The sequence below is a fragment of the Eisenbergiella porci genome (assembly GCF_009696275.1).
Lineage (GTDB): Bacteria > Bacillota > Clostridia > Lachnospirales > Lachnospiraceae > Eisenbergiella > Eisenbergiella porci.
This window is the reverse complement of record NZ_VUMI01000014.1, coordinates 1-53,054: the sequence shown is the minus strand read 5'-3', so window position 1 is coordinate 53,054 and position 53,054 is coordinate 1. Positions and strand designations below refer to the sequence as shown.

74 protein-coding genes, 1 tRNA gene, 2 pseudogenes and 1 riboswitch (1 of these 78 running past the window's edge) are annotated in these 53,054 nt (G+C 47.0%); of the genes and pseudogenes, 70 read left to right on the top strand and 7 right to left on the bottom strand.

The genetic code is table 11. The features are described 5' to 3' along the window. The 9 genes from rpsL to FYJ45_RS30600 all read left to right on the top strand — a co-directional run. Nucleotides 1-201, top strand: the 3' end of a protein-coding gene (rpsL, locus tag FYJ45_RS10540) for a 30S ribosomal protein S12 (RefSeq protein ID WP_009256158.1). 219 nt of this gene lie to the left of the window's left edge; 201 of the gene's 420 nt are visible here — the last part of the coding sequence; its start codon lies off the left edge, out of view; the stop codon is at nucleotides 199-201. 216 nt (nucleotides 202-417) lie between these two features. After that, nucleotides 418-888, top strand: a complete 471-nt coding sequence (gene rpsG / locus FYJ45_RS10535) for a 30S ribosomal protein S7 (protein WP_021636845.1) — start codon at nucleotides 418-420, stop codon at nucleotides 886-888. Nucleotides 889-948: 60 nt separating this feature from the next. Continuing rightward, nucleotides 949-3,066: an elongation factor G gene (gene fusA, locus FYJ45_RS10530; protein WP_025487438.1), complete on the top strand. Its 2,118-nt coding sequence runs from the start codon at nucleotides 949-951 to the stop codon at nucleotides 3,064-3,066. 261 nt (nucleotides 3,067-3,327) lie between these two features. Then, nucleotides 3,328-4,521: an elongation factor Tu gene (gene tuf, locus FYJ45_RS10525; protein WP_021636847.1), complete on the top strand. Its 1,194-nt coding sequence runs from the start codon at nucleotides 3,328-3,330 to the stop codon at nucleotides 4,519-4,521. A 214-nt stretch (nucleotides 4,522-4,735) separates the two neighbouring features. After that, a complete protein-coding gene (locus tag FYJ45_RS10520; protein ID WP_154464548.1) occupies nucleotides 4,736-5,923 on the top strand; it encodes a DUF3048 domain-containing protein in 1,188 nt (395 codons plus the stop codon). A 223-nt stretch (nucleotides 5,924-6,146) separates the two neighbouring features. Further along, nucleotides 6,147-6,815: a hydrogenase nickel incorporation protein HypB gene (gene hypB / locus FYJ45_RS10515; RefSeq protein ID WP_154464547.1), complete on the top strand. Its 669-nt coding sequence runs from the start codon at nucleotides 6,147-6,149 to the stop codon at nucleotides 6,813-6,815. Nucleotides 6,816-6,821: 6 nt separating this feature from the next. Further along, nucleotides 6,822-7,163, top strand: a complete 342-nt coding sequence (locus FYJ45_RS10510; protein ID WP_154464546.1) for a hydrogenase maturation nickel metallochaperone HypA/HybF — start codon at nucleotides 6,822-6,824, stop codon at nucleotides 7,161-7,163. Beyond that, nucleotides 7,160-7,630 carry a DUF2752 domain-containing protein gene (locus tag FYJ45_RS10505; RefSeq protein ID WP_154464545.1) on the top strand — a complete coding sequence of 157 codons (471 nt, stop codon included), beginning with the start codon at nucleotides 7,160-7,162 and terminating at the stop codon, nucleotides 7,628-7,630. Before FYJ45_RS10510 ends, FYJ45_RS10505 begins: the two co-directional genes overlap by 4 nt. Nucleotides 7,631-7,710: 80 nt before the next feature. Continuing rightward, the gene (locus FYJ45_RS30600; RefSeq protein WP_195841773.1) at nucleotides 7,711-8,715 is read left to right on the top strand and encodes a hypothetical protein; all 1,005 of its coding nucleotides are present in this window, start codon (nucleotides 7,711-7,713) and stop codon (nucleotides 8,713-8,715) included. A gap of 42 nt (nucleotides 8,716-8,757) precedes the next feature. Here FYJ45_RS30600 and FYJ45_RS10495 read toward each other — a convergent pair whose 3' ends face one another. After that, nucleotides 8,758-9,618 (bottom strand): class I SAM-dependent methyltransferase, encoded by an 861-nt coding sequence (locus tag FYJ45_RS10495; protein WP_154464544.1) that lies wholly within the window; start codon nucleotides 9,616-9,618, stop codon nucleotides 8,758-8,760. A 203-nt stretch (nucleotides 9,619-9,821) separates the two neighbouring features. Then, a riboswitch (Lysine riboswitch) is annotated at nucleotides 9,822-9,996 on the top strand. Nucleotides 9,997-10,123: 127 nt separating this feature from the next. On the opposite strand from FYJ45_RS10495, the gene FYJ45_RS10490 reads away from it, so the two are divergent. From FYJ45_RS10490 to FYJ45_RS10325, 34 genes are all read left to right on the top strand, one after another. Next, nucleotides 10,124-11,743, top strand: coding sequence for a Na+/H+ antiporter NhaC family protein (locus tag FYJ45_RS10490; protein ID WP_154464543.1), 1,620 nt, complete (start codon nucleotides 10,124-10,126; stop codon nucleotides 11,741-11,743). A gap of 60 nt (nucleotides 11,744-11,803) precedes the next feature. After that, nucleotides 11,804-12,010, top strand: coding sequence for a hypothetical protein (locus FYJ45_RS10485; protein ID WP_154464542.1), 207 nt, complete (start codon nucleotides 11,804-11,806; stop codon nucleotides 12,008-12,010). Nucleotides 12,011-12,305: 295 nt separating this feature from the next. After that, nucleotides 12,306-12,623, top strand: coding sequence for a 30S ribosomal protein S10 (rpsJ, locus tag FYJ45_RS10480; protein WP_009256142.1), 318 nt, complete (start codon nucleotides 12,306-12,308; stop codon nucleotides 12,621-12,623). A 148-nt stretch (nucleotides 12,624-12,771) separates the two neighbouring features. Then, nucleotides 12,772-13,455 carry a 50S ribosomal protein L3 gene (rplC, locus tag FYJ45_RS10475; RefSeq protein WP_021633696.1) on the top strand — a complete coding sequence of 228 codons (684 nt, stop codon included), beginning with the start codon at nucleotides 12,772-12,774 and terminating at the stop codon, nucleotides 13,453-13,455. Nucleotides 13,456-13,481: 26 nt separating this feature from the next. Then, the gene (rplD, locus tag FYJ45_RS10470) at nucleotides 13,482-14,102 is read left to right on the top strand and encodes a 50S ribosomal protein L4 (RefSeq protein WP_025487417.1); all 621 of its coding nucleotides are present in this window, start codon (nucleotides 13,482-13,484) and stop codon (nucleotides 14,100-14,102) included. Continuing rightward, the gene (gene rplW / locus FYJ45_RS10465) at nucleotides 14,102-14,401 is read left to right on the top strand and encodes a 50S ribosomal protein L23 (protein WP_021633698.1); all 300 of its coding nucleotides are present in this window, start codon (nucleotides 14,102-14,104) and stop codon (nucleotides 14,399-14,401) included. Before rplD ends, rplW begins: the two co-directional genes overlap by 1 nt. A 127-nt stretch (nucleotides 14,402-14,528) precedes the next feature. Next, entirely contained in the window at nucleotides 14,529-15,371 is an 843-nt protein-coding gene (gene rplB, locus FYJ45_RS10460; protein WP_154464541.1) for a 50S ribosomal protein L2, read from the top strand. A gap of 14 nt (nucleotides 15,372-15,385) precedes the next feature. Beyond that, on the top strand, nucleotides 15,386-15,667 hold the full coding sequence (gene rpsS / locus FYJ45_RS10455) for a 30S ribosomal protein S19 (RefSeq protein WP_021633700.1): 282 nt from the start codon (nucleotides 15,386-15,388) through the stop codon (nucleotides 15,665-15,667). Nucleotides 15,668-15,686: 19 nt separating this feature from the next. After that, entirely contained in the window at nucleotides 15,687-16,073 is a 387-nt protein-coding gene (gene rplV, locus FYJ45_RS10450) for a 50S ribosomal protein L22 (protein ID WP_154464540.1), read from the top strand. 48 nt (nucleotides 16,074-16,121) lie between these two features. Continuing rightward, the gene (gene rpsC / locus FYJ45_RS10445) at nucleotides 16,122-16,778 is read left to right on the top strand and encodes a 30S ribosomal protein S3 (protein WP_021633702.1); all 657 of its coding nucleotides are present in this window, start codon (nucleotides 16,122-16,124) and stop codon (nucleotides 16,776-16,778) included. Continuing rightward, a complete protein-coding gene (rplP, locus tag FYJ45_RS10440) occupies nucleotides 16,778-17,215 on the top strand; it encodes a 50S ribosomal protein L16 (protein ID WP_021633703.1) in 438 nt (145 codons plus the stop codon). The genes rpsC and rplP overlap by 1 nt, the downstream gene beginning before the upstream one ends. Beyond that, nucleotides 17,205-17,414 (top strand): 50S ribosomal protein L29, encoded by a 210-nt coding sequence (gene rpmC / locus FYJ45_RS10435; RefSeq protein ID WP_021633704.1) that lies wholly within the window; start codon nucleotides 17,205-17,207, stop codon nucleotides 17,412-17,414. Before rplP ends, rpmC begins: the two co-directional genes overlap by 11 nt. A gap of 32 nt (nucleotides 17,415-17,446) precedes the next feature. Beyond that, on the top strand, nucleotides 17,447-17,704 hold the full coding sequence (gene rpsQ, locus FYJ45_RS10430) for a 30S ribosomal protein S17 (protein ID WP_009256131.1): 258 nt from the start codon (nucleotides 17,447-17,449) through the stop codon (nucleotides 17,702-17,704). A gap of 88 nt (nucleotides 17,705-17,792) precedes the next feature. Further along, nucleotides 17,793-18,161: a 50S ribosomal protein L14 gene (gene rplN, locus FYJ45_RS10425; RefSeq protein WP_021633706.1), complete on the top strand. Its 369-nt coding sequence runs from the start codon at nucleotides 17,793-17,795 to the stop codon at nucleotides 18,159-18,161. Between the two features lie 10 nt (nucleotides 18,162-18,171). Beyond that, on the top strand, nucleotides 18,172-18,483 hold the full coding sequence (gene rplX / locus FYJ45_RS10420) for a 50S ribosomal protein L24 (RefSeq protein WP_025487415.1): 312 nt from the start codon (nucleotides 18,172-18,174) through the stop codon (nucleotides 18,481-18,483). A gap of 23 nt (nucleotides 18,484-18,506) precedes the next feature. Then, a complete protein-coding gene (rplE, locus tag FYJ45_RS10415) occupies nucleotides 18,507-19,046 on the top strand; it encodes a 50S ribosomal protein L5 (protein WP_021633708.1) in 540 nt (179 codons plus the stop codon). 12 nt (nucleotides 19,047-19,058) lie between these two features. Next, the gene (locus FYJ45_RS10410) at nucleotides 19,059-19,244 is read left to right on the top strand and encodes a type Z 30S ribosomal protein S14 (RefSeq protein WP_009256127.1); all 186 of its coding nucleotides are present in this window, start codon (nucleotides 19,059-19,061) and stop codon (nucleotides 19,242-19,244) included. A gap of 16 nt (nucleotides 19,245-19,260) precedes the next feature. Next, the gene (gene rpsH / locus FYJ45_RS10405; RefSeq protein ID WP_021633709.1) at nucleotides 19,261-19,662 is read left to right on the top strand and encodes a 30S ribosomal protein S8; all 402 of its coding nucleotides are present in this window, start codon (nucleotides 19,261-19,263) and stop codon (nucleotides 19,660-19,662) included. A gap of 48 nt (nucleotides 19,663-19,710) precedes the next feature. Continuing rightward, on the top strand, nucleotides 19,711-20,253 hold the full coding sequence (gene rplF / locus FYJ45_RS10400; RefSeq protein ID WP_025487414.1) for a 50S ribosomal protein L6: 543 nt from the start codon (nucleotides 19,711-19,713) through the stop codon (nucleotides 20,251-20,253). A 17-nt stretch (nucleotides 20,254-20,270) separates the two neighbouring features. Next, nucleotides 20,271-20,639, top strand: a complete 369-nt coding sequence (gene rplR / locus FYJ45_RS10395; protein ID WP_021633711.1) for a 50S ribosomal protein L18 — start codon at nucleotides 20,271-20,273, stop codon at nucleotides 20,637-20,639. Between the two features lie 20 nt (nucleotides 20,640-20,659). Beyond that, nucleotides 20,660-21,169: a 30S ribosomal protein S5 gene (rpsE, locus tag FYJ45_RS10390; RefSeq protein WP_021633712.1), complete on the top strand. Its 510-nt coding sequence runs from the start codon at nucleotides 20,660-20,662 to the stop codon at nucleotides 21,167-21,169. A gap of 14 nt (nucleotides 21,170-21,183) precedes the next feature. Continuing rightward, nucleotides 21,184-21,369 (top strand): 50S ribosomal protein L30, encoded by a 186-nt coding sequence (rpmD, locus tag FYJ45_RS10385; protein ID WP_021633713.1) that lies wholly within the window; start codon nucleotides 21,184-21,186, stop codon nucleotides 21,367-21,369. An 18-nt stretch (nucleotides 21,370-21,387) separates the two neighbouring features. Beyond that, a complete protein-coding gene (gene rplO / locus FYJ45_RS10380; protein WP_025487413.1) occupies nucleotides 21,388-21,828 on the top strand; it encodes a 50S ribosomal protein L15 in 441 nt (146 codons plus the stop codon). Next, on the top strand, nucleotides 21,828-23,141 hold the full coding sequence (gene secY, locus FYJ45_RS10375; RefSeq protein WP_154464539.1) for a preprotein translocase subunit SecY: 1,314 nt from the start codon (nucleotides 21,828-21,830) through the stop codon (nucleotides 23,139-23,141). Before rplO ends, secY begins: the two co-directional genes overlap by 1 nt. Nucleotides 23,142-23,271: 130 nt before the next feature. After that, nucleotides 23,272-23,913, top strand: coding sequence for an adenylate kinase (locus tag FYJ45_RS10370; protein ID WP_154464538.1), 642 nt, complete (start codon nucleotides 23,272-23,274; stop codon nucleotides 23,911-23,913). 27 nt (nucleotides 23,914-23,940) lie between these two features. Beyond that, entirely contained in the window at nucleotides 23,941-24,693 is a 753-nt protein-coding gene (gene map, locus FYJ45_RS10365; protein WP_025487412.1) for a type I methionyl aminopeptidase, read from the top strand. Nucleotides 24,694-24,706: 13 nt separating this feature from the next. After that, nucleotides 24,707-24,976 carry a KOW domain-containing RNA-binding protein gene (locus FYJ45_RS10360; RefSeq protein ID WP_195841772.1) on the top strand — a complete coding sequence of 90 codons (270 nt, stop codon included), beginning with the start codon at nucleotides 24,707-24,709 and terminating at the stop codon, nucleotides 24,974-24,976. 35 nt (nucleotides 24,977-25,011) lie between these two features. Beyond that, entirely contained in the window at nucleotides 25,012-25,230 is a 219-nt protein-coding gene (gene infA, locus FYJ45_RS10355; RefSeq protein ID WP_009256116.1) for a translation initiation factor IF-1, read from the top strand. A gap of 168 nt (nucleotides 25,231-25,398) precedes the next feature. Next, on the top strand, nucleotides 25,399-25,512 hold the full coding sequence (rpmJ, locus tag FYJ45_RS10350) for a 50S ribosomal protein L36 (protein WP_023353537.1): 114 nt from the start codon (nucleotides 25,399-25,401) through the stop codon (nucleotides 25,510-25,512). A 714-nt stretch (nucleotides 25,513-26,226) separates the two neighbouring features. Continuing rightward, nucleotides 26,227-26,595, top strand: coding sequence for a 30S ribosomal protein S13 (rpsM, locus tag FYJ45_RS10345; protein ID WP_021633721.1), 369 nt, complete (start codon nucleotides 26,227-26,229; stop codon nucleotides 26,593-26,595). Between the two features lie 33 nt (nucleotides 26,596-26,628). Further along, nucleotides 26,629-27,024, top strand: a complete 396-nt coding sequence (rpsK, locus tag FYJ45_RS10340; protein WP_021633722.1) for a 30S ribosomal protein S11 — start codon at nucleotides 26,629-26,631, stop codon at nucleotides 27,022-27,024. A 169-nt stretch (nucleotides 27,025-27,193) separates the two neighbouring features. Next, the gene (gene rpsD, locus FYJ45_RS10335) at nucleotides 27,194-27,787 is read left to right on the top strand and encodes a 30S ribosomal protein S4 (protein ID WP_025487410.1); all 594 of its coding nucleotides are present in this window, start codon (nucleotides 27,194-27,196) and stop codon (nucleotides 27,785-27,787) included. A gap of 65 nt (nucleotides 27,788-27,852) precedes the next feature. Then, the gene (locus tag FYJ45_RS10330; protein WP_021633725.1) at nucleotides 27,853-28,821 is read left to right on the top strand and encodes a DNA-directed RNA polymerase subunit alpha; all 969 of its coding nucleotides are present in this window, start codon (nucleotides 27,853-27,855) and stop codon (nucleotides 28,819-28,821) included. Between the two features lie 193 nt (nucleotides 28,822-29,014). Continuing rightward, a complete protein-coding gene (locus FYJ45_RS10325; RefSeq protein WP_021633726.1) occupies nucleotides 29,015-29,551 on the top strand; it encodes a bL17 family ribosomal protein in 537 nt (178 codons plus the stop codon). Between the two features lie 257 nt (nucleotides 29,552-29,808). On the opposite strand, the gene FYJ45_RS10320 is transcribed toward FYJ45_RS10325, so the two are convergent. Together FYJ45_RS10320 and FYJ45_RS10315 are read right to left on the bottom strand one after the other, a co-directional pair. Beyond that, on the bottom strand, nucleotides 29,809-30,816 hold the full coding sequence (locus FYJ45_RS10320; protein ID WP_154464537.1) for a helix-turn-helix domain-containing protein: 1,008 nt from the start codon (nucleotides 30,814-30,816) through the stop codon (nucleotides 29,809-29,811). Between the two features lie 39 nt (nucleotides 30,817-30,855). Continuing rightward, nucleotides 30,856-31,254: pseudogene (locus FYJ45_RS10315) on the bottom strand (dihydrofolate reductase); the annotation flags it as partial. Nucleotides 31,255-31,685: 431 nt separating this feature from the next. On the opposite strand from FYJ45_RS10315, the gene FYJ45_RS10310 reads away from it, so the two are divergent. From FYJ45_RS10310 to FYJ45_RS10300, 3 genes are read left to right on the top strand one after another with little or no spacing between them, the layout of a single operon-like run. Then, nucleotides 31,686-32,738 (top strand): glycoside hydrolase family 88/105 protein, encoded by a 1,053-nt coding sequence (locus tag FYJ45_RS10310; protein ID WP_154464535.1) that lies wholly within the window; start codon nucleotides 31,686-31,688, stop codon nucleotides 32,736-32,738. A 20-nt stretch (nucleotides 32,739-32,758) separates the two neighbouring features. Then, nucleotides 32,759-34,933 (top strand): 1,3-beta-galactosyl-N-acetylhexosamine phosphorylase, encoded by a 2,175-nt coding sequence (gene gnpA / locus FYJ45_RS10305; protein ID WP_154464534.1) that lies wholly within the window; start codon nucleotides 32,759-32,761, stop codon nucleotides 34,931-34,933. 54 nt (nucleotides 34,934-34,987) lie between these two features. Then, the gene (locus FYJ45_RS10300; protein ID WP_021633741.1) at nucleotides 34,988-35,824 is read left to right on the top strand and encodes a sugar phosphate isomerase/epimerase family protein; all 837 of its coding nucleotides are present in this window, start codon (nucleotides 34,988-34,990) and stop codon (nucleotides 35,822-35,824) included. Nucleotides 35,825-35,927: 103 nt separating this feature from the next. On the opposite strand, the gene FYJ45_RS10295 is transcribed toward FYJ45_RS10300, so the two are convergent. Next, nucleotides 35,928-37,331 carry an MATE family efflux transporter gene (locus tag FYJ45_RS10295; protein ID WP_154464533.1) on the bottom strand — a complete coding sequence of 468 codons (1,404 nt, stop codon included), beginning with the start codon at nucleotides 37,329-37,331 and terminating at the stop codon, nucleotides 35,928-35,930. Between the two features lie 372 nt (nucleotides 37,332-37,703). Here FYJ45_RS10295 and FYJ45_RS10290 point away from each other — a divergent pair, with 372 nt between their 5' ends. The 7 genes from FYJ45_RS10290 (at nucleotide 37,704) to rpsI (ending at nucleotide 42,885) form a co-directional block, all read left to right on the top strand. Continuing rightward, nucleotides 37,704-38,591, top strand: coding sequence for an energy-coupling factor transporter ATPase (locus FYJ45_RS10290; protein ID WP_154464532.1), 888 nt, complete (start codon nucleotides 37,704-37,706; stop codon nucleotides 38,589-38,591). Continuing rightward, a complete protein-coding gene (locus FYJ45_RS10285; protein ID WP_154464531.1) occupies nucleotides 38,581-39,441 on the top strand; it encodes an energy-coupling factor transporter ATPase in 861 nt (286 codons plus the stop codon). The genes FYJ45_RS10290 and FYJ45_RS10285 overlap by 11 nt, the downstream gene beginning before the upstream one ends. A gap of 3 nt (nucleotides 39,442-39,444) precedes the next feature. Next, nucleotides 39,445-40,248: an energy-coupling factor transporter transmembrane component T family protein gene (locus FYJ45_RS10280; RefSeq protein ID WP_025487400.1), complete on the top strand. Its 804-nt coding sequence runs from the start codon at nucleotides 39,445-39,447 to the stop codon at nucleotides 40,246-40,248. Next, entirely contained in the window at nucleotides 40,245-41,039 is a 795-nt protein-coding gene (truA, locus tag FYJ45_RS10275) for a tRNA pseudouridine(38-40) synthase TruA (protein WP_154464530.1), read from the top strand. Before FYJ45_RS10280 ends, truA begins: the two co-directional genes overlap by 4 nt. Continuing rightward, nucleotides 41,036-41,794: a 5'/3'-nucleotidase SurE gene (surE, locus tag FYJ45_RS10270; protein ID WP_154464529.1), complete on the top strand. Its 759-nt coding sequence runs from the start codon at nucleotides 41,036-41,038 to the stop codon at nucleotides 41,792-41,794. The genes truA and surE overlap by 4 nt, the downstream gene beginning before the upstream one ends. A gap of 234 nt (nucleotides 41,795-42,028) precedes the next feature. Then, complete coding sequence (rplM, locus tag FYJ45_RS10265) at nucleotides 42,029-42,457, top strand: 50S ribosomal protein L13 (protein WP_021633750.1); 429 nt, start codon at nucleotides 42,029-42,031, stop codon at nucleotides 42,455-42,457. Between the two features lie 32 nt (nucleotides 42,458-42,489). Next, a complete protein-coding gene (rpsI, locus tag FYJ45_RS10260; protein WP_021633751.1) occupies nucleotides 42,490-42,885 on the top strand; it encodes a 30S ribosomal protein S9 in 396 nt (131 codons plus the stop codon). 157 nt (nucleotides 42,886-43,042) lie between these two features. Here the strand turns inward: rpsI and FYJ45_RS10255 are convergent, their stop codons facing one another. Further along, nucleotides 43,043-44,095, bottom strand: coding sequence for a tyrosine-type recombinase/integrase (locus FYJ45_RS10255; RefSeq protein ID WP_154464528.1), 1,053 nt, complete (start codon nucleotides 44,093-44,095; stop codon nucleotides 43,043-43,045). Between the two features lie 159 nt (nucleotides 44,096-44,254). Beyond that, the gene (locus FYJ45_RS10250) at nucleotides 44,255-44,821 is read right to left on the bottom strand and encodes a hypothetical protein (RefSeq protein ID WP_154464527.1); all 567 of its coding nucleotides are present in this window, start codon (nucleotides 44,819-44,821) and stop codon (nucleotides 44,255-44,257) included. Between the two features lie 62 nt (nucleotides 44,822-44,883). Between FYJ45_RS10250 and FYJ45_RS10245 the strand changes: the two genes are divergently transcribed. Further along, nucleotides 44,884-45,093, top strand: a complete 210-nt coding sequence (locus FYJ45_RS10245; RefSeq protein WP_154464526.1) for a helix-turn-helix domain-containing protein — start codon at nucleotides 44,884-44,886, stop codon at nucleotides 45,091-45,093. A gap of 231 nt (nucleotides 45,094-45,324) precedes the next feature. On the opposite strand, the gene FYJ45_RS10240 is transcribed toward FYJ45_RS10245, so the two are convergent. Continuing rightward, on the bottom strand, nucleotides 45,325-45,705 hold the full coding sequence (locus tag FYJ45_RS10240; RefSeq protein ID WP_154464525.1) for a helix-turn-helix domain-containing protein: 381 nt from the start codon (nucleotides 45,703-45,705) through the stop codon (nucleotides 45,325-45,327). 208 nt (nucleotides 45,706-45,913) lie between these two features. Here FYJ45_RS10240 and FYJ45_RS10235 point away from each other — a divergent pair, with 208 nt between their 5' ends. The 16 genes and pseudogenes from FYJ45_RS10235 to FYJ45_RS10160 all read left to right on the top strand — a co-directional run. Beyond that, on the top strand, nucleotides 45,914-46,093 hold the full coding sequence (locus FYJ45_RS10235; protein WP_154464524.1) for a hypothetical protein: 180 nt from the start codon (nucleotides 45,914-45,916) through the stop codon (nucleotides 46,091-46,093). Nucleotides 46,094-46,146: 53 nt separating this feature from the next. Then, nucleotides 46,147-46,362, top strand: coding sequence for a hypothetical protein (locus FYJ45_RS10230; RefSeq protein WP_154464523.1), 216 nt, complete (start codon nucleotides 46,147-46,149; stop codon nucleotides 46,360-46,362). A gap of 19 nt (nucleotides 46,363-46,381) precedes the next feature. Then, nucleotides 46,382-46,555, top strand: coding sequence for a hypothetical protein (locus FYJ45_RS10225; protein ID WP_154464522.1), 174 nt, complete (start codon nucleotides 46,382-46,384; stop codon nucleotides 46,553-46,555). 318 nt (nucleotides 46,556-46,873) lie between these two features. After that, nucleotides 46,874-47,149 carry a hypothetical protein gene (locus FYJ45_RS10220; RefSeq protein WP_154464521.1) on the top strand — a complete coding sequence of 92 codons (276 nt, stop codon included), beginning with the start codon at nucleotides 46,874-46,876 and terminating at the stop codon, nucleotides 47,147-47,149. Then, nucleotides 47,146-47,364, top strand: coding sequence for a hypothetical protein (locus FYJ45_RS10215; protein WP_154464520.1), 219 nt, complete (start codon nucleotides 47,146-47,148; stop codon nucleotides 47,362-47,364). The genes FYJ45_RS10220 and FYJ45_RS10215 overlap by 4 nt, the downstream gene beginning before the upstream one ends. Before the next feature lie 89 nt (nucleotides 47,365-47,453). Beyond that, nucleotides 47,454-48,041, top strand: a complete 588-nt coding sequence (locus FYJ45_RS10210) for a hypothetical protein (protein WP_154464519.1) — start codon at nucleotides 47,454-47,456, stop codon at nucleotides 48,039-48,041. A 13-nt stretch (nucleotides 48,042-48,054) separates the two neighbouring features. After that, a tRNA-Ile gene (locus FYJ45_RS10205) sits at nucleotides 48,055-48,126 on the top strand. A gap of 37 nt (nucleotides 48,127-48,163) precedes the next feature. Continuing rightward, nucleotides 48,164-48,979, top strand: coding sequence for a DNA-3-methyladenine glycosylase family protein (locus tag FYJ45_RS10200; RefSeq protein ID WP_154464518.1), 816 nt, complete (start codon nucleotides 48,164-48,166; stop codon nucleotides 48,977-48,979). A gap of 19 nt (nucleotides 48,980-48,998) precedes the next feature. Continuing rightward, nucleotides 48,999-49,268: a hypothetical protein gene (locus FYJ45_RS10195; RefSeq protein WP_154464517.1), complete on the top strand. Its 270-nt coding sequence runs from the start codon at nucleotides 48,999-49,001 to the stop codon at nucleotides 49,266-49,268. A 17-nt stretch (nucleotides 49,269-49,285) separates the two neighbouring features. Further along, a complete protein-coding gene (locus FYJ45_RS10190; RefSeq protein WP_154464516.1) occupies nucleotides 49,286-50,104 on the top strand; it encodes a single-stranded DNA-binding protein in 819 nt (272 codons plus the stop codon). A gap of 4 nt (nucleotides 50,105-50,108) precedes the next feature. Beyond that, entirely contained in the window at nucleotides 50,109-50,396 is a 288-nt protein-coding gene (locus FYJ45_RS10185) for a hypothetical protein (RefSeq protein ID WP_154464515.1), read from the top strand. Then, a complete protein-coding gene (locus FYJ45_RS10180; RefSeq protein WP_154464514.1) occupies nucleotides 50,387-50,803 on the top strand; it encodes a hypothetical protein in 417 nt (138 codons plus the stop codon). Before FYJ45_RS10185 ends, FYJ45_RS10180 begins: the two co-directional genes overlap by 10 nt. A 177-nt stretch (nucleotides 50,804-50,980) precedes the next feature. Beyond that, nucleotides 50,981-51,733 carry a rolling circle replication-associated protein gene (locus tag FYJ45_RS10175; protein WP_154464513.1) on the top strand — a complete coding sequence of 251 codons (753 nt, stop codon included), beginning with the start codon at nucleotides 50,981-50,983 and terminating at the stop codon, nucleotides 51,731-51,733. 20 nt (nucleotides 51,734-51,753) lie between these two features. Further along, complete coding sequence (locus FYJ45_RS10170; RefSeq protein WP_154464512.1) at nucleotides 51,754-51,909, top strand: hypothetical protein; 156 nt, start codon at nucleotides 51,754-51,756, stop codon at nucleotides 51,907-51,909. Next, the gene (locus FYJ45_RS10165) at nucleotides 51,896-52,402 is read left to right on the top strand and encodes a VRR-NUC domain-containing protein (RefSeq protein WP_154464511.1); all 507 of its coding nucleotides are present in this window, start codon (nucleotides 51,896-51,898) and stop codon (nucleotides 52,400-52,402) included. Before FYJ45_RS10170 ends, FYJ45_RS10165 begins: the two co-directional genes overlap by 14 nt. Nucleotides 52,403-52,653: 251 nt before the next feature. Next, nucleotides 52,654-53,054: pseudogene (locus FYJ45_RS10160) on the top strand (site-specific integrase); the annotation flags it as partial.

Genomic DNA, 53,054 nt, shown 5'->3' with positions numbered 1-53,054 from the left:
ATCGAAGTAACAAGCTACATTCCCGGTGAAGGACACAATCTGCAGGAACACAGCGTTGTTCTGATCAGAGGCGGCCGTGTTAAGGACCTTCCCGGTACCAGATACCACATCATCAGAGGTACACTGGATACCGCAGGCGTTGCAAACAGACGTCAGGCCCGTTCCAAATACGGTGCTAAGAGACCTAAGGCAGGAAAATAATTCATTATTTTCCATGTACCACAGAAAGAACTAATTTAGTGTTGGGATTCTGATTTTCACTTTCTAAGCGAACAGATAGACCGCACGAACACATTGGGTGTAATTAGTAACGTTTTGTTTCCGGACAGACGTTTGCCCGGCCGCATGCGGCCGTGTATCAGACACATGTGAGTACCGATGATTTAATTACAGATTATAATTAAGGAGGGAAGAACCGTGCCACGTAAAGGACATATTCAGAAAAGAGACGTACTGGCGGACCCCTTATACAACGACAAGGTAGTCACCAAACTTATCAACAACATCATGCTGGATGGTAAGAGAGGCGTTGCCCAGAAGATTGTATACGGTGCGTTCAACAGAGTTGAAGCAAAGGCTGGAAAGCCGGCTCTTGAAGTATTCGAGGAAGCGATGAACAATATCATGCCTGTTCTCGAAGTAAAGGCTAGGCGTATCGGTGGTGCTACCTATCAGGTGCCTATCGAAGTAAGACCTGACAGACGCCAGGCGCTGGGCTTAAGATGGCTTGTAACCTTCTCACGCAAGAGAGGCGAGAAGACCATGGAAGAAAGACTGGCAAACGAAATTCTTGACGCATCCAATAACACCGGATCCGCAGTTAAAAGAAAAGAAGACATGCACAAAATGGCAGAAGCAAACAAGGCGTTTTCTCACTACAGATTTTAATCTGGGTGGGCGCGTCCTTGCGGCTTAGGCCCGGGATACAAAATTAAGGAGGAAAAACCTTTGGCTGGAAGAGAATATCCATTAGAGAGAACCAGAAACATTGGTATTATGGCTCACATCGATGCAGGTAAGACTACTCTGACAGAGCGTATTCTGTACTACACCGGTGTTAACTATAAGATCGGGGATACTCATGAAGGTACTGCGACCATGGACTGGATGGAGCAGGAACAGGAAAGAGGTATCACCATCACATCAGCCGCTACCACATGCCACTGGACCAAGCATCATGAATGCAAGGTTGATCCCAATGAGCCTGAGTACCGTATCAATATTATCGATACTCCCGGCCACGTTGACTTCACAGTGGAAGTTGAGCGTTCTCTTCGTGTACTAGATGGCGCTGTCGGCGTATTCTGTGCGAAGGGCGGCGTTGAGCCTCAGTCAGAAAACGTATGGCGTCAGGCAGACACCTACAATGTACCGAGAATGGCTTTCATCAATAAGATGGACATCCTTGGCGCAAACTTTTACGGTGCCGTAGACCAGATCAGGACAAGGCTTGGCAAGAATGCCATCATCCTGCAGCTGCCTATCGGCAAGGAAGATGAATTCAAGGGAATCATCGACCTGTTTGAAATGAAAGCCTATATCTTTAACGACGATAAGGGCGAAGATATTACAGTAACAGAAGATCTTGGGGATATGCAGGATGATGCAGAGCTGTATCGTTCAGAGCTGATCGAGAAAATCTGTGAATTAGATGATGATTTAATGATGATGTATCTGGAAGGGGAAGAACCTTCTGTTGAAGAACTTAAGGCAGTTCTGAGAAAAGCTACATGCGAATGTGCAGCTATCCCGGTTTGCTGCGGTTCCGCATACAGGAACAAGGGTGTACAGAAGCTTCTGGATGCAGTGCTTGAGTATATGCCTTCTCCTACGGACATCCCTTCTATTAAGGGAACTGATCTGGATGGAAACGAAGTGGAAAGACATTCTTCTGACGAGGAACCTTTTTCCGCTCTGGCATTCAAGATTATGGCTGACCCGTTTGTTGGTAAGCTTGCATTCTTCCGTGTGTATTCTGGAACTATGAACTCCGGTTCTTATGTGCTGAATGCAACAAAGGATAAGAAGGAACGTGTTGGACGTATCCTGCAGATGCATGCTAACAAGAGACAGGAGCTGGATAAGGTATTTGCCGGCGATATCGCTGCAGCAGTTGGCTTTAAGTTCACCACAACCGGTGATACCATCTGTGACGATCAGCATCCGGTAATTCTGGAATCCATGGAATTCCCTGAACCGGTTATTGAGCTTGCTATTGAGCCCAAGACCAAAGCAGGCCAGGGTAAACTGGGTGAAGCTCTTTCCAAACTGGCAGAAGAAGACCCGACCTTCCGTGCCCATACGGATCAGGAAACAGGACAGACAATTATCGCTGGTATGGGCGAGCTCCATCTGGAAATTATCGTAGACAGACTTCTGCGTGAGTTCAAGGTGGAAGCAAACGTTGGTGCTCCTCAGGTTGCATACAAGGAAACCTTTACCAAGCCTGTTGATGTTGACAGCAAATACGCAAAACAGTCCGGTGGACGTGGACAGTACGGACATTGTAAGGTTAAGTTCGAGCCCATGGATCCTAACGGCGAAGAGACATTCAAGTTCGATACCGCAGTTGTCGGCGGTTCTATTCCTAAGGAATATATTCCGGCAGTTGGTGAAGGTATTGAGGAAGCATCCAAGGCCGGTATCCTCGGCGGATTCCCTGTACTGGGTGTTCACGCTACCGTATACGATGGTTCCTACCATGAAGTTGACTCTTCCGAAATGGCATTTCACATTGCCGGTTCCCTGGCATTCAAGGATGCTATGTCCAAGGCTAACCCGGTACTGCTTGAGCCTATCATGAAGGTTGAAGTTACCATGCCTGAAGACTATATGGGTGATGTTATCGGTGATATCAACTCCCGCCGCGGACGTATCGAAGGTATGGATGACATCGGCGGAGGCAAGCTGGTAAGAGCATATGTACCGCTTGCTGAAATGTTCGGCTATTCCACAGACCTGCGTTCCAAGACTCAGGGACGTGGCAACTATTCCATGTTCTTTGAGAAATATGAGCAGGTACCGAAGAACGTACAGGAAAAAGTGCTTGCTGCAAAGGCAAAATAAAAGTAGTGAACTTTTTCCTGTGTAAAAAGTGCTTGCTGCAAAGGCAAAATAAAAGTAGTGAACTTTTTCCTGTGTAAAAAGTGCTTGCTGCAAAAGCGAAATAACAGTAGTGAACTTTTTCCTGTGTAAAAAGTACTTGCAGCAAAGGCAAAATAAGCTAAATAAAGCTTGAAAATATCGGTATAATCTAATATAATCAGAATTAGCCGATTAGAAAAAGAAACAATTGATTTCTATTGATTTTAAGGAGGATTATCAAAAATGGCTAAAGCTAAATTTGAAAGAAAAAAGCCGCATTGTAACATTGGTACCATTGGCCACGTTGACCATGGTAAAACAACTCTGACAGCAGCTATTACCAAGACTCTGAATACAAGACTTGGAACTGGTGAAGCTGTAGCTTTCGATATGATCGACAAGGCTCCGGAAGAAAGAGAACGTGGTATCACCATTTCCACAGCTCACGTAGAGTATGAAACAGAAAACAGACATTACGCACACGTTGACTGCCCTGGCCATGCTGACTATGTAAAGAACATGATCACTGGTGCAGCTCAGATGGATGGTGCTATCCTGGTTGTTGCAGCTACCGATGGTGTTATGGCTCAGACCAAAGAACACATCCTGCTGTCCCGTCAGGTAGGCGTTCCTTATATCGTTGTATTCATGAACAAATGTGATATGGTAGACGATCCGGAACTGCTTGAGCTGGTTGAAATGGAAATCAGAGACCTGCTGAACGAGTATGAATTCCCCGGAGATGACACTCCGATTATCCAGGGTTCCGCTCTGAAAGCTCTGGAAGATCCTCAGAGCGAATGGGGCGATAAGATCCTTGAGCTGATGGCAGCTGTTGACTCTTATATTCCGGATCCTCAGCGTGACACAGACAAGCCTTTCCTTATGCCTGTAGAAGACGTATTCACAATTACCGGCCGTGGTACTGTTGCAACCGGTAGAGTAGAGCGTGGAACACTTCATCTGAATGAAGAAGTTGAAATCGTTGGTATCAAAGAAGAGACCAAGAAGACTGTTGTTACCGGTATCGAAATGTTCCGTAAGATGCTGGATGAAGCTCAGGCTGGTGATAACATCGGCGCACTGCTTCGTGGTGTTCAGAGAACTGAAATCGAAAGAGGACAGGTTCTTGCAAAACCCGGCACAGTTACCTGCCACAGAAAGTTTACCGCTCAGGTATACGTTCTGACCAAAGATGAAGGTGGACGTCATACTCCTTTCTTCAACAACTACAGACCTCAGTTCTACTTCAGAACAACTGACGTAACAGGTGTCTGCAACCTTCCTGAAGGTGTAGAGATGTGCATGCCTGGTGATAACGTAGAAATGAGCATCGAACTGATTCATCCTATCGCTATGGAGCAGGGTCTTACTTTCGCTATCCGTGAAGGTGGACGTACTGTAGGATCAGGCCGTGTTGCTACCATCATCGAGTAATTAGTATTTTTAGATTTTTAAGGGCTTTCCGATTTTCGGAGAGCCCTTTTCTTTTATTACAACGTAGAATGATATTGTGCCTAATTCGCTCTCAGGTAATTTATGGGACAGGGCAGGAATCTGCCGTTTCACATGGACAAAAGGACGTTGTCTATTATATAATGTTTTAAGTTACTGAAAACCCGATTTTATTTTTGCATAAAGGAAAGAACAAATGATGAAACGGAAAAGAATAATATTGGCCGCTGCTTCGGTAATGGCTGCGGCATTGGCATTAACGGCCTGCGGGAAAAAGCAGGAAACCATGGTGGAAGAGACAGCGGCGTCAACTGAAACGCAGATTGTTGAGACAGAGACGCAAAGTGAAACGGAGACGGAAACGGAAACAGAGGCAACCACCGTTCCGGTTATCGAAGAACGCAGTACGGTGGATGGAAAAATGCAGAGCTATCTGACCGGAGAATGGAAGGATGAAGAGGTTGTAACCAGAAGGCCGATTGCGGTTATGATACCGAATAATTCCCAGGCGATGCCTCAGTACGGGATTTCCCAGGCAAGTGTTATTTACGAAGCGCCTGTGGAAGGGAGAATTACCAGGCTGATGGCGATATTTGAAGATTTTGATGATTTGGATCATATCGGGCCGGTGCGCAGCAGCCGGGATTATTTTGTGTATACAGCGATGGGCTATGAGGCTGTTTACTGTAACTGGGGCCTTGCCAGACCTTATGTGGAGGAGCTGATTAACAGAGATACAGTGCAAAACATCAGCGCAGGAGTGGAAGGAATTTACAAGCCTGCTGACGAGGCCTATGGAAGAATCAAACGTCCCGGGTATAAACTGGAATTTACGGGATATCTGTTTATTGACGGTCTGAAGGATGCGGTGGAACGTTTGAAATATGACTGGGAATATGATGATGATTATGTGCCGCAGTTTACTTTTGCGGCAGAGGATTACCGGGCGGAGTATAAAGATGCGGAGGATGCTGTAATTGTCCGTCCCGGCGGAACCGGTGCTAACTCAGGCGGCTACGGTGCATACAATCCTTATTTTGAGTATAATGAGGAGGACCAGCTCTATTACCGTTATCAGGACGGGAAGAAACAGATTGATGAGATGAATAATGAGCAGCTTGCTGTTTCCAACGTGGTTTTCCAGTATTGCCATGGTGAGGTGCGTGATGCTAAGGATTATCTGGCTTTTGGCGTTCACGGTGAGGGGGATGCCATTGTATTCACCGGCGGCAAGGCAATAAAGGGTACCTGGTCCCGTATGGAGGGCGATGGCGTTCCGCCTAAATTCTATGATGAAGATGGCAATGAAATCATTTTTAACCAGGGGAAAACATGGATCTGTAATATCTGGAAGGAATTCTCCGAGTTTGCGGAATATGAATAAGAATTCGGATTCGGAAAGGTAAGGAATATATGAGAGGGAGCGGGTATTTTCCGCTTCCTTCTTTGCTTTACATGCGTTGACTTTATTCCAAGGGAGTGTTACGTTTATATAAGCAGTTTTGAAGCCTGCGGGAGAAATCTGCCAAAAAGATAACCCTGCGCGTGCTTGCAGGGGAAGGCAGGGGCTTTCATGTAAATTGATTTTTCAACAAAGGAGAAGAGGTATGAAGGATTATAAAATTCTTGAGATTAAAAAAAGCGTATTTGAGGATAACGACAGGGAAGCGGACGAACTGAGGAAGGCATTGAAGATGCAGAAGACCTTTCTGCTCAATCTGATGTCATCCCCCGGTTCAGGAAAAACGACAACGCTGAAAAGAACCATTGACATGCTGAAGGATGAGATGAAAATAGGCGTTATGGAGGCGGATATTGATTCTGATGTGGATGCGGCCGCCATATCGGAAACGGGAGTAAAGGTTATTCAGCTGCATACCGGAGGAATGTGCCATCTGGATGCAGAGATGACAAAGCAGGGGCTTGAGGGGCTGGAAACGGAAGGCATTGATCTGGCAATTCTTGAAAATGTGGGAAATCTGGTATGTCCGGCGGAATTCGATACAGGCGCATCCAGGAATGCCATGATTCTGAGTATACCGGAAGGGGATGATAAGCCTTTGAAATATCCGCTGATGTTTTCCATCTGCGATGTCCTTCTGATAAATAAGATAGATGTACTGCCTTATTTTGATTTTGATGTGGAGGCCTGCATGGAAAGGGCAAGGAAAATAAATCCGGATATAAAGATTATACCTGTTTCTGCAAGAAACGGCGAAGGTCTGGAGGAATGGGCAGAGTGGCTGCGGGAGCAGGTCCGGGCGTGGAAGGAGTAAGCTGTTTTGCATGAATTAGGTTTATTAATGGAAATTGTTAAAACAGTTGAAAAATTCGCTGTGGAAAATAAGGTCGGCAGGATCGAAAAGCTTGTTCTGCAGATTGGGGAAATATCATCCGTGATACCGGAATATATGAAAAAGGTGTATCCTGCCGCGGTAGAGGGCAGTATGCTGAAGGATGCGGCGCTGGAAATTGAGATACTGCCGGCTAATGGAAGATGCCTGGACTGCGGCAGAGAATTTCATGCCACTGTGTGCGGGGGAGTCTGTCCGGACTGCGGAAGCAGGAATATGAAAATTATCAGCGGACGGGATTTTTTCATTAAGGAAATTGAGTGTATATGAAGAAAAATGTGGGGGTGATCCTGAAACGTATAGGAAGGGATATCAGACAGTATAAATGGGCGGGGGCAGCTTTCCTGATTTATTATATTGTGGTAAAAGCGGTTTTCCATGCGTTTTGTCCTCTTCTTATCCTGACGGGGCTGCCCTGTCCGGGCTGCGGCACCACAAGGGCGCTTATTTATATTTTTCGGGGACAGTTCGGAAGAGCGTGGCAGCTGAATCCATGCGCTTTTTTGATGGTTCTGTTTGGGGTATATTTTGTTTATATGCGGTATGTGAAGGGGAAAGAGGTAAAGTATGCCATGGAAATTCTGGCTGCGGCTGCGGCGCTTATGCTCCTTGTTTATATATATCGTATGGTTACGGAATTTCCCGGATATTCGCCGATGACCTTCAGACGGGATAATATTCTGAATCGGATATTTCCCTTTTATAATGATTTCTTGCGGCATCTGTTTGGAATATGATAGAATAAAAGTAGCTCTGGAGAGAAAAACTGTGGATAAAATAAAAACAGGACGCCGTACGGCGTAGACAGGAGGTTTGCATGAGCGACAAGGATATAAATCAAATGCAGAATACAGCGGAGAGCCCGGAGGGCGGAACAACTGATATCATAAATGAAGAGACGGCAGGAACCATAGAAGTACAGCCGGTAAATGACGGGATGCCGCGGTCCATGCAAGCTCAGTCGGTAAAGGAAGATATGTCGGCGGCAGAGGATGCAGCGGCTCAGGAAGGTATGCCGGCGGCCGTGGAAGCGGCAGCTCAGGAAGATATGCCGACGGCCGGGGATGCAGCAGCTCAGGAAGGTATGGCGCAGGAAAAAACAGCGCAGGAGTCTGCGACACAGGGGCCGTCAGCTTGGAAGACGGCGGAAGAGGCCATTGGCAGTCAGGGAAATGCGGGAACGGATAATGCATTTCAGAATGCCGGAGGCAGCAATAATAACGTATATCAGAATGCGGCCGGACAGAACGGAAGCGGTTATCAGGATGTCAATATCCGTTATGGCACCAATATGTATCAAAGCCAGGCTGGTTACCAGAATCCTGCTGGTTATCAGAATCCTACTGGTTATCAGAATTCTGTCGGTTATCAGAACGGACCCTCCTATGGAAACCAGAACACCAATACCTATCAGAAGCCCAATTTCTTTCAGCAGGGCGGCAATGGCGCGCCCAATAATACATATACGAATGCAAATGTATATGGGAACGGAAACGGTTATGGCCGTCCAAATGGGCAAAACGGTTATCCGTATGGCGGAGCCTATCAGGAAAGTCCTTATCAGGGAGCGCCGATTGCTCCTATCAGCCAGGAGGCCCCGGAACCGCCGATGAAGGTATCCGACTGGGTTCTCACCTTGCTGGTGCTTGCCATTCCCTGTGTGAATATCATCATGCTTTTTATATGGGGCTTTGGCACGACGGAAAACCGTAGCAAAGCTAATTTCTGCAAGGCGGCACTGATTTGGACAGCGGTGGTGGCCGCACTTGGATTTATTTTATATATGGTCATAGTAGCAGGTGTAATTGCCGGATTGGGTTAACCAATCCGGCAATTATGTTACAGCCTTTTAAAGCTGCAGCCTTCAGCTGTTCCAGCGCCCTGATGCGCCGCAGGGAAGAATCAGGCCGCTTTCCGTTACCGGAAGGCCGATTTCTTCCGCATCCACATGTCCTCCCAGAACCGGGACGATACATAGGTTCATCATATAGGACAATACGGCGGGCTGCAGGCCGGTAGTGTAGGAATTTATAAGAAAGAAACGGGCGTCCCTGGACAGCAGCTGGGTGCACAGCTGTACAAAAGGGAATATGCTCTCCTCGATTTTCCAGATTTCCCCTTTGGGGCCTCTTCCGTAGGAGGGAGGATCCATAATTATGCCGTCATAAGTATTCCCTCGGCGGATTTCACGTTCCACGAATTTGACACAGTCGTCTACCAGCCAGCGGATGGGAGCATCTGAAAGACCGGAGGCCGCCGCATTTTCCTTTGCCCAGGAAACCATGCCCTTGGACGCGTCCACGTGGGTGACTCTGGCCCCGGCTTTAGCGGCACTGAGCGTTGCGCCTCCGGTATAGGCGAACAGATTCAGTACCTTCAAAGGCCGGCCGGACTTACGGATGATGTCCGTAAACCAGTCCCAGTTTACCGCCTGTTCGGGAAATAGTCCCGTATGCTTGAAACTAAATGGCTTCAGCCGGAAGGTGAGATCACGGTAATGGATGCTCCATTCCTGGGGAAGATTAAAAAATTCCCATTCGCCGCCGCCCTTGCTGCTGCGGTGATAATGTCCGTTCTTTTTTGACCAGCCCGGGTGCCTGCGGGGAGAAGTCCAGATTACCTGAGGATCCGGGCGGACAAGCAGGAAATCCCCCCAACGCTCCAGCTTTTCACCGTTTCCGGTATCCAGCACCTCATAATCCTTCCAGTTTTCAGCTTTCCACATATGTTTGCTCCATTCCTTTTCGTAATAATATTTCTCTGTCATCCATGACCGGGCAAAAATAAAATCCTGCCCGGACAGTATCTGATAACACTATACACGAATGAATTGTGGTCTGCAACCACCGCCTGTGGAAAAATGAGGTTTTATCTTGTTTTTTACAGACAAGGGTGGTAAAATGCCTGTATACGTACAGAAAATAGAATAGATATGATAGAGGCGCGGGCTTTATCAGTACCATTTGGGCAAAGGAACAGGACAGCCGTCCATATGGGAAAGGAAAGACCGCCGAAGAATTGTTTCCCGGTCCGGGGAAGCTTTTCTGGGGCGCAGCAGAATATGCTGCGGACTGTCACAAGGATGTGGAGCGCTATCTGTAATTTACTGCTGAAAAGATCAGGACAGGAACCGTGAATGGGAGTGCGCACAGCCTTATGTTCACGGTTCTTTTTTTGCGTACGTAAAATAGCTGCACAAAGCGGCTGAGGGGAAAGAGAGGATTTTACATATGAAAAGACATGGAAAGAAACTGGCCGGAGGGCTGGGGCTGATATTCCTGCTGGCGGCCTTCTGCTCTGTGACCGTGCTGGCTGCGGGAACGGATGCGCCCGAGCCTGCATTGTATGCCACTGTTGCATCATTGATTCCGCCCGTAGTGGCAATTGTCCTGGCCCTGATTACCAAGGAGGTTTACAGCTCTCTTTTTATAGGGATTCTTGTAGGCGGCCTTTTTTATTCAGGATTCCGGTTTGAGGGCACGGTTACCCATATTTTTCAGGATGGATTTGTTGCGGTGCTGTCTGACGGCTATAATGTGGGCATTCTGATGTTCCTTGTTATTCTGGGCGCCATGGTTAGCCTGATGAACCGGGCGGGAGGATCGGCGGCTTTCGGACGCTGGGCAAAAGAAAAAATCAGGAGCCGGGCCGGTGCGCAGCTGGCTACAATTGTTTTGGGCGTTTTGATTTTTATCGATGATTATTTTAACTGCCTGACAGTGGGAAGCGTAATGCGTCCGGTAACGGACAGACATAATGTATCCCGCTCGAAACTGGCGTATCTCATTGATGCAACGGCTGCGCCTGTCTGCATCATAGCGCCGATCTCCTCCTGGGCCGCAGCGGTAACGGGCTTTGTGGAAGGAGAGGATGGATTTTCCATCTTCATTCAGGCGATTCCCTATAATTTTTACGCGCTTCTGACGATTGCCATGATGGTTTGCCTGGTGGTGATGAAGTTTGATTTCGGACCGATGGCAGCTCATGAAAAAAATGCGCAGAACGGAGATCTTTTTTCTTCCGGGAAAAAGGATGAAAAAGAGGTGGAAGTGGAAACTGCAAATCCCAGAGGCCGTGTGGTGGATCTGGTAGTGCCCATTCTTGTGCTGATTATCTGCTGTATTGTGGGGATGATTTATACTGGCGGTTTCTTCTCCGGCGCTGATTTCGTCACGGCTTTTTCCAACAGTGATGCTTCGGTGGGCCTTGCTTTGGGAAGCTTCTTTGCCATGGTGCTCACCATCCTTTTTTACTGCGTACGCAGAGTGCTGGGCTTTACGGACTGCATGGCATGCCTGCCGAACGGCTTTAAGGCTATGGTGCCTGCCATCCTGATACTGACCTTCGCATGGACGCTGAAAGCGATGACGGACAGCCTGGGTGCGGCGGCTTTCGTTGCGGCCGCGATGGAGAAGGCAGCGGGAGGCCTGATGTACCTGCTTCCGGCTATCATTTTCCTGGTAGGTTGTTTCCTTGCCTTCGCTACAGGGACAAGCTGGGGGACCTTCGGAATCCTGATCCCCATTGTTGTCGCTGTTTTTGAAAAATCCGATCCGAAGCTGATGATTATCTCCATTGCCGCTTGTATGGCGGGGGCGGTGTGCGGCGATCACTGCTCGCCCATATCGGATACCACGATTATGGCTTCGGCAGGAGCGCAGTGCGATCATGTGAATCATGTGACCACCCAGCTTCCTTATGTTATCACTGTGGCGGCAGTCTCTTTTGTGACGTACCTGCTGGCGGGCTTTGTACAGAATGCGTGGATTACGCTTCCCATCGGACTGGCCCTGCTCATTATTGTGCTGCTGGTAATCAGGGGGATGCAGACGAACCGGGCAACGGATTAGTTTTTACATTTCCTTTTATATAGGAAGAAAGACGCTGCGGCCCGAACCAGGATTATCCGAATGACGCGCGGGGAAGGCCGCCAAAATCCAGGCTTAGTAAGAGCCGCCGCCGCTGATAAGGGTATTTTTGCGGCGGAAAACCTCCGGAGGAAAGGGGCAGAAATGCCTTTTTCCTCCGGTTTTTGCACAAAAAAACATAATTTTTGTCATCAACGAAAAAAACTTGATTTTTTTAGAAAAAAAGCTTGCATCTTTGGCAGAATATAAGTATAATAACAAATGCTGTGACATGATAGCAATGAAGCGTGAGGTTGCTGCCCACTGTGGCAGGTTTTCCGTGGAGCGAATGTCAAGTTAGGAAACTGACGACAAGTCACTGTACAAGCAATGAAGTCTGTTAATAAACAGAAACAACCGAGTGAAAAGTCCAAATGGAACTTGATGAGGTTCCGATAGTCGCAAAGCGTTTAAACACGTTAACAATTAGGACACACACGGGAGAGTGTACAGTCACCGCTTGTCGTACTTCAACAAAAAGTGCGAAAAGGAGGCGACTTTTTTTATGGCAAATCAGGTAATGAGAATTACATTGAAAGCTTATGACCATCAGCTGGTTGATGCGTCTGCCAAGAAAATCATCGAAACAGTCAAGAAGAACGGAGCACAGGTGAGCGGACCTGTACCGCTTCCTACTAAGAAGGAAGTTGTTACAATTCTGAGAGCCGTACACAAGTACAAAGACTCCAGAGAACAGTTCGAGCAGAGAACCCACAAGAGACTGATCGACATCATAGCTCCTACCAACAAGACGGTAGATGCTCTTCAGAGACTGGAAATGCCTGCCGGTGTTTACATCGACATCAAAATGAAAACCAAATAATTCAACACAACGAAACCTCTACAAAGACGTATGAACAATGTCTTATTTCGCAGGACTTCATCTTTCTTCTTTATAAAGTATTGAAGGTGAGGGCAGAACTGGGGGATAGACGCTGTTCCGCTATGTAGACAACAAGGAGGTAAAAATCATGAACAAAGCGATTTTAGCTACCAAAGTCGGAATGACTCAGATTTTCAATGAAGATGGTTCCCTGATTCCGGTAACCGTACTTCAGGCCGGCCCCTGTGTGGTAACCCAGATTAAGACAGTTGAGAACGACGGTTACAGCGCAGTACAGGTTGGATTCGTAGACAAGAAAGAAAAGATTGTCAACAAAGACAAGGGCGGTAAGAAAGAAGTTATTCACAGACATGGTGTTAACAAGGCTGAAAAAGGCCACTTCGATAAAGCCGGAGTTTCCTGCAAGAGATATGTAAGGGAATTCAAATTTGACAATGCGTCCGAATATGCACTGGCTCAGGAAATCAAAGCTGATATCTTTGCTGCCGGAGATAAAGTGGATGCAACCGCTGTTTCCAAAGGTAAAGGATTCCAGGGCGCCATCAAGAGACATGGCCAGCACAGAGGCCCCATGGCTCACGGTTCCAAATTCCACCGTCATCAGGGTTCCAATGGTGCATGCTCCTCACCGAGCCGTGTATTCAAAGGAAAAGGAATGCCTGGACATATGGGCTGCGTAAAGGTTACAGTTCAAAACCTGGAAGTTGTAAGGGTTGACGCAGAAAAGAATCTGCTTTTGGTGAAAGGCGCAGTACCGGGCCCTAAGAAAGCAATGGTAACAATCAAAGAAACCACAAGAATGGATGCTTAAATTAGGGGTGAAAGGAGGAACTAACAATGGCTAACGTAGCTGTTTATAATATGGAAGGCAAGGAAGTCGGAACAATCGACTTAAGCGATGCAGTATTCGGCGTTGAAGTAAATGAACACCTGGTACACATGGCAGTCGTTCAGCAGCTTGCCAATAAGCGTCAGGGAACACAGAAAGCGAAGACCCGTTCTGAAGTTTCCGGCGGCGGAAGAAAACCTTGGAGACAGAAAGGAACCGGTCATGCAAGACAGGGTTCAACAAGAGCTCCCCAGTGGACCGGCGGCGGTGTGGTATTTGCTCCCGTTCCGAGAGACTATTCCTTCAAGCTGAACAAGAAGGAAAAGAGAGCGGCTCTCAAATCTGCATTAACAAGCAGAGTACAGGAAAACAAACTCATCGTTGTAGATGAACTGAAATTTGATGAAATCAAGACTAAGAACTTCAAGCAGGTTATGGATAACCTGAAGGTTGTAAAAGGCCTTGTTGTTATCAATGAAAATGACAAGAACGTGGTAATGAGCGCTAAGAACCTGGCTAAAGTCAATACAACTCTGACAAGCACACTGAATGTATATGATATAATGAAAGCCGGCACCGTAGTTCTTACCAAGGATGCTGTTAAGACTATCGAGGAGGTGTACGCATAATGGCTGACGTAAAATATTATGATGTCATCCTCAAACCCGTCATCACTGAGAAGAGTATGGCTGGTATGGGAGATAAGAAATATACTTTCCTTGTTCATCCCGAAGCAACCAAATCCCAGATTAAAGAAGCTGTGGAAAAAATGTTCGAAGGAACCAAGGTTAAGAGCGTGAACACACAGAACTGCGAAGGCAAGAACAGAAGACGCGGCATGGTAGTGGGCAAAACTGCCAAGACCAAGAAAGCAATCGTTCAGCTGACAGCAGAAAGCAAAGATATCGAAATCTTCGCTGGTCTGTAAGAAGCGCGGGTGCAGGCACGTTTCTGTACTTGCATCAGGAGACACACGGTACGGTTTAACCGCTCCGGCCTCCACTTAAGTGCAAATCAAGCACGACAATAAATGATGAAGAAAAGGAGAAAAAATCATGGGAATTAAGACATATAACCCATATACACCTTCCAGAAGAAATATGACTGGTTCTGATTTCTCTGAGATTACAAAGTCCACTCCTGAGAAGAGCCTTTGCGTTTCTCTGAATAAGAATGCAGGCCGTAACAATCAGGGCAAGATTACCGTGAGACATCGCGGCGGCGGAAACAGAAGAAAATACAGAATAATCGATTTCAAGAGATACAAAGATGATGTTCCTGCAACTGTAATCGGCATCGAATACGACCCGAACAGAACTGCTAACATCGCATTAATCTGCTATGCAGACGGTGAGAAGGCTTACATCCTTGCTCCTGAAGGACTGAAGGATGGCATGAAAATCATGAATGGCCCTCACGCAGAAGTAAGAATCGGAAACTGCCTTCCTTTATCTGAAATTCCTGTTGGTACTCAGGTACACAACGTTGAATTATATCCCGGCAAGGGCGGTCAGCTGGTTCGTTCCGCTGGAAACGGCGCACAGCTGATGGCTAAAGAAGGAAAATATGCAACATTGAGACTTCCCTCCGGTGAAATGAGAATGGTGCCCGTAATCTGCCGCGCAACCGTAGGTGTTGTAGGCAACGGAGACCACAACCTGATCAACATCGGTAAAGCAGGACGTAAGCGTCACATGGGCATCCGCCCGACAGTCCGCGGTTCCGTCATGAACCCTAACGACCATCCTCATGGTGGTGGTGAAGGTAAGACCGGTATCGGCCGTCCGGGCCCGAGTACTCCTTGGGGCAAACCTGCACTCGGCTTGAAGACACGTAAGAAGAAAAAAGCGTCCAACAAGCTGATTGTAAGAAGAAGAGACGGTAAGGCTATTAAATAAGGAGGAAAGAATCAATGGCTAGATCACTGAAAAAAGGACCGTTTGCTGACGCAAGCATCCTCAAAAAAGTAGATGCACTGAACGCTGCCGGACAGAAACAGGTTATCAAAACCTGGTCCCGCCGTTCCACAATCTTCCCGTCCTTTGTTGGACACACAATTGCTGTCCATGACGGAAGAAAACATGTGCCTGTATATGTAACGGAAGATATGGTTGGACATAAGCTCGGAGAGTTTGTAGCAACCAGAACCTATAGAGGACATGGAAAAGACGAAAAGAAATCCAAACTGAGATAATTGAAAGGAGGTTTTATCCATGGCAAGAGGACACAGAACTCAAATTAAGAGAGAAAGAAATGCAAATAAAGATACAAGACCTTCTGCAAAGTTATCTTACGCAAGGGTTTCTGTACAGAAAGCATGCTTCGTACTGGATGCCATCAGAGGCAAAGACGTTACGATAGCACTGGCTATCCTGGAATACAATCCCAGATATGCATCCAGCCTGATTAAGAAATTACTCGAATCTGCAATTGCAAACGCAGAAAACAACAACGGTATGAACAAAGACAACCTGTATGTTGCGCAGTGTTATGCAAATAAGGGACCCACAATGAAGAGAGTACACCCCAGAGCACAGGGAAGGGCTTACAGAATCGAAAAGAGAATGAGCCACATCACCTTAGTGCTGGATGAGAAATAATCCGAGGAAGGAATTGTCCCGGACGGGGCAAACGTGAAAGGAGAAAATATGGGACAGAAAGTTAATCCTCATGGCTTAAGAGTCGGCGTCATCAAAGATTGGGATTCCAGATGGTATGCGGACGCTGAGTTTTCAGACTTTTTAGTAGAAGATTACAATATCAGAAAATATTTAAAGAAAAAACTTTACAGTGCCGGTGTTTCCAAGATTGAAATCGAAAGAGCATCCGACAGAGTAAAGGTTATCATCTACACTGCGAAGCCGGGTGTTGTTATCGGTAAGGGCGGTGCGGAAATCGAGGTTACCAAGAAAGAGCTGTCCAAGCTGACAGACAAAAAGGTTCTTGTTGACATCAAAGAAATCAAGAGACCTGACAGGGATGCACAGCTGGTTGCAGAGAACATCGCTCAGCAGCTGGAAAACCGTGTGTCTTTCAGAAGAGCTATGAAATCCTGCATGGGCAGAACCATGAAGGCCGGCGCGCTGGGTATCAAGGCTGCATGTGCAGGCCGTCTTGGCGGAGCTGATATGGCTCGTACCGAATTCTACAGTGAAGGAACCATCCCGCTTCAGACACTGAGAGCTGATATCGATTATGGATTTGCAGAAGCAGATACCACATACGGTAAAGTTGGTGTCAAAGTATGGATCTACAAGGGCGAAATACTTCCTGCGAAAGGAAACAAGGAAGGGAGCGATAAATAATGTTAATGCCTAAAAGAGTTAAACGTCGTAAACAGTTCCGCGGTTCTATGGCAGGCAAAGCAATGCGCGGCAACACCATTACTTATGGTGAGTACGGTCTGGTAGCAACAGAGCCGTGCTGGATCAAGTCCAATCAGATTGAAGCAGCCCGTATCGCGCTGACACGTTATACAAAGCGTAGTGGTAAGGTATGGATTAAGATTTTCCCTGACAAACCAGTAACAGCAAAACCAGCAGAAACACGTATGGGTTCCGGTAAAGGTACTCTGGAATACTGGGTAGCGGTTGTTAAGCCCGGACGTGTAATGTTTGAAATTGCAGGTGTTCCTGAGGAATCCGCAAAAGAAGCATTACGTCTTGCTATGCATAAGCTTCCATGTAAATGTAAAGTTGTTTCTAAAGCAGATTTGGAAGGCGGTGTATCAAATGAAAACTAAACAGTTTGTTGAAGATTTAAAGAAAAAATCCGACGCTGATTTAGCACAGGAACTGGTAAATGCTAAAAAAGAACTTTTCAATTTGAGATTCCAGAACGCAACAAATCAGCTTGATAACACGGCAAGAATCAAAGAGGTTCGGAAGAATATCGCAAGAATCCAGACCCTCATTACTGAAAAAGCCAAGGCTGCTCAGTAAGCCGTTAACATTCCAGAAAGGAGCACATCGACGTGGAAGAAAGAAATCTGAGAAAAACACGTACTGGTAAAGTCGTTAGTAATAAAATGCAGAAAACTATCGTTGTTGCTGTAGAAGACCATGTAAGACACCCTCTTTATGGTAAAATCGTTAAGAGAACCTACAAGCTGAAAGCTCATGACGAGAACAACGATTGCAACATCGGCGATACCGTTAAAGTAATGGAAACAAGACCTCTGTCCAAAGACAAGAGATGGAGACTTGTGGAAATCATTGAAAGAGCAAAATAATTAACGTTAATTCAAACGTTTGAAATAATAGGAATACAGGTTCTGCGCCCAGCTAAATCAGGGTGAACCTGGCGGAAGGAGAATTAGCATGATTCAACAGGAAAGCAGATTGAAAGTTGCTGATAATACCGGTGCAAAAGAGCTCCTGTGCATCAGAGTTATGGGTGGCTCTACAAGAAGGTATGCGAATATCGGCGATGTTATCGTTGCCAGCGTCAAAGATGCAACACCAGGCGGCGTTGTAAAAAAAGGCGACGTAGTAAAAGCTGTTGTTGTACGTACTGTAAAAGGCGCTCGTCGTAAAGACGGTTCTTATATCAAATTTGACGAAAATGCTGCTGTAATCATCAAAGATGACAAGACTCCCAGAGGAACCCGTATCTTTGGACCGGTAGCAAGAGAGCTTCGTGAGAAACAGTTTATGAAAATTGTATCTCTGGCTCCCGAAGTATTATAGGAGGTGCCTTATGTCGACAATGAAAATTAAGAAGGGCGATACTGTTAAAGTAATCGCTGGTAAGGATAAGGACAAAGAAGGAAAAGTTCTTTCCGTAGATAAGAAGAACGGCAAAGTGGTTGTTGAAGGCGTGAACATGGTAACAAAGCATGCAAAACCGTCTGCTGCAAACCAGAACGGCGGAATTATTCAAAAAGAAGCTGCGCTTGATGTATCGAACGTAATGTACGTTTACAAAGGAAAACCGACTAGAATCGGTTTCAAAGTTGAAAATGACAAGAAAGTACGTTTCGCTAAATCAACCGGCGACGTAATTGATTAATTCTAAGGAAGGAGGCCGTAAACGTGAGTAGACTGAAAGACTTATACAATGATACGATTGTAGAAGCAATGACCAAAAAGTTCGGATATAAAAATGTTATGGAAGTTCCGAAGCTGGATAAAATCGTCATCAACATGGGTGTTGGCGAAGCAAAAGATAATGCAAAGGCTCTGGAATCTGCCGTGAAGGACCTTGAAACAATCACAGGACAGCATGTAGTACTTACAAGGGCTAAAAACTCCATCGCTAACTTCAAAATCAGAGAAGGTATGGCAATCGGATGTAAAACAACCCTCCGCGGTGAGAAAATGTATGATTTTCTTGACCGTCTTGTAAACCTTGCGCTTCCCCGTGTACGTGACTTCAGAGGTGTAAACCCTGATGCATTCGACGGAAGAGGAAACTACGCACTGGGCATCAAGGAACAGCTTATTTTCCCCGAAATCGAATACGATAAGGTAGAGAAAGTAAGAGGTATGGACGTTATCATCGTTACTACTGCAAAGACTGACGAAGAGGCACGTGAATTACTGAGATTATTCAACATGCCTTTTGAGAAATAAGGAGGTTCATTCATGGCTAAGACAGCAATGAAGATTAAACAGCAGCGCAAACCTAAATTCTCCACAAGAGAATATACTCGTTGCAAAATCTGTGGTCGTCCACATTCAGTGTTAAGAAAATACGGAATCTGCAGAATCTGCTTCCGTGAACTGGCATATAAAGGACAGATCCCCGGCGTAAAGAAAGCAAGTTGGTAAGAAGGAGGCAATTCAAATGACAATGAGCGATCCGATTGCAGATATGCTTACAAGAATCCGTAATGCAAATACTGCAAAACATGATACAGTAGATGTACCTTCATCCAAAATGAAACTGGCTATCGCGCAGATTCTGCTGGACGAGGGATATATCAAGAAATATGACATTCTGGATGACGGTGCTTTCAAGACCATCCATATCACCCTGAAATATGGTGAAGACAAGAACCATAAGATCATCACAGGCTTAAAGAGAATTTCCAAACCCGGCCTCCGCGTATACGCAGGCAAGGAAGAACTTCCCAAGGTACTGGGCGGACTTGGTATTGCTATCATCTCTACCAACCAGGGCGTTATCACAGACAAGAAAGCAAGAGAACTTCAGGTAGGCGGCGAGGTACTGGCATTCGTTTGGTAATCAACCGGATGCTGGGCTGGCTTTGAATAAATTATAGGAGGTACGGGCATGTCACGTATAGGAAGAATGCCAATCGCAGTTCCTGCAGGCGTTACTGTAGAGATTGCAGAAAATAATAAAGTGACTGTAAAAGGTCCCAAGGGCACACTTGAAAGAGTGCTCCCTGCTGAGATGGAAATCAAGATGGAAGGAACCGAAATCGTGGTTTCCAGACCTAATGATTTAAAGAAAATGAAATCCCTGCATGGTCTGACCAGAACACTGATCAACAACATGGTTGTTGGTGTTACCCAGGGCTACGAGAAGAAGCTGGAAGTAAACGGTGTAGGTTACAGAGCAGCAAAGTCCGGCAATAAATTAACCTTATCTTTAGGTTATTCCCACCCGGTGGAGATGGAAGATCCCGAAGGCATTGAAACAGTGATGGAAGGACAGAACATCATCATCGTAAAAGGTATCGATAAAGAAAAAGTTGGCCAATTCGCAGCTGAAATCAGAGACAAGAGAAGACCGGAACCTTACAAGGGCAAGGGTATCAAGTATGCTGATGAAACAATCAGACGTAAAGTTGGTAAGACTGGTAAGAAATAGATAAGGAGAGTGTAAAAATGGTTAGTAAGAAATCAAGACAAGAAGTTCGTTTGAACAAGCATAGAAAACTGCGTAACCGTTTTAGCGGCACTGCTGAAAGACCGCGTCTTGCTGTGTTCAGAAGCAATAATCATATGTATGCTCAAATTATCGACGATACAGTTGGAAATACACTTGTTGCAGCCTCCACCGTTGAAAAAGACGTAAAGGCTGAACTGGAAAAAACCAATAACGTTGATGCGGCAGCATACCTGGGAACTGTAATTGCAAAGAGGGCTCTGGAAAAAGGAATCAAAGCGGTTGTCTTTGACAGAGGCGGCTTTATATACCAGGGTAAGATCGCAGCATTAGCTGATGCGGCCAGAGAAGCTGGCCTGGAATTCTAGGAAGGGAGAACACATCGTAAATGAGACATACAATCATTGACACAAGCAATCTGGAACTCACTGAAAAAGTAGTTTCCATCAAACGTGTAACTAAGGTTGTAAAGGGTGGTCGTAACTTCCGTTTCACAGCTTTAGTCGTAGTAGGCGACGGCGCGGGACACGTAGGTGTAGGCCTTGGAAAAGCAACTGAAATTCCGGAAGCTATCCGCAAAGGAAAAGAAGACGCTGCCAAGAATCTGGTAAGCGTTGCACTGGATGAAAACAACAGTATTACCCATGACTTCCTGGGCAAGTTCGGTTCTGCAACCGTTCTTCTCAAGAAAGCTCCTGATGGTACCGGTGTTATCGCCGGCGGCCCTGTTCGTAACGTATGCGAACTTGCAGGCATTAAAAATATCCGTACGAAATCTCTTGGATCCAATAACAAGCAGAACGTCGTACTTGCTACCATCGAAGGCTTAAGCCAGTTAAAGACTCCTGAAGAAGTAGCAGCTAACCGTGGTAAATCTGTTGACGAAATCATGGCTTAAGGAGGAAATTTAAAATGGCAGAGAAAACTTTAAAAATCACGTTGGTAAAGTCCCCTATCGGTGCGGTTCCGAAGCATAAAGCTACCGTAAAGGCAATGGGACTTACCAAAATGCACAAAACAGTTGAGCTGCCCGACAATGAATCCATAAGAGGCATGATTCAGCAGGTCGGTTACATGCTCAAAGTAGAAGAAGCGTAAGAACAGGAGGTGTCAGGAATGGAATTATCAAACTTACAGCCTGCAGAAGGTTCCAAGCACAGCGATAACTTCAGAAGAGGCCGTGGCCATGGTTCAGGAAACGGCAAAACAGCTGGTAAGGGACATAAAGGTCAGAAAGCTCGTTCAGGAGCTCCCAGGCCGGGCTTTGAAGGCGGTCAGATGCCTTTATACAGACGTATTCCCAAGAGAGGCTTCACTAACAGAAACTCTAAGGTTATCGTAGGCATTAACTTAAGCGCTCTGGAGGTTTTTGAGAACGGAACTACCGTTACCGTAGAAACCTTAATTGAAAAGGGCATTGTTAAAAATCCCAAAGATGGAGTAAAAATCCTCGGAAACGGAGAATTGACCAAAAAGCTCGATGTTAAGGCTGATGCGTTCAGCGCATCCGCAAAAGAAAAAATCGAAGCACTTGGTGGAACAGCAGAGGTGATGTAATGCTTACAACACTTAAAAATGCATTTAAAATGAAAGAGCTCCGGAAGAAGATTTTCTACACCTTCGCCATGTTGGTTGTGATCCGCTTAGGATCACAGCTGCCTGTGCCTGGGGTTGACAGAACTTATTTTTCCAGATGGTTTGCGGCGCAGACCGGTGACGCATTCAATTTTTTTGATGCGTTTACCGGCGGTTCTTTCCTGAACATGTCATTGTTCGCCCTGAACATTACGCCGTATATTACATCCTCCATCATTATACAGCTCTTGACCATTGCCATCCCTAAGCTGGAAGAAATGCAGAAGGACGGTGAGGACGGCCGTAAGAAGCTGACCGCAATCACCAGATATGTTACTGTTGGTCTGGCTTTGATTGAATCAACCGCTATGGCAATCGGCTTCGGCAGAAGCGGACTGCTGGAAGACTTCAATGCATTGAACGTAATTACTGTTATCGCTGCCCTTACAGCAGGAAGTGCATTCCTGATGTGGATTGGTGAGAGAATTACGGAAAATGGTGTGGGCAACGGTATTTCAATAGTCCTGACCATCAACATCGTATCCAGAATGCCTCAGGATCTGGCAAGCCTTTATAATCAGTTTGTAAAGGGCAAACCTGTGGCAACCGCTGTTTTAGCGGCTCTTATTATTCTGGCTATTATTGTTGCCATGGTTATTCTGGTTATAATCCTGAATGATGCAACCCGGAAAATCCCGGTCCAGTATGCAAAGAAGGTTCAGGGAAGGAAAATGGTGGGCGGCCAGTCCTCCAATATCCCGCTGAAGGTGAATACTGCAGGCGTTATCCCCGTAATTTTTGCATCCTCCATCATGCAGTTCCCGGTAATTATCGCTCAGCTGCTGGGCTATAAGGGAACAGGCGTATGGAGCCATATTCTGAAGGGATTAAGCTCAAGTAGCTGGTGCAAGCCCAGTGAGCCGGTATATTCTATCGGCCTTGTTGTATATATTGTTCTGGTAATCTTTTTTGCTTATTTCTATACATCGATTACCTTCAATCCCCTTGAGATTGCAAACAATATGAAGAAGCAGGGCGGATTCATTCCCGGTATCAGGCCCGGCAAGCCCACCAGTGATTATCTGAACGGAATCCTGAACTACATTATTTTCATCGGTGCATGCGGCCTGACAATTGTCTGTGTACTGCCCTTTGTATTCAACGGTATCTTCGGCGCAAGCGTTTCCTTTGGCGGAACGAGCCTTATCATCGTTGTCAGCGTAGTTCTTGAAACATTAAAGCAGATTGAATCCCTGATGCTTGTGCGTAACTACAAAGGCTTTTTGAATGACTAATCATATATACTAATGATAATTGGGACAGAACATTTGTTTTGTCCCAAAATGCGATATAGAACAGAGGAGGTAACTGTGCAGGCAAGAAACAGTTACCGGAGAAACGCATCCTCAAAGTGGAGAAAATGCTATGAAAATTATTATGTTAGGTGCTCCTGGCGCCGGAAAAGGAACTCAGGCGAAACTGATTGCTGAAAAATACGGCGTTCCCCATATCTCAACAGGAGATATTTTCAGGGCTAATATTAAAAACGGTACCGAGCTTGGTAAAGAGGCCAAGGAATATATGGATAAGGGACTCCTTGTTCCGGATGAACTCACCGTACGCCTTCTTCTGGACAGAGTTGCCCAGGTTGACTGCAAAAACGGTTATGTTCTGGATGGATTCCCGAGAACGATTCCTCAGGCTGAGGTTCTTGACAAGGAACTGACCAAGTTGGGTGACAGCGTTGATTTTGCAGTTGACGTGGATGTACCCGACGAGAATATTATCAGAAGAATGTCCGGCAGACGTGCATGCCTTAACTGCGGCGCTACCTACCACATTGTGAACATACCGCCCAAAAAAGAAGGTATCTGCGATGTATGCGGCAGCGAACTGGTGCTGAGGGATGATGATCAGCCTGAGACAGTAAAGAACCGTCTTAAGGTTTATCATGAGCAGACACAGCCTCTGATTGAGTATTATACAGGCAAAGGTGTGCTGAGAACAGTTGACGGCACTCTTCCGATGGAAGAAGTCTTTGATGCAATTGTAAAAATCCTTGGTTAAGGATAGCGGCCTTCGGAGGTTATTTGTATGGCAGTGACCATTAAATCTGCAAGAGAAATTGAATTTATGCGGGAGGCCGGAAGGATACTGGCAGAGGTCCACGAAGAACTCGGTGCTTTTATCCGTCCCGGCATTTCCACGCTGGACATTGATATGCTGGGCGAGAAATTAATACGCAGCTACGGCTGTACACCCAACTTTCTGAATTACAACGGGTATCCGGCGTCTATCTGTGTATCGGTCAACAATGAGGTGGTACATGGAATCCCCAACAGGAACCATATCCTGGAGGAGGGTGACATTGTCAGCCTGGATGCGGGACTTATTTACAAGGGGTATCATTCCGATGCGGCAAGAACCCATGCGGTGGGCAATATCAGCGAAGATGCCAAAAAGCTGATTGCGGTGACCAGGCAGAGCTTTTTTGAAGGAATTAAACTCGCGAAAGCAGGAAACCACCTTCATGATATATCCGAAGCGATTGATGATTATGTGAGCGGATTTGGGTATGGGATTGTCCGTGATTTAGTTGGTCATGGCATTGGCACCCAGCTTCATGAGGATCCTCAGATCCCCAATTTCAGGCAGAAACGCAGGGGCGTAAGACTGCAGGCCGGCATGACCCTGGCAATAGAGCCCATGATCAATATGGGCGGCTGGCCGGTGGAGTTTCTGGATGACGGATGGACTGTTGTGACAAGGGATGGTTCCCTTTCCGCACATTATGAGAATACAATTCTGATAACGGAAGGCGAGCCGGAGATTCTCACAATCTGCTGAAATGAGGAAATCTATGACTGGAAAACTGGCGCTCTCAAAAGCGGGGCATGACAAAGATAAGCTTTATCTGATTGTAAAGGAAGAGCAGGATACGGTATATCTGGCGGACGGACGTAAACGCGGTCTGCTGAATCCGAAGAAGAAGAACCGAAGGCATATTCAGGTGATACACGAAGGTGTTTCCGAAGAAGAGCTGGAACGCTTCTTCCAAAATTCTGCCTGGGCCGACACTCAAATCAGAGAGAGGATAGAGCTATTTAACCGCAGAATGAAACCTGAGTAAATTGATAATGATTGTAAACAGAAAGGAAGCAAAATATGTCAAAAGCAGATGTAATTGAAATCGAAGGAACCGTAGTTGAAAAGCTGCCCAACACCATGTTCCAGGTGGAGTTGGAGAATGGACACAGAGTGCTTGCACATATCAGCGGAAAATTAAGACAGAATTTTATCCGTATCCTTCCCGGTGATAAAGTGACTCTGGAGCTTTCTCCTTATGATCTGTCCAAAGGACGTATTATCTGGAGAGATAAATAATCCGTGTAACCGGACACTGGAATGAATGAGTTTCAGGTCCTTACAGCCGGCTGTCAGGAAATTACCGGATTTTTCAGGAAAAACCGGGTTAATTTCGTGAAAACAGCTTGCATAAACCGTTGCCCCATGTTATAATTTAAAACGGTCTTTTTTGAAAGGAGGTTTAACATGAAAGTTAGATCATCAGTAAAACCGATTTGCGAAAAATGCAAAGTCATCAAGAGAAAGGGTGCTATCAGAATCATCTGCGAGAACCCGAAGCACAAACAGAGACAGGGTTGATCCTTGTCGCTCCATTCAGGCGGCATCAGCACCAATTATAAAAAAGGTGCTTGTAGATAATTGAACGTAAGACAATTCGTGTTGGGATGCGGCGATGTTTCGGCAGAGCCGCAGAAAATCTTACATGGGTTTACGGGAGATTACTTTTTGATACCGAAAATTAGGATGCACAGCGTCCTCAGTATTCGTGAGAATACCGGAGTATCGGAAAGGCCGGATGGATGTCCGGCTGGGTAAGCGACTGCGGGGCAGTCGCTCGAAAAACAAAACAAATCTCCGATTTGCTTTGTTTTTCCTATTGGATTCCCGGGAGAGATAGAGAGAGTTGTTGGAGGCCAGAAATGGCTGACGGGAACTTTTGGTTATCGCTGGAAGGGAGATTCATGGGAGTACCCCAGTCAATTAGTAACTATTTTTTAGTATGCACAGGGTGTGATACACTCGGAAGCGTGTGGAACGTGGAAGGGGATAGTCTGCCATGTGCTCGTTGCGCGTTAAATACTTAGTTGAAGAACTGTAAGGGAATGCAGATATCTGATGGTATATGCGGAAGCCTGCAGGGATTTGACGACCGCGGCGGAGGGCGGGGCCAGGGATGGCTCAGAGCTGCCGGCTGCGGAAATAAAGACCGGTTATTTGACTGCGCAGTGAAGAAACGCGCGGCCCGGAGCCTTCCGGGTGGAAATTGCGCGAAAGAAAACGGAGGAAACGTAAATGGCTCGTATTGCAGGTATTGACTTACCAAGAGAAAAACGTGTGGAAATCGGACTTACCTATATCTATGGTATCGGTAGACCGAGCGCAACAAAAATCTGCGAAAAGGCAAATGTCAACCCTGACACCCGTGTAAGGGAACTGACAGACGATGAGGTAAAGAGACTCAGCGCTGTTATTGATGAAACAATGACTGTTGAAGGTGATCTGAGAAGAGAAATCGCTCTGAACATCAAGAGATTACAGGAAATCGGATGCTATAGGGGTATCCGTCACAGAAAAGGACTTCCGGTTCGCGGCCAGAATACCAAGAACAATGCCAGAACAAGAAAAGGTCCTAAGAGAACGGTTGCAAACAAGAAGAAATAATATCAATTTATTGAGGAAAGTAGGTTAGTTTAAATGGCTAAGAAAGTTGCGAAAAAAGTAACAAAGAAACGTGTCAGAAAAAACGTTGAACGCGGACAGGCACATATTCAGTCATCTTTCAATAACACAATTGTTACCCTGACAGATACTGAAGGAAATGCTTTAAGCTGGGCAAGCGCCGGCGGTCTGGGATTTAGAGGTTCAAGGAAATCTACTCCGTACGCAGCACAGATGGCTGCAGAAACTGCTGCAAAGGCTGCTATTCCGCACGGCCTGAAGACTGTGGACGTTTTTGTAAAGGGTCCTGGTTCAGGACGTGAAGCTGCTATCCGTGCACTCTCTGCATGTGGTCTGGAAGTAACCAGCATTAAGGATGTTACTCCCGTTCCCCACAACGGATGCCGCCCGCCCAAGCGTCGTAGAGTTTAATCAGCATTTTGTGATTTTCATCCGGGAACGGATGGTTGCGTAAATAATAAATTGAGAAAACGTTGGAAGAAAGTACGGCACAGTGAGTGCGGCTGTTTCATGAGGAAACGGCTTTTCGCCGGCAGGACCGGCGGAGCGTACTGTAAACAATATTTGGAGGAAATTTTAAATGGCAGTAAACAGAACCCCTGTTTTAAAAAGATGCAGAACCCTTGGTCTTGAACCCATGTACCTGGGATACGATAAAAAGTCCAACAGAACCAGCGCAAGAGCTGGTAAGAAGGTCAGCGAATACGGCACACAGCTGAGAGAAAAACAGAAAGCCAAATTTATTTACGGCGTTCTGGAAAAACCTTTCAGAAACTACTATAAGAAAGCCGATAAAATGAAGGGTATGACAGGTGAAAACCTGATGACTCTTCTTGAGAGCAGACTGGACAGCGTTGTTTTCAGAATGGGCTTTGCAAGAACCAGAAGAGAAGCTAGACAGGTAGTAGATCACAAGCATGTACTGGTAAACGGAAAGTGCATCAACATTCCTTCTTACCTGGTAAAAGCAGGAGATGTGGTTGAAATCAAGGAAAAAGCAAAAGGAATGCAGAGATATAAAGATATCCTCGAAGTTACAGCAGGAAGACTTGTTCCGGAGTGGATGGATGTAGATCAGGAAAACTTCAAAGGAACGATTAAGGAACTTCCGACCAGGGAAATGATTGATGTACCTGTAGACGAAATGCTTATCGTCGAATTGTATTCCAAGTAATTTCTTGTAACTGGCGTGAACGTTTCAATTAAGAAACTTTTCGTTCGTAAAGGAGGGTATTTGCAGTGTTTGATTTTGAAAGACCCAATATCGAGGTTGCTGAAATCTCTGAGGACAAGAAATACGGCAAATTTGTTGTAGAACCGCTGGAAAGAGGTTACGGTATCACCCTTGGCAATTCACTGAGAAGAATCATGCTTTCTTCCCTGCCGGGTGCGGCTGTGAGCCAGGTCAAGATTGAAGGCGTGCTGCATGAATTCAGCTCTATTCCTGGTGTCAAGGAAGATGTGACTGAAATCATCATGAACATCAAGAGTCTGGCAATCAAGAATAACAGCGAAACCAATGAACCTAAGACCGCTTATATCGAATACGAGGGCGAAGGTGTTGTCCGGGCTTCAGATATTCAGGCAGACCAGGATATTGAGATTCTTAATCCCGACCTGGTAATTGCTACCTTAAGCGGCGGCAAGGAAAGCAAGCTGTACATGGAACTGACCATTACCAAGGGACGTGGATATGTCAGCGCAGAGAAGAACAAGAGCGAAGACCTGCCTATCGGCGTAATCGCTGTTGATTCCATCTATACCCCGGTAGAAAGAGTAAACATGACTGTAGCCAATACCCGTGTTGGTCAGGTAACTGACTTTGATAAACTGACACTGGATGTTTATACCAATGGCACTCTGGCTCCGGACGAAGCTGTCAGCCTTGCTGCAAAAGTACTCAGCGAACATTTAAGCCTTTTCATCGATCTTTCTGAAAACGCCAAGACCGCAGAGGTTATGGTGGAAAAAGAAGATGATGAGAAAGAAAAAGTATTGGAAATGAGCATTGACGAGCTTGAGCTGTCCGTTCGTTCCTATAACTGCTTAAAGCGTGCTGGTATCAATACGGTAGAAGAATTAACTAACAAGACTTCTGAAGATATGATGAAGGTTCGTAACCTGGGCCGCAAGTCTCTGGAAGAGGTTCTTGCTAAATTAAAGGAACTCGGTCTTCAGCTGAACCCCAGCGATGACGTGAATGCATAATTCTGAATAAAAGTTCCAGCGTTTCCCGGTAAGTCCGAACGGCACGGTAGGCGTCACGGCATCCCTTAGGATGCCTGTCACATGATTGGCGGTCAAAGCTGTCCGCAGGGTGGCTTTGGCTTTACACAGCATTCGGTAAGTAAGTCCAAAGAGCGTGGCCGGATGTACCAAGAATGAAAGAGAGAATAGAAAAATGGCAAAGTACAGAAAATTAGGAAAAACCTCAGATCAGAGAAAGGCTCTGCTGAGAAACCAGGTAACCAATCTGTTATATCACGGAAAAATCGTTACCACTGAAGCAAGAGCTAAAGAAGTTCGCAAGATCGCTGAAGGCATCATTGCAATGGGCGTAAAGGAAAGAGATAACTACGAAACCGTTAAGGTTACTGCCAAGGTTGCCAGAAAAGACAAAGACGGCAAGAGAGTAAAGGAAGTTGTAGACGGCAAGAAGGTTACCGTATATGATGAGGTGGAGAAGGAAATCAAGAAGGATATGCCCAGCAGACTTCATGCCAGAAGACAGATGCTGAAAGTTCTGTACCCTATTACCGAAGTTCCGACAACTGCAGCCGGACGTAAGAAAGGTACCAAGAAGGTTGATATGCCTGCTAAGATTTTTGATGAAATCGCTCCCAAGTATGCTGACCGCAAGGGCGGCTATACACGTATCATCAAGATTGGCCAGAGAAAGGGCGATGGAGCAATGGAAGTTGTTCTGGAGCTTGTATAAGTCAAATCCATATTTCCATAGGCCGGTTCTGCCGGCTATGGAATAAAAATAGCAGAGAGCATTTTGCTTTCCTGAAAAAAGAGGCATCCGCCGCGGAAGAAAATTCCGTTGGCGGATGTCTTTTTGCGTTTATTAACGATCGTGAGTGCCGTCCCAAGCCGGCTTATTATGCCGTAAAGGAAGCTCTGGCGGAGTATTATAAGGATGAATGAAAAAAGCGAAACAGTCCGGCTCTGCTGAACTGTTTCACAGGAATATCAGAGGGGATCGCTTTCCGGTTCCATCCAGCCGGAGAATTCCAGGATGGTATGGCGGATATCGGTCCCTTCCTTTTGGCGGGCAAAAAGCATCTGATTGCGGTATTCCCGGGGCGTCATGTGGATCACCGCGTGAAAATGCCGGTTGAAGTTGGAAACGGAGGCGAAGCCCGCCATTTCTGAAATGGAAAGAATGGATTCCTCCGTGCTGCGCAGCAGGTTGCAGGCCTTCATGATGCGGGTGCTGTTTAAGTAATCCAGCGGGTTGGTCTGCATGATGGAATGGAAAACGCGCCGGAAATGGGTGAGGCTCATGTGGCAAAGATCGGCCAGTACCTCGATGGGGAACTGGGAACTGTAGTGATCCTCGATATAATCCAGGGCCGGTGAGATGACCAGGGCATTTTCCGGGATGGAGTGGACTGCATCCGGCCCGGAGGAAGAGGTTGGCCTGCCGCAGGTACTTTCCGGGGCATTGGCCTGCTCCTGGATGCGGTTCAGTTCAATGGAAAGGGCGAGCAGCAGCCCTTTTACACAGGATTGGTAGTTAGGGCGTGTGTTCTCCATTTCATCTATGATGGATTGGGTCAGGTAATGGATATGGGGATATTCCGCCCGGGGCAGGATATGTCTGTAATTCCGATAGGAAAACAGAGAAAGATCCGGGCCGGATTCGGAAGCCGGAAGCAGAGCGCGGAACAGCTCGGCAGGATCAAACATGATATAGGACCAGCGGCTTTCCGTGCCCTTGTCCGAATAGGTGGTATGGGGAATATTACGGGGGATGCATGTGACATCCCCCGCTTTGAAGGTCATGGGTTCGCTGTAGAACTTCATGGTGCCGCTGCAGGAATGGCAGAGGCCGATTTCCAGGCAGTTGTGGAAGTGCAGGCGGCTGCTGGGAATATCGGATATTTTCCAATGCTCCCCGCTTAGAATCAGGACGGGGAAGTCAACGGGAAGGTAGTAATTGCGGTATTCCATGACGGAATTTTTTTGTTTCGGCATGATGAGTTCCTCTTTTTGGGTATTCTATCTGGTGCGGCGGTCATCCTTATTGAATTCAGGGAAAAACACATCTCCATCCTTTAATTCAATGTCTATCTCAGTGATATACATCTTTTCTACTATAGGAATTGCTTCCATGAATAAACCATACCCACCACATACATAAATATTAGCATCTCCAGCAGCTTCAATTGCCTCTTGAAGAGAACTCACTGTTACTAGATTTTCGCCTGAATAATTAGCACTAAGGGAAACTATGATATTCATTCTATTTGGAAGAGGATGACCAATTTCTTCATAAGATCTACGTCCCATAACAACAACATTACCAGTAGTTAATTTTCTAAACTGCGCCTGTTCTCCTTTAATTTTCCAAGGTATCTGACCGTTCCTTCCAATTACATTATTTCGGGAACGGGCTACAATTAATGCTATCATCTCTCAATTCAACCTTTCAATAAATTCAAATTTTCTATAGGGGTTACAATTCTCTAATAAGGCTATGTGAATAAAAAGATACTAATTACAACCACTTTGGCAAAAAAATAACGAACAGGATATGCTATAAATTGTGTAGAAAAACCATAAAAATTGTCTGTCTTCCTGAAAAATAAGCATTTTAACGGTTTTGATTTTTAAAAGCTCTAAAAAAGAATGAAATATTGCGCGGAATCTAAAATCAGGATAGCATAAATGGTTGAAATTGCAAAGTATATTATTGAAAATAAATAGAAATGGAGGGGATTATCATTTATGATAGAGACAGGCTGGAGAAGATGGCAGAATAAGTGGGAGTAGCTGTAGTGAGATGGAACAGTTACCTATTTACATAATAAAACCGGGGATATCCGGAGAAGGAGAGTGCAGGGATGCTGAAGCTGGATTTTGACAGGAAAGAGATAGTGGAGGTTATTGACAGGATTGTCCATAAGACAATGAATATGGACCTGACCTGGGACTGGCCTTGCGGTGTGGCTTATTATGGAATCGCAAAGGCGTGGGAGGTTACGAAGAATGAGGAGTATCTGGAACTTCTGAAAAACAGGGTGGATGAGTATATGGAGCTGGGGCTGCCGCCGCAGTGGACGGTGAATACGTGCGCTATGGGGCATTGCCTGATCACGCTGTATGAAGCGACCGGGGATGAGAAGTATTGGGACGTGGCGATGAGCAAGGTGGCTTATCTGCGTAAGGATGCGCTGCGGTTTGGGGACCATGTGCTGCAGCATACGGTTTCCGCAAATAATGATTTCCCGGAGCAGGCCTGGGCCGATACGCTTTTTATGGCGGCGTTTTTCCTGCTCAGAGTGGGCGTGAAGTTGAAGGATGAGGAGATTATTGAGGATGCGCTGAATCAGTATTACTGGCATATCCATTATCTGCAGAATCCGGAAACGGGGCTGTATTATCATGGCTACAATAATATAACGGGGGATCATATGTCCGGTTTTTACTGGGGCAGGGCGAATGCCTGGGCGGCGTATACCATGTCTCAGGTAGGGGCAATTCTTCCGGAGGCTTATCTGTATCCGAAGTTCCTGGAGGTGACGGGTTCGCTGAATGAGCAGCTGGCGGCGCTGAAGCTTTTACAGACGGAAAATGGCCTGTGGAGGACCATTCTGGATGATGAGGAGTCTTATGAAGAGGTTTCTGCTTCCGCGGGAATAGCTGCGGCTATGCTGGAAAAAGGAAATCCCCTCCATTCCAAGTATATCAACAAGGCAATCAAGGGACTTCTTGCCAATGTGAGCAAGGACGGCAAGGTGATGAATGTATCCGGCGGTACGGCAGTAATGAAGGATCGGGACGGTTACAGAGAGATTTCCAAACGCTGGATTCAGGGTTGGGGCCAGGGACTGGCTCTGGCATTTTTCTCGGGGCTGCTTACGGCCAATGATGCGGCGAAGGACGGCGCTTTATAATCAGACAGGAGTGTAAAAAGATGTGTGAAGTGAAAAGAAAAGGGAATTTTACCCTGCCCGGTGAGGCAGGCTATGAGAAGCTGACGTTGGAGCTGGCGGAAAAATGGGGGGCGGATGTGATCCGGGACAGTGACGGAACGGTGCTGTCAGATGAAATTTTAGATGCAGGCTATGGAATTTATTCCACCATTTGCATGATAAGGGATCATAATGAATGGGGCAGGGAGAATCAGGATAAGCTGCAGCAGTGTTTCCTTATGACCAGCCCGGCGGTGGCAGTGGAAGGTAAGCTGACTGTCTGCCTGATGGAAGGTTTTTTTGAGGAGCAGTTCCGTATTAATGACAGTGAAAATGCCATGCGTTACTGGCAGGTATATGACAGGACCACGGATACGCTTGTACCGCGGGAGAAGTGGAGTTACGACAAGGCGGCCGGCAGTGTGACGGTCAATGAGCCTGCAGCCTTTCATTCCTATACGGTGAGCTTTATGGCTTATCGTATCTGGGAAGAAATCTCCATGTATAACCATACGACAAACAACTGGGATAAGGAACATCTGATGCAGATCGATCCCATGTATCCGGAGACGCAGGAGTTTTTAACGGGCTGGATGAAGGAGTGGTGCGAGACGCATCCGGCGACAACGGTAGTGCGTTTTACCTCCATGTTCTATAATTTCGTATGGATTTGGGGAAGCGATGTAAGAGACAGGAATCTGTATACGGACTGGGGCTCTTATGATTTCACGGTGAGTGAGAGGGCGCTTAACGCATTTGCGGATAAATACGGATATGAGCTTACGGCAGAGGATTTTGTCAATCAGGGCAAGCTGCATGTGACTCATATGCCGGGAAATCAGCATAAGGCCGATTGGATGGAGTTTATCAATGATTTCGTGATTTCCTTTGGCCGTAAGCTGATTGATATGGTGCATGAGTACGGTAAAAAGGCATATGTATTCTACGACGACAGCTGGGTGGGAATCGAGCCTTATAACGGCAGGTTCCAGGAGTTCGGCTTTGACGGATTGATTAAGTGTGTTTTTTCAGGCTATGAAGCAAGGCTGTGCGCGGGGGTTAAGGTGGATACCCATGAGCTTCGCCTGCATCCTTATCTGTTCCCTGTGGGGCTTGGCGGCGCGCCTACCTTTATGGAGGGCGGAGATCCCACGCTGGAGGCGAAAAAGTACTGGAACAGCGTGAGAAGGGCGCTTCTGCGTGAGCCGATACAGCGGATCAGCCTGGGAGGATATCTGCATCTGGTGCAGGATTATCCGGATTTCTGCGATTATATAGAACAGGTGGGGGATGAATTCCGCACCTTTGGCAGCTTCCATGAGGAAGGAAAGCCTTACAGTATCAGGACTAAGGCGGCGGTGCTGCATTATTGGGGAAAACTGCGTTCCTGGACGCTTTCCGGACACTTCCATGAAACCTATATGAACGATTTGATACATATCAATGAAGCGTTGTCCGGCCTGCCGGTGGATGTATCCTTTATCAGCTTTGAGGACGTGTTAAACGGCGCGCTTGAGGATGTGGACGTAGTTATTAATGCGGGCTTTGCAGGCAGTGCATGGAGCGGCGGCGATGTGTGGAAGAACCCTGCGGTTGTGGAGAAGCTGACACGTTTCGTTTATGAAGGGGGCGCGTTTATCGGCGTGAATGAACCTTCCGCGGTGGAAGACTATGATACATTTTTCCGTATGGCGCCTGTGCTGGGTGTGGATGAGGATACCGGCGCGCGTATCTGCCATGGTAAATGGCAGTTTGCCGTAGAAAACATAGAAGGCCTGATGCCGGAAGGCAGCTTCGTAAAGAAGAAAGGAGATTACCGCAAGGGAATTCCTTATCTCACCGACGGAAAAGCAAAGGTTCTGGCAGAGGACGGCGGCGTGCCTGTGTTTACAATCAATGAATTTGGAAAAGGCCTTGGAATTTATCTGGCTTCCTTTGAAAAGACGATTGAAAATACCAGATTGCTCCTGAACCTGATTTTGCTGGCGGGACGGGAGGATTTGAACGGTCTTTACCTGACGGATAATGCGAATACGGAATGCGCTTATTATCCGGGAAGCGGCCGTCTGGTGGTTATCAACAACAGTGATCAGCCGCAGGCCGCAGTGGTGCGGACGCAGAAGGGCAATGTGGAGACGCAGCTGGAGCCTTACGCGACGAAGATGCTGAATATCTGATTAAAAAGGTAACAGTTCGGTTAACCGGGCTGTTACCGCAGAGGAGATAATGCGATGCAGATAGGAATCCGTTTGCATGATACAGTAAAAATGGCGCTTCCCCAGAGGCTGGCGCATACCAGGGAGCAGGGCTTTACCTGCGCCCATGTGGCCCTGGGAAAGGTGATTGATGATTTCCCCATAAAGAACACAACACTGACACCGGGCTTTGCCATGTATCTGAAAAGGCTGTTTGCCGAAAATGATCTGGATGTGGCCGTATTGGGCTGTTATTTGAACCTGGCCACACCGGACAGTACGGAGCTTGCGAAAACAATAGAAACCTACAAAGCGCAGATCCGTTTCGCTTCCTGGCTGGGAGCGGGCGTGGTGGGGACTGAGACGGGGAACCCCAATGTGTTCTATGCGCCGGACCCGGCCGCGCGTACCCGGGAGGCTTTGAATTTTTTCATTAAGAATCTGTCCTACGTGGTGGAGTATGCGGAAAAAATGGGTGTGGTGGTGGCGATTGAGCCGGTGTGCCAGCACATTGTATACAGCCCGGAACGGGCGAGGCAGGTGCTTCGTGCCATTGCTTCCCCGAACCTGCAGATCATTTTGGATCCGGTGAATCTTCTGGATGGATCAAACGCTGCAAATCAGAAGGATGTGGTAAAGAACGCCATTGATATTCTGGGAGAGGATGTGGCGGTGATCCATGTCAAGGACTTTACCGTGAAGGATGGAAAGGTGATTTCCATGGCGGCAGGGCAGGGAATTATGGACTACAGCGATCTCATTCATTTTATGAAAAAGGATAAGCCTTATATCCATGCGACGCTGGAGGATACCGTGCCGGAGAACGCAGTGGCAGCCAGGGAGTTTATGGAGAGGCTGTGGGATGAGGCGTAGGCCGGAAACATAAAAACAACAAAAGCGTAAACAGCAGGGCGGCCGGAAGGGGCCGAACCTTTCTGATTACGCTTTTTTTATGAGAAAAGGAAAACGTGGGCTTTTACGCCGCCTGTCCGCGTCCGGTGCCAATTTCCATCAGGCTGCCGGTCCCTTTCAGATATTTCATGTACACAATGACAAAGGCGGTGGTTGAGGTGAGCGCCGCAATGCCGTCCGCAATCGGCTCCGCATAGAATGCGCTTGCCGCGGTAAAAGCGAAGGGCAGCAGGCAGGTGGCCACAAAATAGGTGGTCTTGCGGAACAGCGACAGGAACAGGGAAAGTCCGGTCATTCCCAGTGCAGTAAGGGAATCCACGAAGGTATACTGCAGGCTTAAGGGGATTATCATCATGGTAAAGGCGCGTATGCCCCAGACGGAAAGCTCTATGTATTCTGCATTATTGGTAAAAATACCTGCAAATGCCGCGGGCAGGAACCGGGAAACCAGAAACATAAAGGAAGTGAAGCCGATACACAGCATAAGCACGCAGAACACGATTTTCCGGATACGCTCCGGCTTGTTCGCACCGTAATTAAAGCTGATAAGCGGCTGGGAACCGCCGGTAATCCCCAGCATGGGGGAGGTAATCAGCATCATATAGCTCTGGACGATGGTGGCGCAGGTGATGAGCGTATCCCCGTAGCCCGGCCCGCCGTGATACTGCAGGACCGCATTCATCGCAATGATGATAATGCTGTCGGTGGCCAGAATCAGGAAAGGGGAAAAACCCAGAGCCAGGATCCTTTTGACAAGTACAGGATCGGGCCTGCGCAGATGGAGGGGGACCGGCATGCTTTTCCTGTAAAGGACGCAGAGGACGAAAATGCAGGAAGCCAGCTGGGCAAGCACCGTGGCCACCGCGGCCCCTGCGATATCCATATGGAAAACAAAGATAAACAGCGGGTCCAGTATAATGTTCAGGATGGCGCCGATGAGCGTCGTCACCATGCCTAAGAGCGGATACCCCTGGGCGGTAATAAAGTAATTCATTCCCATGGAAAGCAGTGCAAAAAAGGTGCCGCAGGTATATATGGTCAGATAGGTATTGGCATAAGGATAGGTCACATCACTGGCGCCGAACCAATGAAGAAGCATTCCCTTGCTGAGCAGGAAAATCAGGGTCAGCGCCGCAGAAAACAGAATCAGCGTGGAAAAACAGTTCCCCAGTATTTTTTCCGCATCTTTTTTATCATTCTGTCCGAGACGCATGGAAAAGAGTATGGATCCGCCGATGCCGATGAGCGTGGCAAAGGAGGACAGAAGGGTGATGATGGGCGCGCATACGCCGGCCCCTGCCAGGGAATCGGCCCCGGCAGCCGGAATATTGCCTATATAAATGCGGTCTACGATGCTGTACATAACGTTGACGAACTGAGCGAACATAAACGGGACGGATACCCTGAGTACCAGTCCTGGTACGGAATCATTTCCAAAATCATTGACATGCTTCTTTTGTGTTTTCATAGCTCCCCCCTGATGGATAAATTGGCGTAGAAAGAATTTTCTACACCAGCTATAGATTATAACCAACTGTGCCGCCAACTGCAAGAATTATTATCACCGTTTTCTTGTAATTAACAGTCCAGCCTCCGGCCGGACCGAATTGTTACTGTATCCACCCACGATAAGTCGCCTCCGGCGAGGGGCGGATGCCTGCTTCTTCCACGTTTTCTCACGGTTTGTGCAGTGAATGCGCAAACCTGCCTGAACCTGCCTGAACTGTTACTCTTGTAATTCTTTATAGACTCTAGTAAAATAGGAAGGTGGCCGTAATTGAAACCAATATTTGCAGTTGTATACCTATGGCTGCACCAATTTTCAGATACAGGATAGCATATGGAAAACGAAGCGGTAAAAGAGATTATAAAAACAAAAGAATTAACCTTCGATTATATCAGGCACGATGAGGAAGGAAACGAGGACGGGACAATCCGGGCTGTGGACAATGTGAGCCTGGAGGTGAAGCAGGGTGATTTTATCGCCATCCTGGGGCACAATGGTTCCGGCAAGTCCACGCTGGCAAAGCACATCAATGCGCTGCTGGTGCCCACCTCGGGAACCGTCTGGGTGGACGGCAGGGTAACCGCTGAAGAAAGCAATGTCTGGGATATCAGGCAGACGGCGGGCATGGTGTTCCAGAATCCGGACAACCAGATCATCGGGCAGGTGGTGGAGGAGGATGTGGGCTTCGGACCGGAGAACATGGGAGTCCCCACAAAGGAAATATGGGAACGCGTGGAGGAAAGCCTGAAGGCAGTGGGAATGTACGAATACAGGAAGTATTCGCCCAATAAGCTTTCCGGCGGACAGAAGCAGAGAGTATCCATTGCGGGTGTCCTGGCCATGCATCCCAAGTGCATCGTGCTGGATGAGCCTACGGCCATGCTGGATCCCAGCGGCCGCAGGGAAGTAATACGCGCGGCACGGGCGCTGAACGATGTGGAAAATGTGACGGTTATTCTCATCACCCACTATATGGAAGAGGTCATTCATGCGGATAAGGTTTTTGTCATGGATGAGGGACAGGTGGTTATGGAAGGAACGCCGCGGGAGGTTTTTTCCAGAGTGGAGGAGCTGAAGAATCTCCGGCTGGATGTGCCGCAGGTGACGCTGCTTGCCTATGAACTGAAAAAGAAAGGGCTTTTGTTGCCTGATGGAATCCTTACCACGGAAGAACTGAAAAGGGAACTGCTTAAAATTACGGAGAAACAAAATGGCGATTAAACTGGAGCATGTGAATTATATATATGACGCGGACACCGAGCTGTCTGTGGCGGCGCTGAAGGATGTATGCATTTCCATAGAGGACGGGCAGTTTATCGGGCTTATCGGACATACCGGTTCCGGGAAATCCACGCTGGTGCAGCATCTGAACGGCCTGCTGAAGGCAACGGACGGCGCGATCTATTATAATGGAAAGAATATTTACGACAAAGATTATAATATGAAGGAGCTGCGCAGCAAGGTGGGGCTGGTATTCCAGTACCCGGAACATCAGCTTTTTGAAATCGATGTTTTTACCGATGTATGCTTCGGACCGAAGAACCTGGGGCTTTCCAGGGAAGAGGCGGAAGGCCGGGCCAGGGAAGCGCTGGAGCTTGTGGGGATCGGTGAGGAATATTATCAGCAGTCACCCTTTGACCTGTCCGGCGGGCAGAAAAGAAGAGTGGCCATTGCGGGCGTGCTTGCCATGAAGCCGGATGTGCTTGTCCTGGACGAGCCTACCGCAGGGCTGGACCCGAAGGGAAGGGATGAGATACTGGGGGAGATCTCAGAACTGCGTGAAAAAACAGGAATGACGATTGTGCTGGTATCCCACAGTATGGAGGATGTTGCTAATTATGTAAACCGTATTATTGTGATGAACAAGGGCAGCGTGATGTATGACGATGAACCGAAAAAGGTGTTCCGCCACGTAAAAGAGTTGGAAGCGGTGGGACTTGCTGCCCCTTCGGTGACTTATATCATGCATACGCTGAAGGAAGCGGGGCTTGCGGTGGAAACGGACGCAACCACGCTGACGGAGGCCAGGGATGCCATTCTGGCTGCCTGCGGCTGCGGGAAGGAAAAATAGGCTATGTTAAGAGACATTACATTAGGGCAGTATTATCAGACCGAATCGGTGGTGCACCGGCTGGATCCAAGGGTCAAGCTGATGGCCACGGTGATTTTTATTATATCGTTGTTTGTGGTGAATAATTTCTGGGGCTATCTGCTGGCGGCAGGGTTCCTGGCGCTCGTTATCCGCCTTTCCCATGTCCCCTTTAAATTCATGGTCAAGGGCATGAAGGCGATATTGCTTCTGCTGATCCTGACCGTGGTATTCAATCTTTTTCTGACGCCGGGAGAACCGCTGATTACGCTGTGGAAGCTGACTATTACAAAAGAGGGCCTGATAACGGCAATTAAAATGGCAGTGCGTCTGAGCTTTCTGATTATCGGCTCCTCCGTCATGACGCTGACAACAACGCCGAATAATCTTACGGACGGAATGGAAAGCCTGCTTCATCCGCTGAAGAGAATCCATGTGCCGGTTCACGAAATTTCCATGATGATGTCCATCGCCCTTCGTTTTATCCCCATCCTTTTGGAGGAAACGGATAAAATCATGAAAGCCCAGATTGCCAGGGGAGCAGACTTTGAGAGCGGGAATCTGATTAAAAAGGCCAAAAGCATGGTGCCTCTTCTTGTGCCGCTTTTTATTTCCGCCTTCCGGCGTGCCAATGACCTTGCCATGGCGATGGAAGCGCGCTGCTACCGGGGCGGGGACGGCAGGACGAAGATGAAGCCCCTGATTTATAAAAAGAGGGATTATACCGCCTATGGTATATTGGCGCTTTACCTGACGGCCGCTGTTGTAATAGGAAGGATTTTGCTATGAAAAGAGTGATGCTGACGGTTGCCTACGACGGTACGAACTATCACGGATGGCAGCTGCAGTCCAATGGAATCAGCATTGAAGAGGTTTTAAACTGCTGCCTGACGCAGCTTTTGAAGGAGCCTGTGCAGGTCATAGGAGCCAGCCGGACGGACGCAGGCGTGCACGCCTGGGGGAATATTGCGGTATTTGACACGCAGGCGCGCATGCCCGGGGAAAAGTTTTCCTATGCATTGAACCAGCGTCTTCCGGAGGATATCCGCATCCGGGATTCCAGGGAGGTGCCCGCGGATTTCCATCCCAGAAAAACGGACAGCATAAAAACCTATGAATACCGCATCCTGAATGAAGAATTTCCCAATCCGGTGAAGCGGCTTTACAGCTATTTTACTTATATCCCGCTGGATGAAAAAAGAATGCGGGAAGCGGCGCTTCTGTTTGTGGGAGAGCATGATTTCAAAAGCTTCTGCAGCGTCAACGCCCAGGTGGAATCCACGGTGCGCACTATTTACAGCTGTGATGTGGCGCGGGAAGGGACGGAGCTTATCATCCGCATTTCGGGGGCGGGCTTCCTATATAATATGGTACGCATCATTGCGGGGACGCTGATGGAAATCGGCAGCGGCAAACATCCCCCGGAAGCGGTAAAGGAAATGCTGGAGGCTAAGAACAGGGCGGCGGCAGGCCCCACGGCACCTGCCAGAGGGCTGACGCTGATTTCCTATGAATTTCCCGTGCTGAAGGAGAAGACCGGGGAGCAGGCGGCTGAAGAAAAATCGGAGAAAACGGTATGAGAAGGATACTTGTGGTAAATGATGACGGCATAGGAGCCGAAGGAATTGTCAGGCTGGCGGCAGCGGCAAAGAACCTGGGAGAGGTGTGGGTGGTGGCGCCCGGACAGCAGTGCAGCGCCATGTCCCACTGCATTACGGTGCGGGGAAGCCTGCAAATCAGGCAGGAGGATTTCCCGGTACCGGGTGTCATGGCCTACAGCGTGGCGGGAACCCCCGCCGACTGTGTGAAGGTGGGAATCCGCCACCTTATGCAGGACAGGCCTGATGTGGTATTTTCAGGAATCAACTGCGGGTACAATGTGGGCGTGGATATTTTATACTCGGGAACAGTGGGAGCAGCCATGGAGGCGTTGCTGAACGGGATTCCGGCCATCGCTTTTTCCGAAGAACGGGGCGGGACGAGCGAGGCGGCGGATGCCTGCCTTCTGTCAGTGGCCGAAAAATTGCTGGAAGCGGGCTGTGCGCCGGATGAAATATGGAATGTGAATTTTCCCGGTTGCCCCTTGCGGGAGCTTCGGGGAATCCGTGAAAACCGTATCCCGGAGAAAACACAGTTTTATATGGATAATTATCTGGTGGAGGAAGGCCCGGAGGGAGGTCTGCAGCTTTCCGTCTGTGGGATCCCGTCCAAAGCGGCGGCGCCCGGAACGGATATGGAAGCGGTCCTGGAGCGGTATATTTCCATCGGAAAAATAAGAAACACGGTCCTGGGAGCCCAGGGTAGGACCGACGAACCCGGAAATGCCCTGTTTTAGGCGCAAAAAGGCCAATTTTCTGCGAATTTTCTTAAGAAAAGATATTGACACGCGCGGATCCGTATAATATAATAACTCAATGTGACGATGTTGAAAAATGTCTTACCAAAGCCCCGGAAAGACATTTTGATATATAAATAATACGTGGAAAGCTCCAATTCCCAGAGCGATACCATGTGAGCCAGTCATACGGACCAAAGGGTCCAAATCCGTACAAATCGATGGAGGTATACTATGAAGACATTTATGGCTAATCCGGCTAAGATTGATAGAAAATGGTATGTTGTTGATGCAGAAGGCCAGACACTGGGCCGCCTTGCATCCGAAATTGCCAAGGTTTTAAGAGGAAAGAACAAACCGGAGTTCACTCCTCATGTTGATACAGGAGATTACGTAATCGTAATCAATGCAGAGAAGATTCAGGTAACCGGAAAGAAGATGGATCAGAAGGTTTACTATCATCATTCCGATTACGTAGGCGGAATGAAAGAAGTTACCCTGAAAGAGAAAATGGCTAAGAAACCTGAACAGGTTATCGAACTGGCTGTTAAGGGTATGCTCCCCAAGGGACCTTTAGGAAGACAGATGTACACGAAACTTCACGTATATGCAGGACCGGAGCACAAGCATGAAGCTCAGAAACCTGAAGTACTGACATTTTAATCCAAAGGAATCTATTAAGGAGGAAATAGAAAATGGCTAACGCAGCAAAATATTACGGAACTGGCAGAAGAAAAAAATCTATCGCAAGAGTATATCTTGTACCTGGAAAAGGTGATATTACTATTAATAAAAGACCCATCGATGAGTACTTCGGACTGGAGACTCTGAAGGTTATCGTTCGTCAGCCCCTGACAGCTACGGAAACAGACGGCAAATTTGACGTTCTGGTTAACGTAAAGGGCGGCGGATACACAGGACAGGCTGGCGCCATCAGACACGGCATCGCAAGAGCGCTTCTTGAAGCTGATACAGAATTCAGACCTACTCTGAAGAAAGCAGGCTTCCTGACACGTGACCCTCGTATGAAAGAAAGAAAGAAGTACGGTCTCAAAGCAGCTCGTCGCGCGCCTCAGTTCAGCAAGAGATAATTACACAGAGAAACTACAGAAACGCACAACCCCGGAAATATTCAGTATTTCCGGGGTTTTTCTTCGTTTTTGGGTATTTTCTCAAACAGTATAAAAAAGTATGAAATTTTAACGGTAAGTAACACGTAAGAAACACGTAAGTAACACTATTTTAGGCCTATATTTTGTTTATGGCGTCCTTAAGTTCCGCAAGTTCAAAGTGCGTATATACCGTTTCCGTAACGCCCTGGCCTTTATGGCCGACTATCTTTTTAATAACGCGTTCGTCCACTCCGGCAGCAGCCAAAAGGGATATGCAAGTATGGCGCGTATCATGCGGGCGGTGGTTCATGCTTAACGCTTCTATTAGTGGCGTCCAGTAACTATCATAATAATTTCTGTATTCAAAGTGGCGGCCGTCCGGTGTGCTTAACAGGTATTCGCAGTCGTTAAGATTTAACCAGTATTCAAAGAACGGTACGACCTTTTCGGCAATAGGTACCGTACGTATACCTGCGGCCGTCTTTGCTTCCAGTATCTTAAAGCAGCGCCCTGGTAAGTCTATTTCTGTCTTTTTCAAGTCTAACAGTTCTGATATACGGCACCCGGTATAAATAAGCAGCAGGACGACGGTATAATATATATTTGTGTCCTTAACGTCCCACACGCGGGCGACTTCGGCAGCGCTGAACGGTTCCCGGTTGTATGCGTTCGGGTTCCCGGCTTTCTTGATATTGATATATTCCACGGTATTACGTTCCTTCGGTATTATCTCATGTATGACAGCGTATTTATACATAAGGCCTAACAGCACCTTATATTTGCGTAACGTCGGGTAGTTCTTCCCGGAGTTATCGGCGCAGGCCTGCAAGTCGTCTAATTTCACATCTACGAACCTGCGGCCAGCAATCGGAGCGCAAAGCAGGAAGGCAGCTTTATAACCTTTTACGTTACTTTCCGATACCGTCGGGAAGTGTTCGGCGTTCCAGCGTTCGTATACTTCCTGGAAGGTAATGTTAGCCGTGTCGATATTGTACGGGTTCGCGTTATAATCCGCCAGGGCTAATAATGCTTCCTTGCGCGTTTCATAGAAGCCAATAAATTTATATTTCTGTTTACTTTTCTTCGTTTTGTTATCGTTTACCCAGCCGTCCGTTACCCTGGCCGCCCAGGGCTTCCGACGGTTCCCGGATAGCTTATAAACAGAGCCGTAACCGTTTGGTAATTTCATAAAATGCACCTACTTTCTAAACGCAGGCATAAAAAATAAGCCTACTAAAACAAGCAGGCTTATGGTATAATCATACTTGCGAGGGTACTACATAAACCTGCGGGGTTGTGGGGTATCTTTCCGGCCGTTCCATGCGCCAACATGGGGCGGCCTGCTTTTTTATTTATTTAATCTTAAAACCACTTCACAGCCGAAGTTTTTAACCTGGCCTTCTTCATCACGTCCACCGCCGTATACTTCTATGGCGGAAAAATCTACTATGCGGTCTTTGTTTTCTGTAATATACGCTACTTTATCGGCTGGAATATTACCAATTTGCTGGCCGTTGGCATATACACCGTATGCGGGCTGCCCTTCCCATTCGTATGGTTTTAATTCCAGTTCTACGCCGTCCGAAAATTCGCCGTCACGGAATTTTATAGCACGTAATATTGACTGCCTGGACTTGCGGCCATTCTTAAAGGTAACGCCTGCCAGCTTTATACGTAAAAATTCGTATGCTTCGTCTTTTGGCGCTTCCTGTACTGGCATATCGTTCGGAACCTGTACGGCAGCAGGCGCGGAAGGCTTAACCTTCTTTGTATTTTTCATGGAACGCCAGCCGAAGTAAAAGCACAATGCAGCCAGGCCAATACCTACCAGCGTGGCGCCGACGCTTTCATAAGACGGAATACCAAAAACAAATACTACACCAAGAACAAATAATATAATAGTTTTTGCTTTCATAAGTTCGCTTCCTTTCGTAAAGTTAAAATTATGCTATGCCACAAAAGAAAAGGGGGTATAGCATGGAAATATTGTTATGGCAGCAGCGCACCGGGAAAAATTACACCCTGGTACAACTGGCCGAAATTACCGGAATAAGCAAAAGCGAGATAAACGCCATAGAAAACGGGAAGGTAAGCCCGCGCCTGGATACATTGGAAAGCCTGGCGGCAGGCCTGGGCGTTAATATCTGCGACCTTTACAAAAGCAGTATAACAAATTCCGGGAATTAGTCACTACTTGCGGCGCCTATTTCCGATATATAGGAAACAGCAACGCAAAGTATTGCGGGCGGCAGCAGTATTACATATAATTGCAGTTACCGACCAGGAAGGGGGTATACAATGCAAGAACTACGCCGCAGCATAATTAAAATGATACAGGCCATAGACGACCTGGAAACCCTTAAAATGATATACCAATTTATAAGGGGGATAAAAAGCAGCCATAAGTAGGCTGTTTTTTTATTTGTCCTTCCCGGCCAATGCGTCTACGAATTTCTTTACTACCTGCCATTCTTCCGCGGTAAATTCCTGGGACAAACGGCCAAGAGCAATAAAGGTATTTTTTACGAAGTCGTCCGCCTGCGGTAATGCCTGGCCGACTATGTAGGCTAATTCTTCGTCCTGGGATAAAGTATTAAACATTTCCCCGGTACCATTTCTTAACCATTCTTCGTTTACGTTAAATTCCCTACAAATTGCAAGTACCATTTGGTCGGTTACAGCGCGGCCGCCAGCTTCCATACGAGATATAGCGGCACCAGTAACGCCCAATCTTTTGCCTAACGCGTCCTGCGACAAGTGAAGAACATCATTACGTAAGAATTTTATACGTTCGTTCATGTTTTCCGCCCCTTTCTTAAAGTTTGTACCATAATCATATATTAAAATCTTACCATAGTCAAGAAAATATGCAAAAAAGTATTGACATACTTACCATAGTCAATTATAATTATGACATAGTCAAGAAGCGAGGGGCTACATAAGCCACATAAACCACCTGGGAAGGCGCCAAACTTTCCAGGAACATTACAAAAGGAGAAACAAAAGTATGAAGAATTATAAAGAAACAAAAGCAGCAGTTAAACAGTTAGTATTAAGCAAAGGGCTTAACAATATTTTGGGCGGCGACCTGGTTAGACTTTATGACCAGGGGCACAACGTAACAAATGTGCAAAATGCTATAAGCTACTTTAGATATAGCCCACAGACAGCAAAATACAGAGTGTAACAACCGAGGGGCGGACGAACCGCCCCGTACATTGCAAAAGGAGAAGCGAAAACATGAATAAAGAATTAAGAAAAATCAAAAACCAGTTACAGGACATGGCAAAAGCCGAAAGTATGAAGCTGTTTAGAATGGCAAGAAGACTAGAGAAACACGGCGGCAGCCCGGAAACGGTAAACAGAATAAGAGAAGAAGCGTTTACGCTGCATAATACCGGATACCCGGAAAGGTTATTAGACGAATTTATAAAATGGGAATTTGCCTTTAGATAATCAGAAAGGAAGTGAAAATATGAACAACACAACAGTAGAAAGACCAGTAACAGAGAAAAACCAGGACTTTGCGGAACTCATGGAGAAAGTAGCAACCCTGGCACCGCAGCAGCAGGAAAAATTGACCTTTTTTGTGCAGGGCTATGTAGCAGCAGCGGCAGGCATGAACGAGAGAAATAAGGCAGCAATTTAATAAAGGGCGGGACAGCCCGCCCGGTTATGCGCCTTTAGCTTAAAAGTAAAGTGCCGTATTGGCTTACGGAGCAGTCGGGGCAGTACCGACAGGGCGCAATAGTGGCAGGGTGGCACCTGCAACGCGGACGGCAGCAGGCAAAAAGCTGGCCGCCTGGGTATCGTGAAAAAATAGCAGCGGTTACGCCAGCTAGAGAGCGTATGGACGGTCAACAGGTTTTCGCTGGTTTTTAATGCGAAAAGCAGCAACACGATATACGTAGCCAGGAAAGAAGGCGGAACCATGAAAAAGGAACGACCGCCACCAGGAAGGCAAAATATGACAGAGGACGAAAGAAGGACAGCGGCTATACATAGATTTTATACGCTGTACCGGGAATTACAGAAATACGACAATTTACGCCTGCATACCCATAGCAGCATATACGACGACACGTTAATAGAAGCCTATAGGTACCACGGAGAAAAGAAGGGCGAACGAGTATTAAAAGTAACCCAGGAAAACGACGCAGACGCATACGAACAGGCAGCAGACCAGGTTAAAAGCCTTTTAGAGCGGGCGAAAAGTGAAGAAGAAGGAAGGCGCAGGGCATGAAAGCAGACAAAATATTACCGACAGAAGCAGCGGCCATTATTGGCGCTTCCCCGCAGTTTGTACGCGTTGGTATGCAAACGGGGCAGCTTCCTATAGGCGCAGCGGTTAAAATGTCGTCTATTTGGACTTATAACATAAGCCGGGACAGGCTGGCGGAATACGTAGGCCGTAACATAGACGGGGAATTACAGACATTACGAAAGCAAAGGGCTTAAGCATGGATAAGGAACTACTATACAACGGTTCCGGTGTAAAAGATATTACGGCCTATAAGGCCATATTACAAAGTGGGGGTACCGGAAATATGAATAATTACGAGATTAACAAGGGCGAAATTTGGGAAGTAGACAATAACGGCAGTAGTAGGCTGGTTGTTGTACTTGCCTGTTTTGAGAGATACGCAGCCACGGTAATGCTGCAAGACCAATTACCAGGCAGCAGCGCAGTAGAAGTTAGAGCGCGCGACATTATGTACGCCGACGCTGGGCGCCTGGGCTATGTATTCTATGACAAAATGGTAGATTTTGTACGGACATTATCAGACACAGAATACCAGGCATTACGCCAGGGTATAGCAAACGCCTTAAACATAGATACAAGCGACGGGGGCGACGCGTACAGCGCAGCCCTGGAAGCGGCACACCAGGAAGCAGTTATATTACGGGAAGACCTGGCAAAAGCCCAGGAAGAAATAGACAACCAGGCGGAAGAACTGGAAGCGGCCGCCAACCGCGTGGCAGCGCTGGAAGAAGAAAAGAAGAAAAAGAACGGCAGCAATTACATAGCTGCGGTAGAAGAAAGCGAATTACGCAAGTGCCTGGCAATGGCAGAGCGTGAAGCAGAAATATATAAGAGGTTGTACGAAGATTTGTTAGCCAGGGCGTTGGGATAAACGCCCGGCATAAAGGGCAGTAGTACAACGGTTAGTACGGTGGCCTTATAAGCCACTAAAGCGGGTTCAATTCCCGCCTGCCCTATTCGCGCGAAAGAATAAAGCAAAGGAGAAGTAACAGCATGGTAAAAATTAAGGCAGATAACATAAACCTGCAACAGATTGCGGAAAGCGGCCAGGCGTTCCGGTGGAACCAGTTAGACGAAAGCGGCCACAGCTATAGCATTGTAGCGTATGGCAAGTACCTGGAAGCCACGCAGACGGGTACAAAGTCCGTTTTATTGGACTGTACCGAAGCGGATTACCTGGAAACATGGGAGCGCTATTTTGATTTAAGGACAGATTACGAAGCAATACAGCTAATGGCCTGCCAGGGCGACGCCCGGTTATATGAAGCGGCTATACAGGGCTACGGTATCCGCATTTTAAGGCAGCCAGTATTTGAAACTATAATAACCTTCCTGGTAAGTCAAAATAATAATATTCCCAGGATTAAAGCGACCATAGAAAAGCTATGCGAACGCTTCGGGCGAAAAATGACAGCGCCAGGCGGGCAGCAGTATTACACATTCCCGGAACCGGAAGCCCTGGCAGACGTAGACAAGCTGCAAGGGTTAGGCCTGGGATACCGGGACAAGTACATAGCGGCAGCAGCCAAGATAGCAGCAAGCGGCTGCATAGATATAGAACGCCTGGAAGTGGAAGAATACAGCACTGCGAAGCTGATTTTAACTAATTTCCTGGGAATAGGCGAAAAGGTAGCAGATTGTATATGTTTATTCGCCCTTCACAAATTAGAAGCCTTCCCGGTGGATACCTGGGTAAAGAAAATAGAAGAACGATACTACGGCGGAAGGTTCCCACAGGAAAAATACGCAGGGTATCAAGGTGTAATGCAGCAGTATTTATTTGCTTATATCAGAAATACAGAGAAATAGAGAAAGAGAGGGCAAAACAATGGAAGAAAAGTATTTATTATTTTTACTGGGTTTTGATGTATTGTTACGTGACCGCAGAAACAACGAAGAAACGGACGGCTTTATAGTGGTACCATTCCCGGAAGAACACCCGGAAGACCTGGACGACGCCAAAGAACTTATAAAAAGGCATTACGGCCGCCTGGGGTTTGATGTAAAGGAAGTACACCACCAGGACAGCCACGTAAAGGCAATAGATTTAGTGACAGAATATGACGCGGCGCCGAATACGGACACGTTCTACGAGTAAAAGGGGGATATAGAAGCATGGATATTAACACCGCAGGGGTAGCAGGAATAGCGGCAGCAGCACCGGAAAAGCACCGCAATTTATACGGCAGGGAAAACGTATACGCGTTATGGCTGGATATTTCCAGGGACAGCGGCGTAGCAGACCGCGTATTAGTGCTATTCCAGGAAGACAAGATAAACGGGGAAACATACGGGGCATTACCTAGTGACTACATGGAACCGGGCGCCCTGGCTTCGCTGATTAAAGAAGGCAGCAGGGTAGAAGCTACAGGAACCGTACAGACCTACAAAGACAAAGACACCGGGCGCACCCAGTTATTTATATGGGGCTTGTACCTGGCGAACGTAAGCGAACATAGCCAGCAGCTTAATATTGCTTATGTTATGGGTACCATTGCAAAGCAGCCCACATATAGAGAAACACCAAAAGGAAAGCGCATTACGGATATTACCGTACGTATTCCTTCGGCGTTTACTCCGGGATTTTACAGTTATATACCTTGCATTACCTGGGAAAAGCTGGCCGAACAGGCAGCGGGATTACAGGAAGGCCAGGAAGTGTATTTAGAAGGTAGGATACAAAGCCGCGATTATGTGAAAAAGAACGGAGAAGAAAGCAGCGTATTAACAACCTGGGAAATAAGCGCCAACAAACTGCAAGCCGTAGAAAAAGACTGTAGCGGCTGCGCGTGCCCGCATTGTGCTGCGGACTGTATGTTAGCAGGCTGTAGCGGGTATCCTTCGGACGCACCGCAGGAAAACAAGGCGGAAGAACTGGAAAAATGCTACCGGGAAAGCTGCCAGCATTACGAAATGATAGAAGAAGGGGAATAAAACAATGTCAATAAAAAATATTCAGATAAAAGCAAAAGTAACACCGCACAACGCTAAACAGGTTGCCGCAGCTATGGCAGGCCTGGGCGACTTAATAGGGCAGTTTAATAACATGAAAACCCAGGAACAAATAGACGAACACGTAGCCCGTATTAACGGCTATGCCTATGCGTTGGTAAATATGGACGTTATCGAAGAAAAGACAGCAAACAAGGAAATAGCGTACGCGGCCTGCATGGCAGCAGCGGCGCGCCAGGAAGAATTAGAAGGGTTGCGGAGAAAATGGCAGTAAAACGGATTATACCCAGGTACACGAAGAAGTACAGAAAATGCCTTAACTGCTGCCAGGCAATAGAAAAGCCATTGAAGGACGACGAAATATACACCTGTATAAAGTGCGGGCAGCAGCATTTAGTAGACGTATACAAAGACTGTATAGCCTTAACGGCCGTAGAATATGCAGAATTTAGGCGCAGGCCTGCAACCATGCTAACGCATGAACAGCGCCAGGCAATACGTAGGCTAATTGCAAAGGCGGACGCCAGGGACACGGAAGCAGTAGCCTGGATAAATAAATACCAGCCCTGGTTAGAAGAATTGGCAGCAATGCCGGACGAGCAAATAGAAGCAGAATTAAACATAATGCCGGAAGAAATGCGGCGACGCGTTCTAATGTACTTTGAAAGCAGGAAGAAATAGACAAAACGAAAACGCCCCAGCAGTTTGGACGACTGCCGGGGCTAAAAAATACGGTATTTATAAAAGCATAAATATTATACCGAAAAAGTGGCGTTTTGTCAATAATTCTGCGGGTTCCAGCCCGCATTTAACACTTGATAAAAGTATTAACGAACCGACATAAAGGGGTTATAGACAATGCCATACGTAGAAAGGGTAACAAAGGCGGGTAAGACCATAGAGGTAGACCGCTACTATACCAGCCGTTACCATAAGGCAGGTATTAAAAGGGGCGACAAGGTACGGCCAACGAATGAAGCCCAAAAGAAGGCCAACACCAGGAAAGCAGAACGAACATTACGCCTGTTACTGGCTGAAAATTACCAGGACGGGGATTTACACATAGATTTTGGCTATATCCGTAAAAAAGGGGAGCCATACAGAACCAGGGAAGAAATGAGAAAAGACGCAGACGTATTTTTAAGGGAGTTGCGAAAGGTTTATAAGCAGCAAGGCCAGGAACTAAAGTACGTACACGTTATGGAAGTGGGAGAAAAGGGCAGCAGGCACCACCATTTAGTAGTTAATTACATAGACACCAGGTTAATACAAGCAGCCTGGAAGAAGGCATACCCACAAAACAGTAAAATACACTTCCACCCGTTAGACACGAACGGGGATTACAGCCGCCTGGCTGCATATCTCATAAAATACACCGATAAGACCGTAGGTACAGACGAAGCGTTACAGGGTAAGCGCTGGAACTGTAGCAAGAACCTACGAAGACCGGAACCGGAATACAGGATAATAAAAGACCGGAACCAGTATTACACAGAGCCAAAGCCATTAAAGGGTTACTACATAGACCAGGACAGCGTAAGGGTAGGCGTACATAGCGAAGAATTTTACGGGTACGGCTTTTTAAGCTACAGAATGGTGCGGCTGGAATGAATAGAAGGGAGTATAAAGGCATGGGATACGTTATTACAGTTATAGCGTTTGCGTTATGCGTGGGTGCCCTGGCGTATGCGGGGGCGTACACAATCAAAGAAGGGATTAACCAGGCTATAGAGTTTAACGAAAACCTGGAAAAAGAGAAGGAGAACCAGGACAATGCGGAACTTTAGAGTATCAGACGAAAGCGGACACCAGGAAGCAATATTTAGCTGGTGCGATTACAACCGGAACAGGTACCCGGAATTAGAATTACTGTACCATGTACCAAACGGCGGGAAGCGGGACGCAGCCACAGCCAGGGCATTAAAACGCCAGGGCGTAAAGGCTGGCATATCCGACCTGGTTTTACCAGTAGCACGCTGCGGGTACCACGGCTTATACGTGGAACTAAAGGCACCCGGCGGAAAACTGGAACAGTCGCAAGTAGATTTTTTACAGGCCGTAGAAGGGCAGGGATATTTAGCCCTGGTATGTGTAGGCTGGCAGGCAGCAGTACAGACATTAAGCGTATACCTGGACGGAGCGGAGCCGGAAGCGCAGCCGCTTAAGACCAAAAGCACGCCAAAGGAAGGTACCTACTACCTGGAATTAAAAAATAGGCAGGACGTATTAAAGCCAGCAGCTACATACGCAGACCAGGACACATTATTACCAGCAACGTAAATTACGACCTGGCAGCAGGCGTAAAAAATAAATTATATTCGCTAGGTTCAACGGAGCGAAAGAAAGGCGGAACACATGAAAGTAATTAGCATTATCAACCTTAAGGGTGGCGTAGGTTATGAAAAGCTACACATTATGCAAAGTAGGCGATAGAAAACCTTATAAATAAAGGATTCTTTGGTTGATTTACTTTTCATAATCCATCACGATTTAAGTGTATTTTTATCAAAGCACTTAAGGAGGAAAACAAGGTGGAAAATTTAACTTTGCAGCAACTAATCAACCAAACCAAGGAGGCACTCATTGAAGCTGGTGCATCCAACTATTACCAAAACGTATTTAAAACTCTTACAAAGCAACTTTTGCTCTACGCAAAAGAACATAACACGGAATCTTTCAGTATGGATTTTGGATTGCAGTTTTTAGAAGACCATTATTCCATGTCATCTAAAATCGAGCAGAAGAAATGGTGTGCAACCTATTCCCGTTGTATTAATGCTTTAGCAGAATACCAACATTCAGGAAATGTGACTCTATATCTTGTTATGGATAAAAGAGCATACACTTTTCCTGACAGTTTCAAAGACAGTGCTGAGTCCTACCTCTCCCATCGAGAGAAAACAGGAATCATTAAAAAATCAAATAAGGTTTT

Coding starts and splice junctions, on each gene's coding strand:
- rplP (WP_021633703.1), top strand. CDS start 16,778: ATGTTAATGCCTAAAAGAGTTAAACGTCGTAAACAGTTCCGCGGTTCT.
- FYJ45_RS10235 (WP_154464524.1), top strand. CDS start 45,914: ATGAAGAATTATAAAGAAACAAAAGCAGCAGTTAAACAGTTAGTATTA.
- FYJ45_RS10175 (WP_154464513.1), top strand. CDS start 50,981: ATGCCATACGTAGAAAGGGTAACAAAGGCGGGTAAGACCATAGAGGTA.
- FYJ45_RS10170 (WP_154464512.1), top strand. CDS start 51,754: ATGGGATACGTTATTACAGTTATAGCGTTTGCGTTATGCGTGGGTGCC.
- surE (WP_154464529.1), top strand. CDS start 41,036: ATGAGAAGGATACTTGTGGTAAATGATGACGGCATAGGAGCCGAAGGA.
- FYJ45_RS10210 (WP_154464519.1), top strand. CDS start 47,454: ATGAATAATTACGAGATTAACAAGGGCGAAATTTGGGAAGTAGACAAT.
- FYJ45_RS10520 (WP_154464548.1), top strand. CDS start 4,736: ATGATGAAACGGAAAAGAATAATATTGGCCGCTGCTTCGGTAATGGCT.
- rplX (WP_025487415.1), top strand. CDS start 18,172: ATGTCGACAATGAAAATTAAGAAGGGCGATACTGTTAAAGTAATCGCT.
- FYJ45_RS10370 (WP_154464538.1), top strand. CDS start 23,272: ATGAAAATTATTATGTTAGGTGCTCCTGGCGCCGGAAAAGGAACTCAG.
- hypB (WP_154464547.1), top strand. CDS start 6,147: ATGAAGGATTATAAAATTCTTGAGATTAAAAAAAGCGTATTTGAGGAT.
- rpmC (WP_021633704.1), top strand. CDS start 17,205: ATGAAAACTAAACAGTTTGTTGAAGATTTAAAGAAAAAATCCGACGCT.
- rpsE (WP_021633712.1), top strand. CDS start 20,660: ATGAGACATACAATCATTGACACAAGCAATCTGGAACTCACTGAAAAA.
- rplN (WP_021633706.1), top strand. CDS start 17,793: ATGATTCAACAGGAAAGCAGATTGAAAGTTGCTGATAATACCGGTGCA.
- FYJ45_RS10240 (WP_154464525.1), bottom strand. CDS start 45,705: ATGAACGAACGTATAAAATTCTTACGTAATGATGTTCTTCACTTGTCG.
- FYJ45_RS10360 (WP_195841772.1), top strand. CDS start 24,707: ATGACTGGAAAACTGGCGCTCTCAAAAGCGGGGCATGACAAAGATAAG.
- FYJ45_RS10285 (WP_154464531.1), top strand. CDS start 38,581: ATGGCGATTAAACTGGAGCATGTGAATTATATATATGACGCGGACACC.
- FYJ45_RS10180 (WP_154464514.1), top strand. CDS start 50,387: ATGGCAGTAAAACGGATTATACCCAGGTACACGAAGAAGTACAGAAAA.
- rplV (WP_154464540.1), top strand. CDS start 15,687: ATGGCAAGAGGACACAGAACTCAAATTAAGAGAGAAAGAAATGCAAAT.
- FYJ45_RS10310 (WP_154464535.1), top strand. CDS start 31,686: ATGCTGAAGCTGGATTTTGACAGGAAAGAGATAGTGGAGGTTATTGAC.
- rplR (WP_021633711.1), top strand. CDS start 20,271: ATGGTTAGTAAGAAATCAAGACAAGAAGTTCGTTTGAACAAGCATAGA.
- secY (WP_154464539.1), top strand. CDS start 21,828: ATGCTTACAACACTTAAAAATGCATTTAAAATGAAAGAGCTCCGGAAG.
- FYJ45_RS10250 (WP_154464527.1), bottom strand. CDS start 44,821: ATGAAAGCAAAAACTATTATATTATTTGTTCTTGGTGTAGTATTTGTT.
- rplD (WP_025487417.1), top strand. CDS start 13,482: ATGGCTAACGTAGCTGTTTATAATATGGAAGGCAAGGAAGTCGGAACA.
- rpsH (WP_021633709.1), top strand. CDS start 19,261: ATGACAATGAGCGATCCGATTGCAGATATGCTTACAAGAATCCGTAAT.
- FYJ45_RS10290 (WP_154464532.1), top strand. CDS start 37,704: ATGGAAAACGAAGCGGTAAAAGAGATTATAAAAACAAAAGAATTAACC.
- FYJ45_RS10165 (WP_154464511.1), top strand. CDS start 51,896: ATGCGGAACTTTAGAGTATCAGACGAAAGCGGACACCAGGAAGCAATA.
- FYJ45_RS10485 (WP_154464542.1), top strand. CDS start 11,804: ATGACGCGCGGGGAAGGCCGCCAAAATCCAGGCTTAGTAAGAGCCGCC.
- FYJ45_RS10245 (WP_154464526.1), top strand. CDS start 44,884: ATGGAAATATTGTTATGGCAGCAGCGCACCGGGAAAAATTACACCCTG.
- rpsI (WP_021633751.1), top strand. CDS start 42,490: ATGGCTAACGCAGCAAAATATTACGGAACTGGCAGAAGAAAAAAATCT.
- rplF (WP_025487414.1), top strand. CDS start 19,711: ATGTCACGTATAGGAAGAATGCCAATCGCAGTTCCTGCAGGCGTTACT.
- FYJ45_RS10505 (WP_154464545.1), top strand. CDS start 7,160: ATGAAGAAAAATGTGGGGGTGATCCTGAAACGTATAGGAAGGGATATC.
- rplB (WP_154464541.1), top strand. CDS start 14,529: ATGGGAATTAAGACATATAACCCATATACACCTTCCAGAAGAAATATG.
- rplO (WP_025487413.1), top strand. CDS start 21,388: ATGGAATTATCAAACTTACAGCCTGCAGAAGGTTCCAAGCACAGCGAT.
- FYJ45_RS10325 (WP_021633726.1), top strand. CDS start 29,015: ATGGCAAAGTACAGAAAATTAGGAAAAACCTCAGATCAGAGAAAGGCT.
- FYJ45_RS10410 (WP_009256127.1), top strand. CDS start 19,059: ATGGCTAAGACAGCAATGAAGATTAAACAGCAGCGCAAACCTAAATTC.
- FYJ45_RS10225 (WP_154464522.1), top strand. CDS start 46,382: ATGAACAACACAACAGTAGAAAGACCAGTAACAGAGAAAAACCAGGAC.
- FYJ45_RS10230 (WP_154464523.1), top strand. CDS start 46,147: ATGAATAAAGAATTAAGAAAAATCAAAAACCAGTTACAGGACATGGCA.
- rpmJ (WP_023353537.1), top strand. CDS start 25,399: ATGAAAGTTAGATCATCAGTAAAACCGATTTGCGAAAAATGCAAAGTC.
- FYJ45_RS10185 (WP_154464515.1), top strand. CDS start 50,109: ATGTCAATAAAAAATATTCAGATAAAAGCAAAAGTAACACCGCACAAC.
- FYJ45_RS10490 (WP_154464543.1), top strand. CDS start 10,124: ATGAAAAGACATGGAAAGAAACTGGCCGGAGGGCTGGGGCTGATATTC.
- rpsD (WP_025487410.1), top strand. CDS start 27,194: ATGGCAGTAAACAGAACCCCTGTTTTAAAAAGATGCAGAACCCTTGGT.
- FYJ45_RS10200 (WP_154464518.1), top strand. CDS start 48,164: ATGGTAAAAATTAAGGCAGATAACATAAACCTGCAACAGATTGCGGAA.
- FYJ45_RS10495 (WP_154464544.1), bottom strand. CDS start 9,618: ATGTGGAAAGCTGAAAACTGGAAGGATTATGAGGTGCTGGATACCGGA.
- tuf (WP_021636847.1), top strand. CDS start 3,328: ATGGCTAAAGCTAAATTTGAAAGAAAAAAGCCGCATTGTAACATTGGT.
- gnpA (WP_154464534.1), top strand. CDS start 32,759: ATGTGTGAAGTGAAAAGAAAAGGGAATTTTACCCTGCCCGGTGAGGCA.
- truA (WP_154464530.1), top strand. CDS start 40,245: ATGAAAAGAGTGATGCTGACGGTTGCCTACGACGGTACGAACTATCAC.
- rplC (WP_021633696.1), top strand. CDS start 12,772: ATGAACAAAGCGATTTTAGCTACCAAAGTCGGAATGACTCAGATTTTC.
- FYJ45_RS10190 (WP_154464516.1), top strand. CDS start 49,286: ATGGATATTAACACCGCAGGGGTAGCAGGAATAGCGGCAGCAGCACCG.
- FYJ45_RS10255 (WP_154464528.1), bottom strand. CDS start 44,095: ATGAAATTACCAAACGGTTACGGCTCTGTTTATAAGCTATCCGGGAAC.
- FYJ45_RS10295 (WP_154464533.1), bottom strand. CDS start 37,331: ATGAAAACACAAAAGAAGCATGTCAATGATTTTGGAAATGATTCCGTA.
- rpsC (WP_021633702.1), top strand. CDS start 16,122: ATGGGACAGAAAGTTAATCCTCATGGCTTAAGAGTCGGCGTCATCAAA.
- rpsS (WP_021633700.1), top strand. CDS start 15,386: ATGGCTAGATCACTGAAAAAAGGACCGTTTGCTGACGCAAGCATCCTC.
- FYJ45_RS10215 (WP_154464520.1), top strand. CDS start 47,146: ATGAAAGCAGACAAAATATTACCGACAGAAGCAGCGGCCATTATTGGC.
- FYJ45_RS10300 (WP_021633741.1), top strand. CDS start 34,988: ATGCAGATAGGAATCCGTTTGCATGATACAGTAAAAATGGCGCTTCCC.
- infA (WP_009256116.1), top strand. CDS start 25,012: ATGTCAAAAGCAGATGTAATTGAAATCGAAGGAACCGTAGTTGAAAAG.
- rpmD (WP_021633713.1), top strand. CDS start 21,184: ATGGCAGAGAAAACTTTAAAAATCACGTTGGTAAAGTCCCCTATCGGT.
- FYJ45_RS10195 (WP_154464517.1), top strand. CDS start 48,999: ATGGAAGAAAAGTATTTATTATTTTTACTGGGTTTTGATGTATTGTTA.
- FYJ45_RS30600 (WP_195841773.1), top strand. CDS start 7,711: ATGAGCGACAAGGATATAAATCAAATGCAGAATACAGCGGAGAGCCCG.
- rplM (WP_021633750.1), top strand. CDS start 42,029: ATGAAGACATTTATGGCTAATCCGGCTAAGATTGATAGAAAATGGTAT.
- rpsM (WP_021633721.1), top strand. CDS start 26,227: ATGGCTCGTATTGCAGGTATTGACTTACCAAGAGAAAAACGTGTGGAA.
- FYJ45_RS10320 (WP_154464537.1), bottom strand. CDS start 30,816: ATGCCGAAACAAAAAAATTCCGTCATGGAATACCGCAATTACTACCTT.
- map (WP_025487412.1), top strand. CDS start 23,941: ATGGCAGTGACCATTAAATCTGCAAGAGAAATTGAATTTATGCGGGAG.
- rpsJ (WP_009256142.1), top strand. CDS start 12,306: ATGGCAAATCAGGTAATGAGAATTACATTGAAAGCTTATGACCATCAG.
- FYJ45_RS10280 (WP_025487400.1), top strand. CDS start 39,445: ATGTTAAGAGACATTACATTAGGGCAGTATTATCAGACCGAATCGGTG.
- rplW (WP_021633698.1), top strand. CDS start 14,102: ATGGCTGACGTAAAATATTATGATGTCATCCTCAAACCCGTCATCACT.
- FYJ45_RS10220 (WP_154464521.1), top strand. CDS start 46,874: ATGACAGAGGACGAAAGAAGGACAGCGGCTATACATAGATTTTATACG.
- rpsK (WP_021633722.1), top strand. CDS start 26,629: ATGGCTAAGAAAGTTGCGAAAAAAGTAACAAAGAAACGTGTCAGAAAA.